Here is a 57,671-nt window from a genome sequence, read left to right as displayed (position 1 = left end):
ACCACGGAATGTTAGCGTGGGTATTTTATCCAAATTACTGAATAGCGAGTCCAATCCACCCAGACCTTGTAATAAAGCCTGTGCGGTCTTTTCACCAACGCCAGGGACGCCAGGAATATTGTCTGATGAATCCCCCATCAGGGCCAGAAAATCAATAATAAGTTCAGGAGGAACGCCATATTTTTCGCACACTTCCTGTGGCCCTAAAATAGCGTTGTTCATTGTATTAATGAGAGTGATATTTGGCGTAACTAATTGCGCCATATCTTTATCACCGGTACTAATTAATACCGAATGACCTGCTTTTTCTGCTTCTTGCGCCAGAGTGCCAATAACATCATCCGCTTCAACCCCGGAAACCACCAATAAAGGCAATCCCATCGCCTTGACCATTTGATGAAGCGGTTCTATTTGCGACCGTAAATCATCGGGCATAGGTGGGCGGTGAGATTTATATTCGGCGAACAACTCATCACGGAATGTTTTACCTTTAGCATCAAAAACAACCGCGACATGGCTTGGACGATATTGCAGCAACAGACTGCGCAACATGTTCAACACGCCATACATCGCGCCCGTTGGTTCGCCGCTGCCGTTGGTCAACGGTGGGAAGGCATGGTATGCGCGATAGAGGTAAGAGGAACCGTCAACGAGGATCAATGGGTTTTCTGCAATCTGGGCCATAGAGTTTCTTCATCTTTATTCAGCAAGGTCTGACGCTAAGAATGCCATAGCTGGCGGCAAGAGACGAATCTTAGCGTCCATTCTTGTGCGAAAGAGAGCATTTTTGCTCAGAGATCTTGAAGATCCTTTCTGTGGATAACTTTGTGAGTAAAAGCATGTGCAGATTATATTTATTTGTTACTCTTCAAAGGGGTAATAATTAAAACAAGTATAATCATATAGTTATGATTGCATTTTTCTTATTTCTCTGTCATTTTTCTTTTATCTAAATTGTGGATATTACTTATTTAGTCTCGAGCTTAAGATAAATAAATTTCACTTATGGGTGAATTATCTCGCACCTTTTTTTTATTAGGCTTAGCAACCCATTTTGGCATTTTCACATCATGAATATTCACACTCAACCATCACAGAAATAGATAAATGGATTGAAAGCAACACTCCTAAAAATAGATAGTCAGTGTTCAGTTACGCACCTATTACTTTAGATAATATGATGATTTTTCGGCAGAGAAAGAAATAAAATGGCGAAGTAAAGGACTGTGCGAGGATTGGAAAGTAAAAGAGACGCTAACTAAAGCCAGCGCCTCTTTACGTATAATTACTTTTGGGTCAGCAGGAACTTAACAACATCCGCATACTGTTTGACATAGGTATCCATTGAACTGGTATCCATGCCATCGTTCTTAATCATATATTTGCCATTAACAAACATAGCTGGAACACCACGTAATTCTAAATCTTCAGCGGCTTTTTGCTGTTGAACAACCAATGATTTAACCACGAAGCTGTTTAATGCCGCATCGTAGTCTTCACCACTCACACCCGCTTTGATAAAGACATTGCGGATGTCATCTGGCGTCTGAACAGTTTGGGTTTTCTGTACGCCTTCAAACATCAGTGGGGTGATCTTATCTTCAACGCCAAGCGCCATGGCAACAGCCCATGCCTGAGTCAGTTGCTTACCCAATGGGCCAAGGAACTCAACATGATAACGGGTCATTTTAGTCCCTTCCGGCAGCGCTTTTTTGACTGCCTGAGGAACATGGTAAATTTCTTCAAACTGGTAGCAGTGTGGGCAATAGAAAGAGAAAAACTCTAATACCTGAGGCTCACCCGTTACCGGTTTGTTTAACGTCTGGTACTGAGTACCGTCAGTAAATTGTGCGGCCGATGCACTGAATGCCATCACCATGCCAACGAGAGCTAACCAAACATTTTTCATACTATAACGATCTCCATTATCTTAGCTTTAGTACATCAATTTAGCTTTAGTACATTGGCATCAGCTGTAAAGGCGGAGCCTGCAACAGCTTAACCTGCTCTGTAAATGATGCAGTCTGCTGTAACCAAAAATCAGACTCCGCCATCCACGGAAAACTTTTAGGGAATGCTGGGTCCTGCCAACGTCTGGCGACCCATGCAAGGTAATAAACCATCCGCATCGCGCGTAAAGGTTCAATTAGTGCCAGTTCACGCTGATCAAAATCAGCAAACTCGCCATAGGCTTCCAACAGAATATCCAACTGGATCAACTGCTCACTACGTTCACCGTGTAATAGCATCCAGAGATCCTGAATAGCTGGACCATTTCTGGCATCGTCAAGATCGACAAACATCGGCCCATCACGCCATAAAATATTACCTGGATGGCAGTCGCCATGTAGCCGCAGTGGCTGCCAGTCGGTATGCCAATACTGATTAATGGTGCTGATCAAAAGATCGGTCGCAGCCAGAAACTTATCCCGCTGTTTTGCTGGCACCAGACTACTGCTGGCCAACAACCGACGCGGTTCCGTCAGATATTCTTCGATACCGATCGTTGAACGGACAGCAAAAAGTTTATCGCTACCCACCTGATGAATTCGCCCCAGAAAACGACCAACCCACTCTAACTGGTCAAGATTATCTATTTCATATTGGCGGCCGCCGACACTTGGGAACACCGCAAAGAAAAAACCATCATGAGTATGTAAGGTATGCCCATTGAGCAGCAATGGGGCAATCACCGGGATCTCCGACTCTGCCAAATCAAGGGAGAACTGATGTTCTTCGGTGATTTGTTCGCTGCTCCAGCGCTCAGGACGATAAAACTTCACCACGTAACGTTTACGATCTTCGTCCATAAACTGATAAACACGGTTTTCGTAACTGTTAAGCGCGGTTAATCCTGAATCCACCCGTAATCCAACCCCTTCAAGGGCATCCATAATCAGGTCAGGAGACAACGTCTGAAAATTAAAGGCAGAGCTGTTCATAGCAACATTCAGTCTATATAAGTGACAGCGACGCGCTGAGAATAAGAAATAGTATCATCAAAGCCCTAATCTACGCAGATAAGGAGTATGACTAATCTTTAATGACGCCACGAGCACGCAATATGGCTGTTTTAAAATCTTCTTCGAAATCTTTTTTCAGTCCTGGGATCACTTCTGTCGACGCCGAACCGCGCATTTTCAGATGATAAATAAGAATATCGTCAGTTAGATCTGAAAACTCGCCTTCGAAACCGGCTTCAGTGGCCAGTTTTTGTAAAAACTGAACCAAATTTAAATCAGGCTCTTGCTGCCAGGCCGGATGTAAAAGCTCAATCAGTTCATTCACACGATGGCATTTCATAGCAAATTTATCCTATTCAGAAATATGCAGACAAAGTAGCAGGGATATTCACACAGGGAAAGAGAGCCTACTGTCAATAAAAGTAAATCCTGACCGATCCTCCTATTTAAAGATACAATTCGTCAGTCAGTTGAAAATAGCGGAGTGATAGAAATGCAGCCCAATATAACAGGCGTTATTCTTGCAGGCGGTCGTTCTTCCCGAATGGGCGGAAACGATAAGGGACTGATTCTTCTTCACGGCAAACCACTATTTCAACATGTGATTGACCGATTAAAGCCTCAGGTTGACCACGTACTAATTAATGCTAATCGTCATCAGGCGTTGTATCAAGAAAGTGGTATACCGGTCATCAGCGATATCATCACTGGCTTTGTAGGCCCACTGGCAGGTATGCATGCCGGATTGAGCCATTCATCTACAGAATGGGTTGTTTTTGCGCCCTGCGACGTTCCTGCGCTGCCTATCCATTTGGTTTCTCAGCTGTGGCACGGGAAAGGGCAAGCACTGGCGGCTTATGTCTACGATGGTGAGCGAGCACATCCAACATTAGCCTTAATGCATGTCAGCTTGAAGTCACTCCTCGCTGAATTCCTGGCGAAAGGAGATCGTAAGTTAATGATATTGATGGAGAGCGTGAATGCTCAACCCGTCATTTTCAGTGGGCAAGCCAACCTATTTAGCAACCTAAATACTCCCGCAGATTGCGACTTATGGGAACAAGGTAAAAGAGGGTCGTTATGAGCCAAAAGAGACCGCCGCTATTAGGTATCGCCGCGTACAGTGGTACAGGCAAAACCACGTTACTAAAAAGCCTGATCCCCTTACTGCAACAGCGCGAAATCCGAGTCGGCTTAATCAAACATACACACCACAACATGGAAATTGATACGCCAGGGAAGGATAGCTATGAATTACGTAAAGCAGGTGCCCATCAGACTCTGGTTGCTAGCGATTGCCGTTGGGCATTAATGACAGAAACACCTGAGCAAAAACCCTTAGATCTTCATTACCTTGCCAGTCGGTTAGATACCTCGACCATCGATCTCATCTTAGTTGAAGGTTTTAAGCATGAACCGATCAGCAAAATAGCGCTTTATAGAGAGGCTGTGGGTAAGCCATTCACTGACTTGATTGATGAATATGTTATCGCTTTGGCAAGCGACAAACCGGTAGCAAGTACCGTAGAGCAATTGGATATTAATCAGCCAGAAGAGATCGCAGAATTTATTTGCAGTTGGTTAGAGAGAAGCGATAGGAATTGAAACTGAATGGCGATATTACCTAAGTGATAGCAAGTTTCTGCTCCACTCGTATTTTACTTAAGTGAAGACATAAAAAAACTGCCTCCTGGAGTACCCTCTATTCCATAGACAAAAAAGCTATCCGTTAGGGTATGCTGACAAATCTCATTTATAGCTCAGTGATTGGCGGAGCGACTGTACCGATGGGGCGCTCCGACGGCCTATTTCCCCACTAATCAACTTTGTTGACGGCCTGAGACCATCCGTTAGGTGTGCCATTTTACTTTTGTATTTTGCACATAGCAAAAACCCCACGCTTTTGGCATGGGGTCTCGACTTTATTTGATGCCTGCCAGTGTCCACAGTATTCGTCTCATCTTTAAGATGAGTCTCACCCCTAACGGGGCCAGCGCAGACGCTGTTCAAACTGCGTTCGCAGTTTGTCGCATGTCATGCTCCAGTCGCTCTCTGTTAAAACCCATAAACAAAAAAGGCCACCCGTTAGGGTAGCCTGTTTTGTTTATTTGATGCCTGGCAGTGTCCTACTCTCGCATGGGGAGACCCCACACTACCATCGGCGCTACGGCGTTTCACTTCTGAGTTCGGCATGGGATCAGGTGGGACCACCGCGCTATGGCCGCCAGGCAAATTCTGTTTTAACCAACCCGTTCAGTATCAAAATACCAAACCAATTAGCTCAATCTCGGAACTTCGCTGAAAATCAAGAGTATACGTATCATACCGATACTCACCCTTTCGGGTTCGCCACTCATGGCGCTCAAAATCGTTTCACTCGATTTTGTCTCAAATAGCCAAAACACCTTTGGTGTTGTAAGGTTAAGCCTCACGGATCATTAGTACTGGTTAGCTCAATGCATCGCTGCACTTACACACCCAGCCTATCAACGTCATAGTCTTTAACGTTCCTTCAGGGGGCTTAAAGCCCCAGGGAAGACTCATCTCGAGGCAAGTTTCCCGCTTAGATGCTTTCAGCGGTTATCTCTTCCGAATTTAGCTACCGGGCAATGCCATTGGCATGACAACCCGAACACCAGTGATTCGTCCACTCCGGTCCTCTCGTACTAGGAGCAGCCCCTCTCAATCTTCCAACGCCCACGGCAGATAGGGACCGAACTGTCTCACGACGTTCTAAACCCAGCTCGCGTACCACTTTAAATGGCGAACAGCCATACCCTTGGGACCTACTTCAGCCCCAGGATGTGATGAGCCGACATCGAGGTGCCAAACACCGCCGTCGATATGAACTCTTGGGCGGTATCAGCCTGTTATCCCCGGAGTACCTTTTATCCGTTGAGCGATGGCCCTTCCATTCAGAACCACCGGATCACTAAGACCTACTTTCGTACCTGCTCGAGCCGTCACTCTCGCAGTCAAGCTAGCTTATGCCTTTGCACTAACCTCACGATGTCCGACCGTGATTAGCTAACCTTCGTGCTCCTCCGTTACTCTTTGGGAGGAGACCGCCCCAGTCAAACTACCCACCAGACACTGTCCTCACCCCGGATTACGGGGCCGAGTTAGAACATCAAACATTAAAGGGTGGTATTTCAAGGTTGGCTCCATGCAGACTGGCGTCCACACTTCAATGCCTCCCACCTATCCTACACATCAAGGCTCAATGTTCAGTGTCAAGCTATAGTAAAGGTTCACGGGGTCTTTCCGTCTTGCCGCGGGTACACTGCATCTTCACAGCGAGTTCAATTTCACTGAGTCTCGGGTGGAGACAGCCTGGCCATCATTACGCCATTCGTGCAGGTCGGAACTTACCCGACAAGGAATTTCGCTACCTTAGGACCGTTATAGTTACGGCCGCCGTTTACTGGGGCTTCGATCAAGAGCTTCGCCGTAAGGCTGACCCCATCAATTAACCTTCCAGCACCGGGCAGGCGTCACACCGTATACGTCCACTTTCGTGTTTGCACAGTGCTGTGTTTTTATTAAACAGTTGCAGCCAGCTGGTATCTGCGACTGGCTTCGGCGCCGAGAGCAAGTCTCTTTACCTAATGCCAGCGTGCCTTCTCCCGAAGTTACGGCACCATTTTGCCTAGTTCCTTCACCCGAGTTCTCTCAAGCGCCTGAGTATTCTCTACCTGACCACCTGTGTCGGTTTGGGGTACGATTTAATGTTACCTGATGCTTAGAGGCTTTTCCTGGAAGCTTGGCATCAACTACTTCTGCACCGTAGTGCATCGTCATCACACCTCAGCGTTGATAAGCAACCGGATTTACCAAGTCACTCCGCCTACATGCTTAAACCGGGACAACCGTCGCCCGGCTAGCCTAGCCTTCTCCGTCCCCCCTTCGCAGTAACACCAAGTACAGGAATATTAACCTGTTTCCCATCGACTACGCTTTTCAGCCTCGCCTTAGGGGTCGACTCACCCTGCCCCGATTAACGTTGGACAGGAACCCTTGGTCTTCCGGCGTGCGGGTTTTTCACCCGCATTATCGTTACTTATGTCAGCATTCGCACTTCTGATACCTCCAGCAACCCTCACAGGTCACCTTCAACGGCTTACAGAACGCTCCCCTACCCAACAACGCCTAAGCGTCGCTGCCGCAGCTTCGGTGCATGGTTTAGCCCCGTTACATCTTCCGCGCAGGCCGACTCGACCAGTGAGCTATTACGCTTTCTTTAAATGATGGCTGCTTCTAAGCCAACATCCTGGCTGTCTATGCCTTCCCACATCGTTTCCCACTTAACCATGACTTTGGGACCTTAGCTGGCGGTCTGGGTTGTTTCCCTCTTCACGACGGACGTTAGCACCCGCCGTGTGTCTCCCGTGATAACATTCTTCGGTATTCGGAGTTTGCATCGGTTTGGTAAGTCGGGATGACCCCCTAGCCGAAACAGTGCTCTACCCCCGAAGATGAGTTCACGAGGCGCTACCTAAATAGCTTTCGGGGAGAACCAGCTATCTCCCGGTTTGATTGGCCTTTCACCCCCAGCCACAAGTCATCCGCTAATTTTTCAACATTAGTCGGTTCGGTCCTCCAGTTAGTGTTACCCAACCTTCAACCTGCCCATGGCTAGATCACCGGGTTTCGGGTCTATACCTTGCAACTAGACGCCCAGTTAAGACTCGGTTTCCCTACGGCTCCCCTATTCGGTTAACCTTGCTACAAAATATAAGTCGCTGACCCATTATACAAAAGGTACGCAGTCACACCACGAAGGTGCTCCCACTGCTTGTACGTACACGGTTTCAGGTTCTATTTCACTCCCCTCGCCGGGGTTCTTTTCGCCTTTCCCTCACGGTACTGGTTCACTATCGGTCAGTCAGGAGTATTTAGCCTTGGAGGATGGTCCCCCCATATTCAGACAGGATGTCACGTGTCCCGCCCTACTCATCGAGTTCACAGAATATGCATTTTTGTGTACGGGACTATCACCCTGTACCGTGCGACTTTCCAGACGCTTCCACTAACACATAAACTGATTCAGACTCTGGGCTCTTCCCCGTTCGCTCGCCGCTACTGGGGGAATCTCGGTTGATTTCTTTTCCTCGGGGTACTTAGATGTTTCAGTTCCCCCGGTTCGCCTTGCATGGCTATGTATTCACCATGCAATAGTGCAACGAATTGCACTGGGTTTCCCCATTCGGGTATCGTCGGTTATAACGCTTCATATCAGCTTACCGACGCTTTTCGCAGATTAGCACGCCCTTCATCGCCTCTGACTGCCTAGGCATCCACCGTGTACGCTTAGTCGCTTAACCTCACAACCCGAAGGTGTCTTTACAGACATCTTGCGCTGTGATTATTTGAGAGACTCTAATACAGGTTACTCCTCATCTCAGTACATCTACGGAGAGATAAGTTTCAGCTGTATTGTTTCAATTTTCAGCTTGTTCCAGATTGTTAAAGAGCAATATCTTAAACACGACTCGTTAAAGTCATCTTTAAGATATTCAGTGATAATGTCTTTCACACATTATCGGATTGGCGTCCCCAAGGGGATTCGAACCCCTGTTACAGCCGTGAAAGGGCAGTGTCCTAGGCCTCTAGACGATGGGGACACGAAGTACCGATTAAACCGAAATCTAACCGTTCGCGTCAGCATGAGTCGAAACTCACGACATCAACAGGTGCTCTTGCTCATTACATTCATCAGACAATCTGTGTGGACACTACGCAATGCGTATCGTTAGGTAAGGAGGTGATCCAACCGCAGGTTCCCCTACGGTTACCTTGTTACGACTTCACCCCAGTCATGAATCACAAAGTGGTAAGCGCCCTCCCGAAGGTTAAGCTACCTACTTCTTTTGCAACCCACTCCCATGGTGTGACGGGCGGTGTGTACAAGGCCCGGGAACGTATTCACCGTAGCATTCTGATCTACGATTACTAGCGATTCCGACTTCATGGAGTCGAGTTGCAGACTCCAATCCGGACTACGACAGACTTTATGTGGTCCGCTTGCTCTCGCGAGTTCGCTTCACTTTGTATCTGCCATTGTAGCACGTGTGTAGCCCTACTCGTAAGGGCCATGATGACTTGACGTCATCCCCACCTTCCTCCGGTTTGTCACCGGCAGTCTCCCTTGAGTTCCCACCATTACGTGCTGGCAACAAAGGATAAGGGTTGCGCTCGTTGCGGGACTTAACCCAACATTTCACAACACGAGCTGACGACAGCCATGCAGCACCTGTCTCACGGTTCCCGAAGGCACTTAAGCATCTCTGCTAAATTCCGTGGATGTCAAGAGTAGGTAAGGTTCTTCGCGTTGCATCGAATTAAACCACATGCTCCACCGCTTGTGCGGGCCCCCGTCAATTCATTTGAGTTTTAACCTTGCGGCCGTACTCCCCAGGCGGTCGACTTAACGCGTTAGCTCCGGAAGCCACGCCTCAAGGGCACAACCTCCAAGTCGACATCGTTTACAGCGTGGACTACCAGGGTATCTAATCCTGTTTGCTCCCCACGCTTTCGCACCTGAGCGTCAGTCTTTGTCCAGGGGGCCGCCTTCGCCACCGGTATTCCTCCAGATCTCTACGCATTTCACCGCTACACCTGGAATTCTACCCCCCTCTACAAGACTCTAGCTTGCCAGTTTCAAATGCAGTTCCCACGTTAAGCGCGGGGATTTCACATCTGACTTAACAAACCGCCTGCGTGCGCTTTACGCCCAGTAATTCCGATTAACGCTTGCACCCTCCGTATTACCGCGGCTGCTGGCACGGAGTTAGCCGGTGCTTCTTCTGCGAGTAACGTCAATCAATCGTGCTATTAACACGACTGCCTTCCTCCTCGCTGAAAGTGCTTTACAACCCGAAGGCCTTCTTCACACACGCGGCATGGCTGCATCAGGCTTGCGCCCATTGTGCAATATTCCCCACTGCTGCCTCCCGTAGGAGTCTGGACCGTGTCTCAGTTCCAGTGTGGCTGGTCATCCTCTCAGACCAGCTAGGGATCGTCGCCTAGGTGAGCCATTACCTCACCTACTAGCTAATCCCATCTGGGTTCATCCGATGGCGTGAGGCCCGAAGGTCCCCCACTTTGCTCTTACGAGGTCATGCGGTATTAGCTACCGTTTCCAGTAGTTATCCCCCTCCATCAGGCAGATCCCCAGACATTACTCACCCGTCCGCCGCTCGCCGGCAGAGTAGTAAACTACTCCCCGCTGCCGCTCGACTTGCATGTGTTAGGCCTGCCGCCAGCGTTCAATCTGAGCCATGATCAAACTCTTCAATTTAAGATTTGTTTGATTTGCTATGAGTTAACATAGCGATGCTCAAAGATTACTTTCTGCAAATATGCATTCGAACCGAAGTTCAAATGTGTACTGCTTTGGTCACTCTTCAAGACTTTGATATTATTTCTGCCTGTCGAAACAGGCTTCGATATCGTCTTGCGAGTGCCCACACAGATTGTCTGATAAATTGTTAAAGAGCGTTCGTTACCCGTTTGCCTTTCGGCGAATCTTACGGTAACGCGGGAGGCAGATAATACGCTTTCCCGCTGAAGTGTCAAGATTTTCTTTTCAACTTTCGTTTTAAGAACCGGCGTTACCGCCTACTAAACTCTTCCTGACCCGGCGAAGTATGTTTCGTTGTTCCCAGTCAGTGGAGGCGCATTATAGGGAGTTCCTGACAGGCTGCAACCCCTAATTTGAAAAAACTTTTCAACCGTGTTTTTTTTCAGCAAATATGGGGTAATAGCCGGGTTTTTAAACAATTATTACGCTAAACATTCAGTCCCTGAGTGAATCTGTAGAGTAAAATGGAAGTATAAGAAGATAGATAGGACAAATCACCATGCAACTCAATACCCAACAACAAGCCGCCCAACGCAATCTTTCATATCTATTGGCCGAAAAAATTGGTCAGCGTATTCTCGCAGGTGAATATGTAGCCGGTAGCATACTGCCTGGCGAGATAGAGTTGGGTGAGCAATTTGGTGTTAGCCGCACTGCCGTGCGTGAAGCAGTGAAAATACTCGCCGCAAAAGGGATGTTATTACCGCGCCCACGCATTGGCACACGAGTGATGCCGCAAACAAATTGGAACTACCTTGATCAGGAGTTACTGACCTGGTGGATGAATCGAGAAAACTTTGATCAAGTGATGCAGCACTTTCTTATATTAAGGACATCACTTGAGCCTCAAGCTTGTGCACTGGCGGCGGTGAATGCCGATGATAAGCAGCGGGCGCTGTTAGCTTCATTAATCACAGAGATGCGCACGCTGCATACTCACTTTAATCGTGAACGATGGATTCAGGTGGATGCCCAGTTTCATCAATTAATCTATGAAGCCAGCGGTAATCCGTTTTTGACCTCTTTCGCCAATTTGTTTAGTTCGGTTTATCACAGCTATTTCCGGGCCATTACTGGCGATGAAGTGATTAAGCTGCAACACCATCAGGATATTGTCGATGCGATTCTGGCAAAGGATAGCCAAGGCGCTTTATTGGCCTGTCAGGTGTTATTAGAAGGGAAAGACTAGCAGCGAGATGTTATTTATATCTATATATAGAGAGATAGAGGGTACTCACGCCCACTCAATTTAATCGGGACGGACAATGATAAAATCTGCGCGCAGCATGGCGGGTCTTCCTTGGATAGCCGCCATGGCTTTCTTTATGCAGGCTTTGGATGCCACCATACTGAATACGGCACTGCCATCAATTGCCGAAAGTCTTAATCGGTCGCCACTGACCATGCAATCCGCGATTATCAGCTACACCCTGACGGTCGCCATGCTGATCCCGGTGAGTGGTTGGCTAGCGGACCGTTTTGGCACTCGACGGGTTTTCATTTTGGCGGTCTCTCTCTTTACGCTGGGGTCGTTACTGTGCGCACTTTCAGGTTCACTGCCATTTCTGGTGGCCTCCCGCGTGATTCAGGGTGTCGGCGGGGCGATGATGATGCCCGTCGCTAGACTGGCACTTATTCGGGCTTACCCGCGCAGTGAATTATTGCCGGTATTAAATTTTGTCACTATTCCCGGATTAATCGGTCCAGTGATGGGGCCGCTGTTGGGCGGGCTGCTGGTAACCTACGCCACCTGGCACTGGATTTTTATCCTTAATATACCAATCGGCATATTGGGGATTATTTACGCACGTAAATACATGCCCGATTTCACTATGCCCAAACGCGCCTTTGATTTTATCGGCTTCCTGTTATTTGGTAGCAGTTTAGTTTTGATATCTGTGAGTTTGGAAATCATGGGGCGGCCAGACATCGCGACTTACCTTCCCGCCGCAACACTGGTCGGCGGCTTATTGATGTTGCTCTTTTATATATTCCACGCCAAGGGTCATCCAAATCCATTAATTGGTTTGCCGCTGTTTAAAACCCGTACATTCTCTGTCGGGATCGCCGGTAACGTGGCCTCACGACTGGGGACTGGCTGTGTGCCGTTCTTAATGCCGTTGATGTTGCAGGTTGGTTTTGGCTATTCCGCCATTATTGCTGGTTGCATGATGGCACCGACCGCCATTGGCTCGATGATGGCGAAATCCGCCGTGACGCAGGTATTACGTTCGCTGGGTTATCGCACCGTGTTAGTGGGCATTACCGCCATTATCGGCGTGTTGATCGCCTTGTTTGCCCTGCAATCACCGGGGATGTCACCTTGGTTGATGATCTTGCCACTATTCGTATTAGGTATGGCAATGTCGACTCAGTTCACCGCGATGAATACCATTACGTTGGCGGACTTGACCGATAACAATGCCAGCTCAGGCAACAGTGTTCTGGCCGTCACCCAACAGCTGGCGATCAGCTTCGGGGTGGCTATCAGCGCGGTGGTATTGCGGTTTTATGATGGGTTGTCGTTTGGTGGTAATGTCGATCACTTCCACTACACCTTTATTACTATGGGCGTGGTGACACTACTTTCATCGATGGTGTTCCTATTACTAAAACCCAAAGATGGCGACAATTTGATTCAGGGACGCAATGTGAAAAAAGTCTCACGCCCCGCTGAGAGTGAGGTTTAACGGATAGCGACCGACCCACGCTCAATTAGCTCGGGAGTGAGAATCAACACTTGTGGTTCCGCTTCCGGGTTATTCAACCGATGAATCAGCGTATCAATTGCCAGCTCGCCAAGGTCATCTTTTGGTTGATGGATGGTGGTCAGTGGCGGCGTCATATATTGTGCGATTTCAATATCATCGTAACCAATCACCGCCATATCTTGCGGGATCGATAATCCAGCTTGATGCAACGCCTGATAGACCCCCACCGCCATGGCATCATTGCTGGTAAAGACGGCATCGGGCGGTTCCGGCAGCGCAAGTAATTGTTTCATCGCCACCAACCCACCACCAAATTCAAAATCACTGGCGACTTCATAACCGGCAAGCACAGGTAAACCGGCGCGCGTCATCGCTTGGCGGTACCCTTCCAAACGTTCTTTGGCGGGTGTTTTGTCCTGTGGGCCCGCGATGCAGGCGATTCGGGTATACCCTCTGGCAATCAAATATGAGGTTGCCATTTCACCGCCAAATAACGAGTTATCCTGAATCACATCGTTCACCCCTTCAAACGGGGCCCAGTCCATCATAATGATCGGCAGTGATGGGTAACAGCGCAGAATATCTTGGGAAGGGCGGTGGCTTTCAGTGCACATCAGCAGCAAACCATCGACACGTTTTTGCATCAGAGTTTCAATGCTTCGGCTCATGCGATCAATATCGCCTTCGGTATTACACAGAATCAAACTATAACCGCGCTCATAACAACTGCGTTCCACGCCACGCACCACTTCAGCATAAAACGGGTTGCTACTGGCGGTGACCAGCATACCAATGGTGCGGGTTTGTTTGAGTTTCAAACTGCGGGCTAATGCAGAAGGGGCGTAGTTGAGCTGTTTGATGGCAGACTGCACTTTGTCGCGAATAGGATCGCTGACAAAGCGGTTTTTATTAATCACATGCGAGACAGTTGAGGTTGATACGCCCGCTAAACGGGCGACATCTTTCATAGTGGCCAAAGTTATACCTGGCCTTGTAAGAAGCTATCGATCTCGGCACGCCATGGAATGGACGGTTGCGCGCCAGGGCGAGTCACAGCAATCGCGGCAGCAGCATGAGCAAAGCGCACGGCTAAACCCATCGATTGGCCTTCCAATAGAGCAGTCAGTAATGCGCCATTGAACGTATCACCGGCAGCAATAGTATCCACCGCATCGACTTTGAACCCTGCGACTAATTTACCGTTGCCCTGTTCGCTGAGCCAGACACCACGACTGCCCAAGGTAATGATCACGGTAGCGATGCCTTTATCATGCAGAATTTGTGCTGCTTTCGCCGCATCATCATCCTGCTCAATATGAATGCCCGTTAAACGCTCAGCTTCGGTTTCATTCGGGGTAATCATATCCACCAGCGTTAACAGTTCATCGGGGAGCTCACGGGCCGGGGCCGGATTGAGAATCACCTGCGTCTGATGCTGTTTTGCCAGTTTAGCGGCGGCAATCACCGTATCGAGCGGGGATTCCAGCTGCATAAGGAGTGCATCGGCATCAATCACTTGCTGCTGATAGCGGCGAAGATATTCAGGTGTCACTGCCGAGTTAGCCCCAGCATTGATACCAATGACGTTTTCGCCTTCACCATTGACGAAAATCAGCGCCACGCCGGTAGTCGTTCCTGCAACCGCCTCAATAGGGGCAGTATCGATATTATCGCTGGCTAACTGCCGACGTACCCGTTCACCAATATCATCTTCACCCACACAGGCAATAAACGCGATTTTCGCCCCACTACGGCCAGCGGCAACAGCCTGATTAGCGCCTTTACCACCGAAAGCAACGTTATACTGCTTCCCGATCACCGTTTCACCCGGACGTGGAAACTGCTCAATATTCAGAATATGGTCGGCATTGATGCTTCCCAAGACCACCAGCTTACCCATCGTATTTATTCCTTTGTGAATGACGCCACCGCCCAGATTACCGCGACGGTGACGTAATGCCCTGCTTTTCTTCTTTTATTATTTGGTGACTAATTTCAAGTCAACTGGGATAACAGCTGGCACTTTTTCGCCTTTCAACACTTTGTCCGCAGTTTGGATGCCGATGACACCAATCTGGTCTGGGCGTTGAGCGATGGTAGCACCCAATTTTCCGCTCTCAACCGCTTTGATCCCATCGTCGGTGCCATCAAAACCGACCACTAGCACATCGGTTTTGCCCGCAGTTTGCAAGGCGCGCAGTGCACCCAGCGCCATTTCATCGTTCTGAGCAAATACCGCTTGTACAGTTGGATGCGCGGTCAGCAAGTTCTGCATGACGTTCAAACCCTTGGTGCGGTCAAAGTCAGCAGGCTGGCTGGCCAACAGCTGGAATTTGTTTTTTTCCATCGACTGCTTAAAGCCTTCGCCACGTTCACGAGCCGCAGAGGCTCCTGCAATCCCTTCCAGCTGAATAACTTTGGCATCACTACCCAATTTCTTGGCAATGAAGTCACCGGCCATTTTGCCGCCGAAACGGTTATCAGATGCCACGTGGCTCACCACGGTGCCGGCGTTAGCCAGACGATCAAGGGTGATGACCGGAATGTTCGCCTGATTAGCCATTTTCACCGCGTTACCCACCGCATCAGAGTCAGTTGGGTTAATCAGCAGTATTTTTGTGCCACGAACTGTTAAGTCCTGCACATTCGCTAGCTCTTTAGCTGGGTTGTTTTGTGAATCCAATACCACCAGGTTATAACCCAGCTTATCGGCTTCTTTTTGCGCACCGTCTTTCATTGAAACAAAGAATGGGTTATTTAGCGTGGAAACCACCAAGGCGATAGTGTCTTTTGCCAGCGCGTTAGCACTCACAGTCGCGCTCAATGCAACAACAGAGATCAAGGTAGCCAATTTCTTCATTTTCATGGTCACAATTCCTGTAGGGAGAGAGGTTATTTGCTGCTTTTGTTATCTACCAACACCGCAAGCAAAATAACCACTGCTTTGACGATCATTTGGTAGTAAGAGGAGACACCCAATAAATTTAAGCCGTTATTTAAGAAGCCGAGGATTAGCGCGCCGATCAGCGTGCCGACGATCCGCCCTTTCCCCCCAGCAAGACTGGTTCCGCCCAGAACCACCGCGGCGATTGCATCCAGTTCATAACCGGTACCGGCTGTGGGTTGTGCTGACGACAAACGGGCCACTTCGATAATCCCCGCCAGTGCCGCTAACAATCCACATAGTGAATAAACAATAATTTTAACTTTATCGACGCTGATACCAGAGAGCCGTGTGGCTGACTCATTACCGCCCAAGGCATAGATATAGCGGCCCAAACGGGTGTGGTGCAACATGTACCATGCGGCAATAAAGACGATAGCCATCAACCAGATAGGGGTTGGAATACCAAAAGGACGACCAATACCGAACCAGCCAAAGGTATCTGCCACCTCAGTAAAACCGGTATTGACCGGGCTACCATTGGTGTAAACCATGGTCACACCACGCAGTAACAGCATCATGACCAGAGTGGCGATAAACGCCTGCACTTTACCTTTGGCGACAATCACCCCGGTAATGCCGCCAATAAACGCCCCCAATGCCAATGCAGCAGCCACCGCTACCATGGCATTCACTTCTAAACCGACAATCGAGGCCGCCACCGCGCCAGTCAGCGCCAGTAATGACCCCACCGACAGATCAATGCCAGAAGTCAGGATAACCAGCGTCATCCCCACCGCCATAATGGCGTTGACGGAGGTCTGCTGGAGAATGTTAAACAGGTTATTCAGGGTGAAAAAGTTTGGGCTTAGTGACGAAACCACAGCAATCAGCACCAGCAGCGCAATCAGTGATTTTTGTTCTAATAACCATTCTTTGCTGAACCAGCGTTTTGTCTGGATCGTCTGGGAACTCATATCTGATTACTCCTGCTCACTAAGCTTTTGCTTATCAAAAGATTGCTTGCCAACGGCAGCTGCCATCAACACTTCTTGGGTCGCCTGTTCAATCGAGAACTCGCCGCTTAGCTGGCCTTCATGCATCACGAGAATACGGTCACTCATGCCGAGCACTTCCGGCATTTCGGAGGAGACCAGAATGATGCTCAGCCCTTCTTGCTTGAATTGGTTGATTAACTGGTAGATCTCTTTTTTAGCCCCGACGTCTACCCCGCGCGTGGGTTCATCGAGGATCAGCACTTTCGGACGGGTCATCAAGCCGCGCGCAATCGCGACTTTCTGTTGGTTACCGCCGGATAACAAACCAATCGGCTGTTCCATCGACGGCGTTTTGATATTAAATAAGCGAATGAAATCCGCGACCGCCAGTTGTTCATCTGCGTGCTTGAGCGAACCGCCCGCACGGCTGAAATAACGTAATGCCGTCAAAGACATATTCTCTTTCACTGACATTCCCAGCACTAAGCCATCCCGCTTACGGTCTTCAGAAATATAAACGATGCCGTTTGCCAAACCATCCTGCGGTGAATGGGTCACCACTTCGCGACCATCCAGCATAATAAAGCCGGACTTACGTGGCAGCGCACCGTAGATGATTTTCATCAGCTCAGTGCGACCTGCGCCCATCAAACCCGCCACGCCGAGGATCTCGCCACTGTACAGGGTAAAACTGACATTTTTCACGCCAGGGCCGCACAGCTGTTTGACCTGTAAACGTTTTTCGCCACGGGGTAAATTTAGACGCGGGTATTGCTCTTCTAATTTTCGGCCAACCATCATCTCAATCAGTGAGTTTTCCGTCAGCGCGTTAACCGGTTTTTCCGCGATAAACTGCCCATCGCGGAAGACGGTAACGTCGTCACAAATCTCAAAAATCTCTTTTAGCCGATGAGAGATATAAACAATGCCGCGACCTTCTGCTTTCAACTCGTTGATGACATTAAATAAAGAGGCGGTTTCGGTATCGGTTAAGGCGTCGGTTGGCTCATCCATGATGATGACTTTGGATTCAAAGCTCAGCACTTTGGCGATCTCCACCATCTGCTGATCACCAATGGAGAGCTCACCCACCAGCCGGTGGCTGCTGTAATGAATATTAAGGCGCGCCAGCAGTAAATCCGCTTCGGCATACATCTTTTTCCAGTCGATGCCGCCAAAGCGATTAACAAACTCGCGCCCTAAGAAGATATTTTCTGCAATGGTTAACTGCGGGATCAGGTTAAGTTCCTGATGAATAATGCCAATGCCCGCTTCCTGCGACGCTTTTGGCCCATTAAACACCACTTCTTGCCCCATGAAATGCTGACTGCCGGCATCCTTACTGTAGATGCCGGTCAGCACTTTCATCATGGTCGATTTTCCGGCCCCATTTTCGCCAACCAGTGCCATCACCCTGCCAGGATAGACACTGAGCGCCGCACCGGAGAGTGCTTTGACGCCGGGAAAGGCTTTATCAATCCCTTTCAGTTGCAGCAAAGGTTGCATAAATGCCTCAGAAGGTTACGCCGGAGCAAAGAATGATGTTAGCAAAGGGGGAACACTCCCCACTACGAATCACTGCCCGGCTTTGTTTGGTTTGCTCTTTAAAAGCTTCATGGCTGATATAGCGCAAAACAATTTGGTTTCCCTGGTGTTGCTCAAGTTGTGTTAACTGGGCGAGTAACGCTTCATGGAGTTGCGGATTATTTTTAACGATCTCCTCCGCAAGGTACGCACTCTCAACCTGCATTTCTTGCGTCACCACCTCAAGAACCTGGAGGAAACCAGGGACGCCTCGTGTCAGTGCCAGATCGATACGTGTGGTGGTTGCCGGTATGGGCAGCCCCGCATCACCTATCACAACCTGATCGGTATGACCCAAGCGGGAGATAACAGCGGAAATATCAGAATTCAGTAATGCGCCTTTTTTCATTTTCGACTCCAACAGCGAAACGTTTCGCTGATACTGAGTTTAGAAAAATGGCCGCAGAAGGCAAACTCAATTTGATGAAATTGTGATCGCCATCGAAACGTTTCGCTGCACAAAAGAAAAGTGGAAGTTATAGATGTGAAAAAGGCCGCTATGATTAACGGCCTTTCAGGTTAAATCTCTACCTGCGTCCCTAACTCAATGACTCGGTTAGGGGGGATTTCAAACTGATCCGCAGCGCGTAGCGCGTTACGGCTGAGGGCAATAAACAGCTTGCCGCGCAGGAACAGATACCATGGCCGCCGAGTCAGGATGAGCGACTCGTGGGACATAAAGAACGAGGTTTCCATCATCTGGCACGGCAAGCCTTCCAGACCGCAGCGATGGAAGATCTCCTCCACATTCGGCGTTTCGCGCCAACCATAACTCGCCACCACCCGCCAGAAGGTCGGCGAAAGCTGCTCGATGGTCACCCGCTTCACGTTGTGAACGTAAGGGGCGTCCTCGGTTCGCAATGTCAGTAAGACCACGCGCTCATGGAGCACTTTGTTATGTTTGAGGTTATGCAGTAGCGCGAAAGGAATCACATTCATTGCCCGCGACATATACACCGCAGTTCCAGTGACCCGCACGGGGGGTGATTTCTCCAACGACGCAATCATTGCTTCCAGTGAATGACCGTGTTCATGCATACGACGCAGCAATCCGAAACGTTCGCTCTTCCAGGTAGTCATGATGATAAACATCACCAGGCCCAGAGAGAGCGGCAACCAACCGCCGGAGAACAATTTCAATGCGTTGGCTGAAAACATCGGGATATCTATAATCAGCAAAACCACCAGCAAGCAACCGACAAAGGCGCGGTTCCAGTGCCAGTTTTTCAGCGCCACGGTGCAGAACAGAATACTGGTTATCACCATGGTTCCAGTGACCGCGATTCCATAAGCGGCCGCCAGATTACTGGAGCGCTCGAAGCCGACAATCACCAGCACCACCGCCAGATACAGAGTCCAATTAATAACCGGAATATAGATCTGGCCGGACTCCATTTCGGACGTATGGATAATGCGCATCGGTGGCAAATAACCTAACCGCACGGCTTGTCGAGTCAGTGAGAAGACACCAGAAATAACCGCTTGAGAGGCAATCACTGTCGCCAACGTCGCCAGAATTAGCAGTGGAATCAATGCCCAGTCAGGGGCTAACAAGAAGAAGGGGTTTTTGATGGCTTCTGGGTTTTTCAGCAGTAGTGCGCCCTGCCCAAAATAGTTCAGCACCAATGACGGTAAAACCACGGTAAACCACGCCAAGCGGATAGGGAATTTACCAAAGTGGCCCATATCGGCATACAGCGCTTCCACCCCAGTTATCGCCAGCACCACCGCGCCAAGGGCATAGAACGACACCGCTTTATATTCCGTAAAGAAACCGATCGCCCATTTGGGATTCAGCGCAGACAGAACTTCTGGATTGGCGATAATACTGCGTAGGCCCAACAGTGCGATGGTCAAAAACCATACCAGCATCACTGGGGCGAATAATTTACCGACGCTGCCGGTGCCGTGTTTTTGAATCACAAACAGCAGGGTTAACACCGCAATAGAGCAGGGGACAATATAGGGATCAAGTGCCGGTGCGGCAATTTCTAGCCCTTCGATAGCTGACATCACCGATATTGCTGGGGTGATGACCACCTCACCATAAAAGAAGCTGCCGCCTATCAACCCAAGAATGACCAGTATTGAGGTGGCTCGGGAAGACGTATTGCGCCCGGCCAAAGACATTAACGTTAAAATGCCCCCTTCACCGGCGTTATCCGCACGCATGACATAGGTCAGATATTTAACCGAGACGATCAGGATGAGCATCCAGAAAATCAGCGATAAAAAGCCAAACACCACATCCGGGCGGACATCAAAACCATAATGACCAGAAAAGCACTCTCTCAAGGTATAGAGCGGGCTGGTACCAATATCACCGTAAACCACCCCTATTGCTGCCAGGGTTACCGCCGATAAAGACTGTTTATGTTCTGTGCTCATAATTAATTTCTTTTTGCGAGAACATCCATAAGCTGATGCGGGCGTTAAAGAACCGCATTAGCCGACGCTGTATTCTTAATATGCCCATCAAAAGGCGCACAGTATGCACGATTTCAATGGATTGCCTACTCTTAAATAAGGCGACTAAAATACCCCAAAAAGGCCAACCACAAATCACTTATGACATAAAAATTCTACGAATCAACGAGCTATCCCATTAAGAAAAACAAGCTATCCCACTAAGAAAAAGAGGATTTATTCCCCTATATCAGGTAAAAATCAATCAACTAATGGAACATGTAGAGCAATTATGGCGCAATCATCGCAATTAGCAGAAAGAATCTCCCGCTTGAGCAGTGCCCTTGAAAGTGGTCTGTATGAAAGACAGGAAGCTATCCGCTTGTGTTTGCTGGCTGCGCTCAGTGGTGAGAGTGTATTCCTGCTCGGCCCGCCGGGCATTGCCAAAAGCTTAATTGCTCGCCGCCTGAAATTTGCCTTCCGCAATGCCAGAGCATTTGAATACCTGATGACCCGTTTTTCGACGCCAGAAGAGGTGTTTGGCCCACTCTCTATTCAGGCGCTGAAAGAAGAGGGGCGCTACCAGCGCATGACCGCCGGTTATCTGCCGGAAGCTGAAATCGTCTTTCTTGATGAAATCTGGAAAGCCGGCCCCGCCATCCTAAACACCTTGCTGACCGCCATTAACGAACGGCGTTTTCGTAATGGTGATCGGGAGGACAGCATCCCGATGCGCTTACTGGTGACCGCCTCCAACGAATTACCAGATGCGGACAGCAGTCTGGAAGCACTGTATGACCGCATGCTGATCCGCCTGTGGCTGGATCGCGTGCAAGAGAAGCAAAATTTTCGCTCATTACTGCTCAGCCGCCAAGATGAAAATCATAATCCAGTGGCCGAAAATCTCAGCATCAGCGATGACGAGTTTTATCAGTGGCAGCCGCTGATCGACAAAACCGCCTTACCCGATCACTGTTTTGAGCTTATTTTCCAGTTACGTCAACGGCTCAGTGCGCAAGAGCAAGCTCCTTATGTCTCTGATCGACGATGGAAAAAGGCACTACGCCTACTGCAAGCCAGCGCCTTTTTCAGTGGCCGAAATGAGGTGACGCCCATCGACTTAATTTTACTGAAAGATTGCCTGTGGCATGACCTTAGTTCCCTGAAGCTGCTACAACAACAGCTTGAGCAGCTGTTAACTGAGCAGGGATATCAGCAGCAAAATCTATTAATGAAGCTGCAACATATTCAAGGCCAATGGTTGCAGCACCAGCAGCAACAAAGTGACCATCAAGCGCTCACCGTGACCAAACAAAGCGGCATGTTTAGCCGTAAACCACAATATGGGCTGCCCGATTCACTCACCGAGAGCACGCTGACACTTTTGCTGCAAAAGCCCCTGACCTTACATGATATTCAGGTCAATCATCTGCAAATAGAGAAAGATGCGCTCGCTCAATGGTTGAACAAAGGGGGCGTGTTGCGGGCGAAATTAAATGGGGTCGGCTATGCCCACTCCATTGATGCAGAAATTGATGAGCAGCTTCATATCACGGTGCTAGATGTCAGCCGCCAGACATCGATACTGTCACAACCCGGCGTGGCGACAACCAGTGTGCCGCCAGAGTTGCTGGTGGCATTAACTGAACTGGATAATAGCCTGACCGAGCAACGGCGCTTATTCAGCCAGCATCAACCCTGCCTGTTCACGCCATCCGCTTGGCTGGCCAAAATAGAAGCCAGCTTGTTGCAGGTTGCAGATCAACTGAAGCAGCAACAACAAAAACTGCGCGGACATTGATCGATGCTCAGCCTGGCTACACTGGATCTGCTGCTATCAATAAGTGAAGGCGAGCTTATTGAAGAGATGGTGGTGGGATTACTGGCGTCACCACAACTGGCGCTATTCTTCGAAAAATTCCCGCGCATTAAGCGGGCGTTAATGAAGGATATCCCCGGCTGGAAGCAAAACTTGCAGCAGCGTATCCGTGAGGCAAAAGCGCCCCCCAGTCTGGCGAATGAGTTTGCTTTATACCAGCAGAGCCAGTTGGAGAGTAGTCCACTATTTTATGCCCACTTGCCGGATATCGTGGCACAGCTACAGCAAATGCATTCGCCCTTTGCGGTACAAGCGAACACATTGCTACAAAGCGCGGATCTAACGAGAAATCCGCAAACGGGCGATAGCCTGCAAGCCCTATTTTTACAGCGCTGGCGTGTCAGTCTGACACTACAAACCATCACTATTCACCACCAATTGCTGGAGCAAGAGCGAGAGCAACTGCTGGCTGAATTACAACAGCGATTGGCGCTCAGTGGTGCATTGGAACCGATATTGGCCACCAATGACGGTGCCGCTGGGCGGCTTTGGGATATGAGTCATAGCCATTTACAGCGCGGTGATTATCAATTGTTGCTGCAATACGGCGACTTTCTGCAACAACAACCGGAATTGCAGCAATTAGCCGAGCAACTGGGCCGCAGCCGCTCAGCCAAAGCACAACCTACACCAGATGCCCGCTATGAGCCTTACACTGTGATGGTACGCCAACCGGATACCGTGCCAGAAGAGGTTAGTGGTATTCATCAGAGCAATGATATTTTGCGATTGCTGCCCACTGAGCTGGTGATGTTGGGGATGAGTGAATTGGAGTTTGAGTTTTATCGCCGCTTGCTGGAACGGCGCTTGCTCACCTACCGCTTGCAGGGTGATAACTGGCAGGAAAAAACCTTACAACGGCCGGTCAGCCTTAAAAGCAACGACGAACAACCCCGTGGCCCATTTATCATTTGCGTTGATACCTCAGGCTCCATGGGGGGATTTAACGAGCAGTGCGCCAAGGCATTTTGTCTGGCACTGCTGCGTATTGCGCTGGCGGATAATCGCCGCTGCTACATCATGCTATTTGCCACTGAAATCATTCACTACGAGTTATCATCAGCCAGTGGCATCGAACAGGCGATTCGTTTTCTGAGTCAACATTTTAGTGGCGGTACTGATCTGGCAGCCTGCTTAGCCAGCACCCTCAGTAAAATGGAGGAGAGAGAGTGGTATGACGCTGACGCGGTGATCATTTCAGATTTTATTGCCCAACGCCTACCTGACGAATTAATTCGAAAGATAAAAATCCAGCAGCAAGCCCACCAGCACCGCTTTCATGCGGTGGCGATGTCAGCCTATGGCAAGCCCGGTATCATGCGTATTTTTGATCATATCTGGCGCTTTGATACCGGTTTGAAAAGCCGTTTAATGCGCCGCTGGAAGCGCTAATTTAGCAAGCCAGCACCCACATTAATCGACAACCCCAAGATCGTCATATTAAAAATGAAGGAGAGTACGGACTGCAATAATACGACGCGACGGATATCTGATGTGCCAGTGGAAACATCCGCAGTTTGCGAAGCCACGCCAATAGTGAATGAGAAATAAAGAAAATCCCAATAGGAAGGCGTGGTGATCTCTTTGGGAAAAAGAAGAGGGAGGATCGTCTCTGACTTATCCCGAGGCAGATAAAATAAGTGGGCATAATGCATGGTAAAAGCGGTCGGTAATAATAGCCACGACACCAACAACGTCATCCCCGTCAATATTAAGTGAAATGCCTTAGCTGAACCCGACAGCTGATTGGCAGTGCTCAATTCAAACAAAATCACCAGAATACTGGCCAGACACGCCATGCTGACAATACTCAGTACCATACTGGCACTTTCATCCTGTACCTTGGCTATCTTGCTGATTTTCGCTGGATTGGTCCGTAAAAGTTGCAGCCATAAAAAGAGTAAATAGAGCCAAGCTGAGACATTCCAGCTCACCATCAGACGCAGTAATAGCGTGTAATGCGTTGGCAGCAGGAAATAAGTGACAACTCCCGCACCAACGGAGAAAAGCAATCTTGGGCGGGCATGCAAATAGTGTTTAATGGGATGAATTAGGGCCATAACGTTAGCGACCTTGCATGTAGTGATATATAAAGAAGACATTATATGAGGCATGTCATTATGCCATCTACAGCATAGAGTAAAAACGGGCTAACATTAAAAACCCGCTATGCTTATGCAACAATAGCGGGTTGGGAAAATAGAGAGATATCAAACCTAAAAGTATTACAGTAGGCCAGCGACTTTCTCGCTAATTTCTGGCCCCCACACGCCACATTGAACCTGACCAATATGTTGCTGTTGCAGCAATAACATGACTAAGCGGGATTGACCGATACCACCACCGATAGTTTGCGGCATTTCGCCATTCAGCAGTGATTGGTGCCACTCCAGTTTCAGACGATCTTCATCAGCAGTCAGAGCCAACTGACGTTTCAGCGCTTCGGCGTCGACACGAATCCCCATGGATGAAATTTCAAAAGCGTCTTCCAGTACTGGGTTCCAGACAATAATGTCGCCGTTCAGCCCAGCAAAACCTTCCGCACTCGGCGACGTCCAGTCATCATAATCCGGTGCACGCACATCATGAGATTGACCATCAGCCAATTTGCCACCGATACCGATCAGAAATACCGCCCCCAACTCTTTGGCAATAGCACGTTCACGGCCTTTGGCATCCAAATCAGGGAAGCGAGAACGCAGGGTTTCGCTATGCACGAAGTGAATCTGTGCAGGTAAGAAAGGTTTGATATCGAATTCGGCGCTAACAGCGGCTTCCGTCTCTTTTATGGCGGCATAAATTTTGTTAACGGTGGACTTCAGGTACGCTAGGTTACGTTCGCCGTCACCCATTACGCGCTCCCAGTCCCACTGATCAACATACACCGAGTGAATAGCACTTAGGCGATCTTCATCAGGGCGTAATGCTTTCATATGGGTGTACAGACCTTGGTCAGCACCAAAATCGAAGCGACCTAAGGTTTTGCGTTTCCATTTAGCTAATGAATGTACAACTTCAAAAGTAGCATCTGGCAAGGTTTTCACTTTGACCTGAACCGCTTTTTCTGAACCGGAAAGGTTATCTTGGGTGCCATCGCCTACGCGGCTCAGAATAGGTGCCTGAACTTCAATCAGACCCAGTTGTTGTTCCAACTGGCGAGAAAAGAAAGATTTTACGAAGCTGATTTGTTGTTGTTTTTGGATAAATTGTTTTTTCATTGCCGTTATCTCAATTCGTTATTGTTTATCATGCAAATTAGGTTGTGCCGTTTGGCTTGTCATCGATTAAGCAACAGAATGAGCACTAAATTCAATATCCAATAACAAATATTGCCTTTTCACTTTTAATCATTCATTTTTATGGCGCTATAATTAAATAATCGATAAAAAAAGGGGGCTAATATGAGTGAAATTTATCAAATCGATAATCTCGATCGCGGCATCCTAAACGCATTAATGGAAAATGCGCGCACACCTTACGCTGAATTGGCGAAAAACTTTGGTGTCAGCCCAGGCACCATTCATGTGCGGGTGGAGAAAATGCGTCAGGCAGGAATCATCACCGCGGCTTGCGTTCACGTTAATCCAAAACAGCTGGGTTATGACGTGTGCTGCTTTATCGGCATTATCTTGAAAAGTGCGAAGGACTACCCGTCAGCGCTGAAAAAACTGGAAAGTTTAGAAGAAGTTGTCGAGGCGTATTACACAACGGGTCATTACAGCATCTTTATTAAGGTGATGTGTAAATCGATAGATGCGCTCCAACAAGTACTTATCAACAAGATCCAGACTATCGATGAGATCCAATCAACTGAGACGCTAATCTCCCTGCAAAACCCCATAATGCGTACCATTGTGCCTTAAACCTTAAATAACTATACCCACATTATCCACAGGTAGATCCCAGCTGATTCACAGCGTACAATACCGGCTCATTACTTCGGTTGGGTTCTTTATGGCTGACATTACCTTGATCAGTGGCAGTACGCTCGGCAGTGCTGAATACGTTGCTGAACATTTAGCTGAGAAATTAGAAGAAGCGGGTTTCACCACAGAAACGCTTCATGGTCCTGAATTAGACGAACTGACACTTAATGGTATGTGGTTAATTGTCACATCAACTCATGGCGCAGGCGATCTCCCAGATAACCTTCAACCATTATTAGAAAAAATCGAAGAACAGAAACCGGATCTCTCTCAAGTTCGCTTTGGTGCTGTTGGTTTGGGCAGTTCTGAATATGACACTTTTTGCGGTGCTGTAAGACAATTGGATCAACAGTTGATCCTTCGAGGAGCAAAAAGGTTGGGTGATATTTTAGAAATTGACGTCATTCAACATGAGATACCGGAGGATCCAGCAGAGGTTTGGGTTAAAAATTGGATTAATTTACTCTAATTTGCTTAAAGATCACGCGAACGAATGTGTATAAGTATGCTTGAAAGCAGGGTAAAACCAGTACATATCCACATAACAACCTTGTGACCTCAAAGTGCCTGTGCATAACATGCCATTTAGATCCCAGCTTATACGCAATAGGATCACCGATCATTCACAGCAATCGATCGTCCTTAATCCTATGATCTTTCATGTGAATAAGCACTTATCCACAGAGGATCAGGATCCTAATAAGAGATCTAATAAAGAGATCTTTAAATAAAAAGATCTTCTTTTAATTAAGGGGGATCCTAAGCTACTTGGTCGATCGTCTAAACTTGAGTAGAATCCCCCACCCTAGGGCAAACACAGAAATTCGCATAACGGCGAGGTGCAGTACCATGTTTTATCCAGATCAATTTGACGTCATCATCATTGGTGGTGGCCATGCCGGCACGGAAGCTGCAATGGCAGCGGCACGCATGGGACGTCAGACCTTATTGCTGACGCATAACATCGACACACTGGGACAGATGTCTTGTAACCCAGCGATCGGCGGTATCGGTAAGGGACATTTGGTCAAAGAGATCGATGCTCTAGGCGGCCTGATGGCGAAAGCAACCGACCTCGCCGGGATTCAGTTTAGGATACTAAACGCCAGCAAAGGGCCAGCGGTAAGAGCGACCCGTGCTCAAGCTGACCGCGTCCTGTATCGCCAAGCAGTTCGTACTGCACTCGAAAATCAGCCTAACTTGATGATCTTCCAGCAACCGGTAGAAGATCTGATTGTTGAAAATGATCGCGTTGTTGGTGCGATTACTAAAATGGGCCTGAAATTTCGCGCTAAAGCGGTGGTTCTCACCGTCGGTACTTTCCTTGATGGCAAAATTCACATTGGGCTGGAAAACTACAGCGGTGGTCGAGCTGGTGATCCACCGTCAATCTCATTGTCACAGCGTCTACGAGAATTACCGTTACGAGTCAATCGCCTGAAGACGGGTACACCACCGCGTATTGATGCACGAACAATCGATTTTAGCCAGTTAGCCCCTCAGTTGGGCGATACGCCAATTCCAGTTTTCTCCTTCCTCGGCAATGCTGAGCAGCATCCTGAGCAGATGGCGTGTCACATCACCTACACCAATGAAAAAACGCATGAAGTGATCCGCAATAACCTGGATCGTAGCCCAATGTATGCTGGGATCATTGAAGGGATCGGGCCGCGATACTGCCCATCGATCGAAGACAAAGTGATGCGCTTTGCCGATCGTAATTCACATCAGATCTTCCTTGAACCAGAAGGTTTGACCAGTAATGAGATCTACCCGAACGGTATTTCGACCAGTTTGCCTTTCGATGTCCAGATGCAAATTGTTCGTTCGATGAAAGGGCTGGAAAATGCACGCATCGTTCGGCCAGGCTATGCCATTGAGTATGATTTCTTCGATCCACGTGATTTGAAACCGACACTGGAGAGCAAATATATTCATGGTCTGTTCTTTGCTGGGCAAATCAATGGCACTACCGGCTATGAGGAAGCTGCGGCTCAAGGGCTGCTTGCGGGGCTTAATGCGGGCCGTTTCGCTAACGATGAAGATGGATGGTCACCTCGTCGCGATGAAGCTTACCTTGGCGTGCTGGTGGACGATTTAAGCACCTTGGGAACCAAAGAACCCTATCGCATGTTTACCTCACGGGCTGAATATCGCTTGATGTTACGTGAAGATAACGCGGATTTACGCCTGACTGAGATGGGCCGTAAATTGGGGCTGGTTGATGATGCTCGCTGGGCACATTTCAGCAAAAAAATTGAGCAAATCGAAAAAGAACGCCAGCGTCTGCGTGATATTTGGGTACATCCTCACTCCGAGAACGTATCTGAGATCAATGCGTTGCTGAAAGCGCCGTTGTCAAAAGAAGCCAATGGTGAAGAATTACTGCGCCGCCCTGAAATTGACTACCGCTTGTTGACGACCTTACCCTCTTTCGGCCCGGCATTAACGGATCCTCAAGCTGCGGATCAAGTTGAAATTCAGGTCAAATATGAAGGTTATATTGCCCGTCAGCAGGAAGAAATTGAAAAACAGCTACGCAATGAGAACACGCTATTGCCAGCGGATCTTGATTATCAACAAGTGTCTGGGCTGTCGAATGAAGTCATCGCTAAGCTGAATGATCATAAACCTAACTCGATCGGGCAAGCTTCGCGCATTTCGGGAATCACCCCAGCGGCCATCTCTATTTTGTTAGTTTGGCTGAAAAAACAGGGGTTGTTACGCCGCAGTGCATAACAATCAGATTTGGCTGTGCTGCGAAAGATAGACAGCACGGCCGATTATGCTCGATTTTCAGACCACAACTAACGATTCAAACTACTGCTAAGCTAGATTATCATTCCTCGTATTGGCCCTTTACATGCTGACTAAACACTTTTTGGTCAGGGGAAATTGTTGTGTTAAAAAAATTAAATTCTCTACTCAACGCCGCAGATATTGAGTTACCCGATCAGCAAAAATTACAGCTGATAGGCTATGTGGAACTGCTGCATAAGTGGAACAAAGCCTATAATCTGACTTCTGTTCGTGATCCACAGCAAATGTTGGTCCGGCATATTCTGGACAGCATTGTGGTTAATCCACACTTGCAAGGTAGCCGGTTTATCGATGTTGGCACCGGTCCAGGACTTCCTGGTATCCCACTGGCCATTGTGCGTCCTGACGCGCATTTTACGTTGCTCGATAGTCTGGGTAAGCGCGTGCGCTTTCTCCGCCAAGTACAGCACGAATTAGGCTTAAGCAATATCGAGCCAGTACAAAGCCGGGTTGAGGAGTTCGCCGCACAACTGCCATTCGATGGCGTAATAAGCCGTGCATTTGCATCACTACAGGATATGCTGTCTTGGTGTCACCATCTGCCAGCTAAACCTGAAGGGCGTTTTTATGCGCTTAAAGGGGTAAGGCCTGATGATGAATTAGTGACACTGCCCGCTGGAATAGCCCTTGAGTCGGTTGTGCGATTGCAAGTGCCTGAGTTGGAAGGTGAGCGTCATCTGGTCATTCTTAAGTCAAACTAACTTTGCTATTTATCAAAAAAATGTAATAAATCCTTAGTGGGCTACCGTACATTTATCTGATTTATTGTTTTCAATGTTGGTGAGTATTTATTCTCTTACTCTCGTTTGGATCGATTATATTTCACGTGTTGTTTACAAAATCAGCAGTAACATGTGGTATGACTATATTGAAAGCGGTCAAATAATAACTTTAGTCATTACTTTACTCACACATGGCCTCTTTTTATGTATCCATACTGTTACAAGAATATAATCGGAAATGTCAATGGGACGTTTTTACTAAGTAGCTAGGTTGTTCGATAATGTTTTAATTTTAACATTATGATTTATAAAAGTTTTAATGGCTCTTTTCGTTAAAGACAAAGTGAAGCTTTATGGGATATAAATCTGTTTTGTTTTAAGTTATGTGATCGATACGACGATTTATTGATAATGGTTGGAATCGTCAGACAAATAAATGAGATATTTATTCCGAGGCTTTTCTTGTGAAAATAGCCGTAAAGAATAAAATTTAAATAATTGTTCACCTTTTCGCTACTTATCGATTGAATTCGTTTGAGTGGCCCGTATAATTTGCTCGTTTTTTGCTGCTTGACTCAGTGGGGTAAAAAGCAGTTTTATACCTCACTCAGCATACCCTTAGTGTGGTTCAGAGAGAACAAACGTCATGCCTGTGTCCCTTTACAGTGGGAAAATTGCACGAAAGTTGCTGTTACTGCAGTTAATGACTTTTGTTGTTCTCAGCGCTGCTTTTGGTTTTAAAAGCCTGGAATGGAGTGCTTCTGCTCTGGCAGGAGGGCTGGCAGCCTGGTTGCCCAGCGTGATGTTTATGTTGTTTGCTTGCCGCCATCAAGTAGACACAGCTGCTCCAGGTCGTGTTGCGTGGTCGTTTGCCATTGGCGAAGGGTTAAAAGTTATCGTGACGATAATTTTGCTGATTGTGGCATTAGGGCTGTTTAAAGCAGCATTTGCCCCACTTGGCTTAACCTATTTAGCGGTGCTGATTGTGCAGATATTGGCACCGGCCGTGATTAGCGGCTACCGTACTTAACAGTTATCGTATTTAGCGGTTATCGCATTTAACTACAAAAGGGTAAGAGGCATCATGTCTGCATCAGGAGAAATCTCTACTCCAAGGGACTACATAGGACACCACCTGAATAACCTTCAGTTGGACCTGCGTACCTTTGAGTTGGTCAATCCCCACTCACCTGGCCCTGCAACGTTCTGGACGTTGAACATTGACTCTTTGTTCTTCTCTGTCGTGCTGGGGTTAGCTTTTCTGTTTGTATTCCGCAAAGTTGCGGCGGGTGCCACCAGTGGTGTACCTGGCAAATTGCAGACAGCTGTTGAGCTAATTATCGGTTTTGTCGATAACAGTGTTCGGGATATGTACCACGGCAAAAGTAAAGTCATCGCACCATTAGCCCTGACCGTGTTTGTTTGGGTTTTATTGATGAACATGATGGACTTACTGCCAATCGATTTACTGCCTTACATCGGCGAGCATGTCTTTGGATTACCAGCACTGCGTGTGGTTCCTACTGCTGACGTGAGCATTACCTTGTCCATGGCATTGGGTGTATTCATCCTGATCCTGTTCTATAGCATTAAAATGAAAGGTGTAGGCGGTTTCGTAAAAGAATTAACTATGCAGCCGTTCAATCACCCGATATTTATTCCAGTTAACTTAATTCTGGAAGGTGTCAGCCTGCTGTCCAAACCGGTTTCACTCGGTCTGCGACTGTTCGGCAACATGTATGCGGGTGAGTTGATCTTCATCCTGATTGCTGGCCTGTTGCCGTGGTGGTCACAGTGGATGCTCAGTTTACCTTGGGCTATCTTCCACATACTGATTATTACGTTACAAGCCTTTATCTTCATGGTTCTGACGATTGTCTATCTGTCGATGGCGTCCGAAGAGCACTGATTTTCTTAATATACTCTAAATAATTCGAGTTGCAGGAAGGCGGCAACTGAGCGAATCCCGAAGAGCTTACATAGGTAAGTGACTGGGGTGAACGAAGGAAGCCAACGCACAGGCAGCTTGAAGTATGACGTGTATAAACACTACTACGTTTAACTGAAATAACTGGAGACTGTCATGGAAAACCTGAATATGGATCTGCTGTACATGGCTGCCGCTATAATGATGGGTTTAGCGGCAATCGGTGCTGCGATCGGTATCGGCATCCTGGGTGGTAAATTTTTGGAAGGCGCTGCACGTCAGCCTGACCTGATTCCTCTGCTGCGTACACAGTTCTTTATCGTCATGGGCCTGGTTGACGCCATCCCTATGATCGCTGTTGGTCTGGGCCTGTACGTGATGTTTGCTGTCGCGTAAGTAGAGTTTTCTCTACTGTGAAACTACACCAAACTATTAACTTTGAAAGAGGCATTGTGCTGTGAATCTTAACGCAACAATCCTCGGCCAGGCCATCGCGTTTGTCCTGTTTGTCCTGTTTTGTATGAAGTACATATGGCCGCCGATTATGGCTGCCATTGAGAAGCGTCAAAAAGAAATTGCTGACGGTCTCTCTTCTGCAGAGCGTGCCAAAAAAGATTTGGACTTAGCGCAAGCCAATGCGACCGACCAACTGAAGAAAGCTAAAGCAGAAGCACAGGTGATCATTGAGCAGGCAAGTAAACGCAAAGCTCAGATCCTTGATGAAGCTAAAGTAGAAGCTGAACAGGAACGTAACAAAATCGTGGCGCAAGCGCAGGCAGAGATCGACGCCGAACGTAAGCGCGCTCGTGAAGAGTTGCGTAAGCAAGTCGCGATGTTGGCTATAGCTGGCGCCGAGAAGATCATCGAACGTTCCGTGGATGAAGCTGCTAACAGCGACATCGTTGATAAACTGGTCGCTGAACTGTAAGGAGGGAGGGGCTGATGTCTGAATTTGTAACTGTAGCTCGCCCCTACGCCAAAGCAGCTTTTGACTTTGCTGTTGAGCACCAGGCGGTTGAGCGTTGGCAGGATATGCTAGCGTTTACTGCCCAAGTGACTCGCAATGAACAGATCGCTGAATTGCTTTCCGGTGCAGTCGCACCAGAAACAATGTCTAAGACGTTTATTGCAGTCTGTGGTGATCAGCTCGATGAACCCGCACAGAACTTCATTCGAGTTATGGCGGAGAATGGCCGTTTACTGGTTCTTCCTGAGGTGTTGGAGCAGTTTATTCAACTGCGTGCCTCATTGGAGTCAACCGTCGACGTTGAAGTGAGCTCAGCGAGTCCACTGAATGACGAACAGCTGGCTAAAATTGCCGCTGCGATGGAAAAACGTCTGTCACGCAAAGTTAAGCTGAATTGCAAAATCGATAAGTCTGTAATGGCCGGCGTAGTAATACGTGCGGGCGATATGGTGATAGATGGCAGCGTTCGCGGTCGTCTAGAACGCCTGGCGGACGTCTTGCAGTCTTAAGGGGACTGGAGCATATGCAACTGAATTCCACCGAAATCAGCGAACTGATCAAGCAGCGCATTGCTCAGTTCAATGTAGTGAGCGAAGCTCACAATGAAGGTACTATTGTTTCCGTCAGCGACGGGATCATTCGTGTACACGGTCTGGCCGACGTAATGCAGGGCGAGATGATCGCACTGCCAGGCAACCGTTACGCAATCGCACTGAACTTGGAGCGCGACTCCGTAGGTGCTGTAGTTATGGGTCCGTACGCCGATCTTGCCGAAGGCATGAAGGTTAAATGTACTGGCCGTATCCTGGAAGTTCCAGTCGGTCGTGGCCTGTTGGGTCGCGTCGTCAATACTCTGGGTGAACCTATCGATGGTAAAGGTCCGGTAGAAAACGACGGCTTCTCAGCTGTTGAAGCTATCGCACCTGGCGTTATCGAACGCCAATCTGTTGATGAACCTGTTCAGACTGGCTATAAGTCAGTCGATGCCATGATCCCAATCGGTCGTGGTCAGCGTGAATTGATCATCGGTGACCGTCAGACAGGTAAAACTGCCCTGGCGATTGATGCGATCATCAACCAGCGCGATTCCGGCATCAAGTGTGTGTATGTTGCTATCGGCCAGAAAGCCTCTACTGTTTCTAACGTAGTGCGTAAACTGGAAGAGCATGGCGCATTGGCTAACACCATTGTGGTTGTCGCTACTGCCTCTGAATCTGCAGCATTACAATACTTGGCTCCGTATTCCGGTTGTGCCATGGGTGAATATTTCCGCGACCGCGGTGAAGATGCGCTGATTATTTATGATGACCTGTCCAAACAGGCTGTTGCATATCGTCAAATCTCCTTGCTGCTCCGTCGTCCACCAGGTCGTGAAGCTTATCCTGGCGACGTATTCTACCTTCACTCCCGTTTGCTGGAACGTGCTGCGCGTGTTAACTCTGACTACGTTGAAGCCTTTACCAAGGGTGAAGTGAAAGGTAAGACCGGTTCTTTGACCGCTTTGCCAATCATTGAAACTCAAGCAGGGGACGTTTCCGCGTTCGTTCCGACTAACGTAATTTCGATTACCGATGGTCAGATCTTCTTGGAATCTAGCCTGTTTAACGCCGGTATTCGTCCTGCGGTTAACCCAGGTATCTCCGTATCCCGTGTGGGTGGTGCAGCGCAAACCAAGATCATGAAAAAACTGTCCGGTGGTATCCGTACCGCTCTGGCACAGTATCGTGAACTTGCTGCGTTCTCCCAGTTCGCATCCGATTTGGATGATGCAACACGTAAACAGCTGAGTCATGGTCAGAAAGTGACCGAGCTTCTGAAACAGAAACAGTATGCGCCGATGTCTGTAGCGCAGCAGTCTCTGGTTCTGTTCGCAGCTGAACGTGGTTATCTGGGTGATATCGAGTTGGCGAAGGTAGGTAGCTTCGAAGCTGCGCTGTTGGCGTTTGCTGACCGTGAGCACGCCGAGCTTCTGCAACAAATCAACCAAACTGGTGCGTATAACGATGAGATCGAGGCCAAGCTGAAAGGCATCCTTGATACATTTAAGGCAACCCAGTCCTGGTAACGCTATGCGGCCCTGCTTTTCATTAGGAAAGCAGGCCGTCTGGCAATGAGGAGAAGCAGAAATGGCCGGCGCAAAAGAGATACGTTCCAAGATCGCCAGCGTGCAAAACACGCAAAAGATCACCAAAGCCATGGAGATGGTCGCCGCCTCCAAAATGCGTAAATCGCAGGAACGCATGGCGGCTAGCCGTCCTTATGCAGAAACAATGCGTAGTGTGATTGGTCACCTCGCGTTAGGTAATCTGGAATATAAGCATCCGTACCTGGAAGAGCGCGACGTTAAGCGTGTCGGGTATCTGGTGGTTTCTACAGACCGTGGCTTGTGCGGTGGTTTGAACATTAACCTGTTCAAAAGACTGTTGTCTGAGATGAAAGGTTGGTCTGAAAAAGGCGTTGAGTGTGATTTAGCGCTGATCGGGTCAAAAGCGGCTTCTTTCTTTGGCTCCGTGGGCGGCAAGATTGTTGCTCAGGTTACTGGCATGGGGGATAACCCTTCTCTGTCAGAACTTATCGGACCGGTTAAAGTCATGCTGCAAGCCTATGATGAAGGTCGTCTGGATAAACTGTATATCGTGAATAACAAGTTTATCAATACGATGTCTCAGGAACCACGGATCATGCAGCTACTCCCTCTTCCGCCAGCGGAAGACGGTGAGCTGAAGAAGAAATCCTGGGATTACCTGTATGAACCCGATCCTAAAGCACTGCTGGATACCCTCCTGCGTCGCTATGTGGAATCGCAAGTTTATCAGGGCGTCGTTGAAAACCTGGCCAGCGAACAGGCCGCGCGAATGGTAGCGATGAAAGCCGCCACCGATAACGGCGGTAGTCTGATCAAAGAGCTGCAGTTGGTTTACAACAAGGCTCGTCAGGCCAGCATCACTCAGGAACTCACCGAGATCGTCGGGGGAGCCTCCGCGGTTTAACCAGGTTATTACCCTAAATAGTTCAGATTGCGGGAAGGCGGTCAACGCATCAGCAATTTGAAATATGACGGGTAAACGTATTACGTAGAGGATTCAAGATGGCTACTGGAAAGATTATCCAGGTAATCGGCGCCGTAGTGGACGTCGAATTCCCCCAAGACGCTGTACCAAAAGTGTACAACGCCCTTGAGGTTGAAGGCGCGGCTGAGAAGCTAGTGCTGGAAGTTCAGCAACAGCTGGGCGGTGGTGTTGTTCGTTGTATCGCAATGGGCTCGTCCGATGGTCTGAGCCGCGGGTTGAAAGTCATCAACCTGGAACACCCAATTGAAGTGCCGGTTGGTAAATCAACTCTGGGCCGTATCATGAACGTATTGGGTGATCCAATCGACATGAAAGGTCCAATCGGTGAAGAAGAGCGTTGGGCAATCCACCGCGAAGCGCCTTCTTACGAAGAGCTTGCCAGCTCACAAGATCTGTTAGAAACCGGTATCAAGGTAATGGATCTGATTTGTCCGTTCGCTAAGGGCGGTAAAGTCGGTCTGTTCGGTGGTGCGGGTGTGGGTAAAACAGTAAACATGATGGAGCTGATTCGTAACATTGCGATTGAGCACTCAGGTTATTCTGTATTTGCCGGTGTGGGTGAGCGTACTCGTGAGGGTAACGACTTCTACCACGAGATGACTGACTCCAACGTTCTGGACAAAGTATCCTTGGTTTATGGCCAGATGAATGAGCCACCAGGTAACCGTCTGCGCGTTGCACTGACCGGCTTGACCATGGCGGAGAAATTCCGTGATGAAGGTCGTGACGTACTGTTATTCATCGATAACATCTATCGTTATACCTTGGCTGGTACAGAAGTATCTGCACTGCTGGGTCGTATGCCATCAGCGGTAGGCTATCAGCCCACGCTGGCAGAAGAGATGGGTGTGTTGCAGGAACGTATTACTTCCACCAAGACGGGTTCAATCACCTCCGTACAGGCCGTTTACGTACCTGCGGATGACTTGACTGACCCATCACCAGCAACCACCTTTGCTCACTTGGATGCAACCGTCGTTCTGAGTCGTCAAATCGCCTCTTTGGGTATTTACCCAGCGGTTGACCCACTTGACTCCACCAGCCGTCAGCTTGATCCGCTGGTTGTTGGTCAGGAGCACTACGATGTAGCGCGTGGCGTGCAGTCTATTCTGCAACGTTACCAAGAGCTGAAAGACATCATCGCGATCTTGGGTATGGACGAGTTGTCAGAAGATGACAAACTGGTTGTATCCCGTGCGCGTAAAATTCAGCGCTTCCTGTCTCAACCGTTCTTTGTGGCAGAAGTCTTTACCGGTTCTCCGGGCAAGTTCGTGTCGCTGAAAGATACCATTCGTGGTTTCAAAGGCATCATGAACGGCGACTACGACCACCTGCCGGAACAGGCGTTCTACATGGTTGGCACCATTGAAGAAGCAGTGGAAAAAGCCAAGAAACTGTAACGCTGTTGACTGGAGGGTGACATGGCTGCAATGACTTACCATCTGGATGTTGTGAGCGCAGAGAAAAAGATGTTCTCTGGCGTGGTACAAAAAATTCAGGTGACGGGTAGTGAAGGTGAACTGGGGATTTTCCCTGGCCACGCCCCACTGCTCACTGCCATTAAGCCTGGCATGATACGTATCGTTAAGCAGTTCGGTGAGGAAGAGTTTATTTATCTTTCTGGCGGCATCCTTGAGGTGCAACCGAGTGTTGTGATCGTATTGGCTGACACTGCTATTCGTGGGCAGGATTTGGACGAAGCTAAGGCGCTGGAATCTAAGCGCAAAGCAGAAGCCCATATCAATAACTCCCATGGTGATGTCGACTATGCTCAGGCATCCGCTGAATTGGCGAAGGCGATTGCGAAATTACGCGTAATCGAGCTGACCAGGAAAGCGATGTAATTTTATATCATGTGGTTTTTTAGATTATCCTTATGGATATCTGATTGACAATACATTGATTTATAAAGTTATTACATTACGATGTATAGAATGCCAGTCAGTACAGCTGATTGGCATTTTTTTTACTCCCATTTAGCACAACAGCGACGAATACCCTAATCTACTCTCTGACATTACCCGCCCAATCACCCATTCTGTGTTTAATTAATCCTAAGCTAAACTAAAAGAGTTTCTTTCTGAAAATTCTTGTTTCTTATCGTAAAATAAGTGGTTAATAGTCTGAATGAGTGAATGTATTTTGACAAAATCAGGTCAGAAAACGTCGCTGATCGCAGACACTTTCTGCCACATTTTTTCGTTACACGGCTAGTAGCTACAACCCTTTAACCACGCGGGTTGAGTCCATTTTTCGCTGAGAAATATGTAGTAATTATTTCGCCAAACAGGTTTACTTCCGTCTATTAAATTGGAGTTATCAGGTTGCTTATGTCTAACAGCTCAATGAGTGTAGTCATCCTTGCCGCAGGTAAGGGAACTCGCATGTATTCCGATCTTCCTAAGGTGTTACACCCATTGGCAGGTAAGCCGATGGTCCAGCATGTTATCGATGCGGCCATGAAGCTGGGTGCAGAAAATGTCCATTTGGTTTACGGACATGGTGGCGAGTTGCTGAAAAAGGCGCTGTCTGATCCGTCCTTGAACTGGGTATTGCAGGCTGAGCAACTGGGTACCGGGCACGCGATGCAACAGGCTGCACCCCATTTTGCTGATGATGAAGATGTGTTGATGCTATACGGCGATGTGCCATTGATCTCTGTTGATACTCTCCAACGGTTGTTGGCCGCTAAACCGCAAGGCGGTATTGGCTTGTTGACGGTGAAGCTGGATGACCCAAGCGGCTATGGCCGCATTGTGCGCGAAAATGGTGATGTGGTAGGAATTGTTGAGCATAAAGATGCCAGCGATGCGCAGCGCGAGATAAATGAAATCAACACCGGAATATTGGTGGCGAACGGGCGTGATTTGAAACGTTGGTTATCGCGACTGGATAATAACAATGCTCAGGGTGAGTTTTATATCACCGATATTATTGCCATGGCCCATGCTGATGGTCAGAAGATTGCTACTGTTCATCCTACTCGCCTGAGTGAGGTTGAAGGGGTCAATAACCGCCTGCAATTGGCGACTCTGGAGCGGGTATTCCAGTCCGAACAAGCAGAAAAACTGCTGTTAGCGGGGGTTATGTTACTGGACCCTGCGCGCTTTGATTTGCGCGGAGAATTAACACATGGTCGCGATATCACTATTGATACCAATGTCATTATCGAAGGCCATGTGACGTTAGGTGATCGCGTGCGTATTGGTACGGGATGTGTACTGAAAAGTTGTGTTATTGGCGATGATTCAGAAATTAGCCCTTACACGGTTTTGGAAAATTCCCGTTTGGATGCTGGCTGTACCGTTGGCCCATTTGCCCGCTTGCGCCCTGGGGCTGAGTTAGCGGAAGGCGCACATGTCGGCAACTTTGTCGAAATCAAAAATACTCGCTTGGGCAAAGGCTCGAAAGCGGGACATCTCTCCTATTTAGGCGATGCTGAAATTGGTTCTGGCGTAAATATCGGCGCAGGAACCATAACTTGCAACTATGATGGAGCTAATAAGTTTAAAACGATTATTGGCGATAATGTCTTTGTTGGGTCTGATACTCAGCTGGTGGCTCCTGTCACTGTCGCCAACGGTGTCACCATTGCTGCGGGGACAACCGTAACCCGCGATATTGCTGAAGATGAGTTAGTACTCAGCCGTGTTAAGCAGGTACATGTTCAGGGCTGGCAGCGTCCGGTTAAGAAAAAATAAGCTATACCCGTCATACTTCAAGCTGCATGTGCGTTGGCTGCTTTTGTTCATCCCAGTCACTTACCGGTGTACGTTCCTGGGGATTCGCTCAATTGCCGCCTTCCTGCAACTCGAATTATTTAAGGTATATATATTAAAACAACCCCTTTAAGGTGAGTTCTTCTGCTTTGAAGGGATGTTTTGCCCTGTGTTTTTGGTTTATAGATTTAAGCTGAGAGTACAGAACAAAACATAATAATCCCCAACTCTACAGGCTCGGGGAACCCGGAAAATCCGGATCAATCAGGTCACTGACATCGACAAGGTTCTAAAAGAACCTTACATAGGAATAAAACAGATGTGTGGAATAGTTGGCGCAGTAGCGCAACGTGATATCGCTGAGATTCTGATCGAAGGTTTACGTCGTCTTGAATACCGTGGCTATGACTCTGCGGGTTTAGCCGTGGTTGATGCCGAAGGTCACATGACCCGTTTACGTCGGGTGGGTAAAGTTCAGGCACTGTCTGACGCGGCCGAGAATCAGGCGCTGCACGGTGGTACTGGAATTGCACATACCCGCTGGGCTACCCATGGTGAGCCATCAGAGGCGAATGCGCACCCTCATGTTTCTGACTATATCTCCGTAGTTCACAACGGCATTATTGAAAACCACGAACCTTTACGTGAATTACTGATTGGCCGTGGTTATCGTTTCAGTTCTGAAACCGATACTGAAGTTATTGCTCACTTGGTGCACTGGGAGCAAAAACAGGGCGGTTCGTTGCTGGAAGTGGTTAAGCGCGTCATCCCACAATTGCGCGGCGCTTACGGCACTGTGGTAATGGATAGCCGTGATCCAAGCCGTTTGGTTGCAGCTCGTTCAGGTAGCCCATTAGTGATCGGTTGTGGCGTCGGCGAAAACTTTATCGCCTCAGACCAATTGGCCCTGCTGCCGGTAACTCGTCGCTTTATCTTCTTGGAAGAGGGCGATGTGGTTGAAATCACTCGTCGCAGCGTCGCGATTTTTGATAAGCAGGGTAACGCGATTGAGCGCCCTGAAATCGAATCTCAAGTGCAATACGATGCCGGTGATAAAGGTGTTTACCGCCATTACATGCAGAAAGAGATTTATGAACAGCCAATGGCGATTAAAAATACGCTGGAAGGCCGTTTAAATCATGGTGCAATTGATCTGTCTGAGCTTGGTCCAAAAGCTGATGCTTTGCTAGCTAATGTACAACATATTCAAATCATTGCCTGTGGGACTTCTTACAACTCAGGGATGGTTTCACGCTATTGGTTTGAGTCATTAGCCGGTGTGCCTTGCGATGTGGAAATTGCGTCTGAATTCCGTTACCGCAAATCCGCTGTGCGCCCTAATAGCCTACTGATTACCCTGTCTCAATCGGGTGAAACTGCTGATACACTGGCGGCTCTGCGCTTATCAAAAGAGCTGGGGTATTTAGGTTCGCTGGCAATTTGTAACGTAGCCGGCTCCTCGTTGGTTCGTGAATCAGATTTAGCGTTAATGACCAAAGCCGGTACTGAGATTGGCGTGGCTTCAACAAAAGCTTTCACCACCCAGTTGACGGTGTTACTGATGCTGGTAGGCCGTATTGGTAAGTTGAAAGGGGCTGACGCTAGCCTGGAGCAGAATATTGTTCATGCGCTACAGGCACTGCCGGCCCGTATTGAGCAAATGCTGTCTCTGGATAAAACCATTGAAGCACTGGCTGAAGGTTTCTCAGATAAGCACAATGCATTGTTCCTTGGCCGTGGTGATCAATACCCGATCGCGATGGAAGGTGCATTGAAACTGAAAGAAATCTCCTATATTCATGCGGAAGCTTATGCCGCCGGTGAATTGAAGCACGGGCCATTGGCATTAATTGATGCTGATATGCCTGTCATCGTGGTCGCACCAAACAATGAATTGTTGGAAAAGCTGAAATCTAACATCGAGGAAGTGCGCGCGCGTGGTGGTTTACTGTATGTGTTTGCCGATCAAGATGCCGGTTTCAGCGATAGCGAAGGCATGAAAATTATTCAGTTGCCTCACGTAGAAGAGATTATTGCCCCTATCTTCTACACTGTGCCGCTACAGTTATTGTCTTATCACGTCGCCTTAATTAAAGGCACTGATGTGGATCAGCCACGTAACTTGGCAAAATCTGTCACGGTTGAGTAAATCGTAATAGAACTCGCATCAATCTAAGCCGGTATATGCCGGCTTTTTTGTTTGGCCGTTGAGTAAAAGATTGTCATTTTCGACTAAAAAATAAACGTATTTTTGGCGTTTATTGAAACGATAAACTAAACTTTTTGCGAATGAAAAGATAAAATAACCGCTCAGAAATAGAAGTAAGATCATGATAAATAAAAAAATTATCTTAACCTTAAATCTCTGTCATATAACTGTAATATTTCGTACATTTTTCTGTCATTAAAGTGTCCTATTTTCCCTCCTGCACCATACTTAATCTGATGAAAACAATTTATACACTTTGTACTTAAAGCAGCAGGGTTGTTAGCTACGTTCACTCACCCGAATCACTTACATGCGTAAGCTCATCGGGATTCGTTCGCTTGCTGCCTACCTGCTACTCCAAGTTCTTCGGTATAGAGTTAATTCTAATATCCCATTAGGAGGGATTATGAAACTGATGCGTACCACCGTAGCCAGCATTGTGGCAGCGACTTTATCTATGACAACCCTGTCCGCGTTCGCTGCTGCAAGCCTGACAGGTGCAGGTGCGACATTCCCCGCGCCGGTGTATGCCAAGTGGGCAGATTCTTATCAGAAAGAAACAGGTAACAAAGTTAACTATCAGGGGATCGGTTCTTCAGGTGGCGTGAAACAAATTATCGCCAACACAGTTGATTTCGGTGCCTCTGATGCGCCATTAGCAGACGACAAACTGGCTGCTGAAGGTTTGTTCCAATTCCCAACAGTGATTGGCGGTGTGGTACTGGCCGTGAATATCCCTGGCATTAAATCCGGTGAACTGACATTAGACGGTAAAACACTGGGTGATATTTATCTGGGCAATGTTAAAAAATGGAATGACCCGGCAATCGTTAAATTGAATCCAGGCGTTAAATTACCTGATCAAAATATCGCGGTGGTGCGTCGTGCTGACGGTTCTGGCACGTCATTCGTTTTCACCAGCTATTTGGCGAAAGTGAATGCAGATTGGAAAGAAAAAGTGGGCGCAGGCTCTACAGTTAACTGGCCAACTGGTTTGGGTGGCAAAGGTAACGACGGTATCGCGGCATTCGTTCAGCGCCTGCCAGGTGCCATTGGTTATGTAGAATACGCTTACGCCAAACAGAATAACTTGGCTTACACCAAACTGGTTTCTGCTGATGGTAAACCGGTTAGCCCGACTGAGCATAGCTTTAGTGCTGCGGCTAAAGGCGTAGACTGGAGCAAAACATTCGCTCAAGACTTAACCAATCAGAAAGGTGATGATGTCTGGCCAATTACCTCAACGACCTTCATTTTGGTGCACAAAGAGCAAAAAAATGCAGCTAACGGCACTGAAGTTCTGAAGTTCTTTGATTGGGCTTACAAAAACGGCGCTAAACAAGCCAACGCACTGGATTACGCAACATTGCCAGATGCTGTGGTTGAGCAAGTCCGTGCTGCCTGGAAGACTCAAATTAAAGACAGCAGCGGCAAGCCAATCTTCTGATTGAATTTAGTTTTTGCTTGTAAATTGATTTATAAAATACCTTAAACCCAAAGTAATTGGAGTTGCGGGTAGGCGGCAAGCGAACGAATCCCGATGAGCTTACTCGTGTAAGTGATTCGGGTTAGTGAACGCAGCTAACACCCCTGCAACTTCAAGTACGAAGGGGGTATCCACCCGGATGAGAAGAGAGTCTATGGCTGCTTATAAGCCGACAATCAAAGCACCGAGTAAATACGGTGACATCATTTTCAGTGCGCTAGTTAAACTGGCTGCACTGATCACCCTATTTCTGTTGGGCGGCATCATCATTTCACTGATTGTTGCTTCCTGGCCTAGTATTGAGAAGTTTGGTTGGGCCTTCCTGTGGACCAAAGAGTGGGATGCCCCAGCGGAACAGTTTGGTGCCTTAGTGCCCATTTATGGCACTGTCGTCACCTCGGTGATTGCCCTGATCATTGCGGTTCCGGTCAGTTTCGGTATTGCCTTGTTCTTAACTGAACTGGCACCGAACTGGTTAAAACGCCCGCTAGGTATCGCCATCGAACTGTTAGCGGCGATCCCCAGTATTGTTTACGGCATGTGGGGCTTGTTTGTCTTCGCGCCCCTCTTTGCCCGCTATTTCCAAGAGCCGGTCGGTAACGTCATGTCTGGCATCCCGATTGTCGGAACGCTGTTCTCTGGCCCGGCATTCGGTATCGGTATTTTGGCCGCCGGTGTCATCTTAGCCATCATGATTATCCCTTACATTGCCGCAGTGATGCGTGATGTGTTTGAACAAACGCCGGTGATGATGAAAGAGTCGGCTTACGGCATTGGCTGCACCACCTGGGAAGTTATCTGGCGCATTGTGCTGCCTTATACCAAAAACGGGGTGATCGGTGGCGTGATGTTGGGGCTGGGCCGTGCATTAGGGGAAACCATGGCGGTGACCTTTATTATCGGCAACACCTATCAGCTCGACAGCTTCTCGCTGTTTATGCCGGGCAACAGTATCACCTCGGCGTTGGCGAATGAGTTTGCCGAAGCTGAGTCTGGCTTGCACACCGCAGCACTGATGGAGTTGGGCCTGATCTTGTTCGTCATTACCTTTATCGTGCTGGCTTTATCTAAGTTAATGATTCTGCGTCTGGCTAAGAAAGAGGGGCGTTAAGATGGCGACGATGGATATGCAAAGTGATGCGACGCTGCTGGAAACCCGCCGTAAAAAGCAGGCATGGCGTCGCCAAAAGAACCGAATTGCCTTGTTACTTTCAATGGCAACGATGGCCTTTGGTTTGTTCTGGTTAGTGTGGATTTTGTTCTCGACGATTACCAAAGGTATCGATGGCATGTCGCTGGCGCTGTTTACCGAGATGACGCCACCACCGAATACCGCGGGTGGCGGATTGGCGAATGCGATTGCCGGGAGTGGGTTGTTAATCCTATGGGCGACAGTGATTGGTACGCCGCTGGGTATCATGGCAGGGATATATCTGGCCGAATATGGTCGTAAATCCTGGTTGGCGGAGATCACCCGCTTTATCAATGACATTTTGTTATCAGCGCCCTCTATCGTAGTCGGCCTGTTCGTCTACACCATCGTAGTCGCCAAGATGGAGCACTTCTCCGGTTGGGCTGGGGTGATTGCACTGGCGCTGTTACAAGTGCCAATTGTTATCCGTACCACGGAAAATATGCTGAAGCTGGTGCCAGATAGCCTGCGTGAAGCGGCTTATGCACTGGGAACACCGAAGTGGCGCATGATTTCGGCTATTACGCTGAAAGCCTCTATCTCCGGTATTTTGACCGGTATCTTGTTGGCAGTGGCGCGTATTGCTGGCGAAACGGCACCCTTGCTGTTCACATCGCTCTCCAACCAGTTCTGGAGTACCGATCTGACTCGGCCGATTGCTAACTTGCCGGTCACCATATTTAAGTTTGCCATGAGCCCGTTTGCCGAATGGCAACAACTGGCTTGGGCTGGGGTGCTTCTGATTACCCTGTGTGTACTGTTACTGAATATTCTGGCTCGCGTTGTTTTCGCTAATAAAAAGTATTAATTGACTGAGAGAACATCAGCGATTAGCAAGAGAAAATACCGATTCGCCAATAAATTCCAAGATGCGGCTTCGGCGGCATTGGCTAAAAGAGAGAAGTCTTGATGAGTATGGCTACTGACACCAACAACAGCAAAATTCAGGTTCGCGATCTGAACTTCTACTACGGCAAATTCCATGCGCTGAAGAATATCTCGCTGGATATTGCCAAAAATCAGGTCACAGCATTCATCGGCCCATCAGGTTGCGGTAAATCGACACTGCTGCGTACATTCAACAAAATGTATCAGCTCTATCCGGATCAACGTGCTGAAGGCGACATCTTGCTAGATGGCCAGAATATCCTGACCGATAAACAAGATATTGCGTTGTTGCGGGCGAAGGTGGGTATGGTTTTCCAAAAACCGACGCCATTCCCGATGTCGATTTACGATAACATCGCTTTTGGCGTAAAACTGTTTGAAAACTTGTCTCGTGCGGATATGGATGAGCGAGTGCAGTGGGCGCTGACCAAGGCGGCACTGTGGAATGAAACCAAAGATAAGTTGCAACAGAGCGGCTATAGCTTGTCAGGTGGACAGCAACAGCGTCTCTGTATTGCGCGCGGTATCGCAATCCGCCCTGATGTCTTGCTGCTCGATGAGCCTTGCTCGGCGCTTGACCCGATCTCCACCGGCCGAATTGAAGAGCTGATCAGCGAATTGAAGTCTGATTACACGGTGGTGATTGTGACCCACAACATGCAGCAAGCGGCTCGTTGCTCAGATCACACAGCATTTATGTATTTGGGCGAATTAATAGAATTCAGTGATACCGATACGCTGTTTACTGCGCCACAGCAGAAACAGACGGAAGATTATATCACCGGCCGCTATGGTTGATCACTTGACTCATGGGCTACTACACTAATTTCGCCTACTGCTTCTGGGATAGGCTATACGTACGGGAAGTATCATGGATAACCTGAATTTAAATAAACATATTTCCGGCCAGTTCAATGCTGAACTTGAGCATATCCGCACCCAAGTGTTAACCATGGGTGGGTTGGTGGAACAGCAATTATCTGACGCGATCACCGCTATGCATAATCAGGACGGTGAGTTAGCAAAGCAGGTTATTGCCGGTGATAAAAAGGTCAATATGATGGAAGTGGCCATTGATGAAGCCTGTGTGCGCATCATTGCCAAACGTCAGCCAACTGCCAGCGATTTGCGTTTAGTGATGGCAATCATCAAGACCATTTCTGAGCTGGAACGTATCGGTGATGTGGCGGATAAAATCTGCCGCACCGCATTGGAAAAATTCTCCCATCAGCACCAACCGTTGCTGGTTAGCCTGGAGTCCTTAGGCCGCCACACGGTACAGATGTTGCACGATGTGCTGGACGCTTTCGCGCGGATGGATTTGGATGAGGCTATCCGGATTTATCGCGAAGATAAGAAGGTCGATCAGGAATATGAGGGCATCGTACGCCAATTGATGACCTATATGATGGAGGATCCGCGCACTATTCCCAGTGTGCTCACCGCGCTGTTCTGTGCTCGCTCGATTGAACGTATCGGTGACCGCTGCCAGAATATTTGTGAATTCATCTTCTACTTTGTCAAAGGCCATGATTTCCGCCACCTTGGTGGTGATGACTTAGAGAAACTGCTTTCCAATAAGACTGAAAAATAACATTTTCCCCAATCAGGTTGAGCGTTGAAGCTTGATTGGGGTAACTACCTGAGTGGATATCCCCCTGCATTAACCTCTACGTTATTATCTCAATAGGTTAATTCCATATTGTTTTGCCTCTGTTTATATTACTTCGCCAATTGATTGACATAATGTAAGAGTCTTATGTTGCCTTGTGTTGACATTATTTCTGAGTTCTTGTTTTGCTGGAAATATAATTTCCGCTATAAGGGAAGATGCTTTTCCTTATTATAAATTAAAACTCAATTTAATTTCCTATCACATGAATTCATATCACTCTTAATGCGTTTTTACACTGGGCGGGATAAGTGAATATGCGTCTGTATATGCCAAGAAATGTAGTCCTTAGCCTGTTATGGGTACTATGGAGTGCAGGTTTAGCGGGTTATATAGTCTACAATCTATTTTTTTATCTTCTTCTTGCTCCTACTTTATTCCTTATCTTTATTCTGATAACCATTATGTTTAAAAAGAAAGAAAGCAGTCATAACAAGGTATCCAATGTGGTCAGTTCTGCCCAGCAATCCAATGCGCCATTATCTAACTCCCCCACAGACTCCACGAAAACCAACACTATTATCGCGGCGGGAACAAAAATAAAAGGTGATATTAATCTTGATGGTGATATTCAAATCTACGGCATGGTGATTGGGAATATTACGGTAAATGAAGGTACGATAAGGTTGATGCGCAGTGGCAAGATTGAAGGGAATTTAACGGCCCCGTACATGACGGTTGATGGACGCATTGACGGCGTTTGTCTTTCCGATCATCTGGAGATTTTAGAGAATGGCCGCTTAAACGGCATTGTGAAAGGCAGTAATTTCTCCATCAAAAAAGGCGGCATCTTTATTGGTCAGTCAGAGATTACAGAAGAGTCAGTTAGTCTGCCAAGGAAAATCAAACCCGCCGTCATGGCGACTCAGGAAAAGCCCAAAACAGAAGAGATCAAAGCAGAAATGGCAGCATCCGATGCCCGTACTGGCAGTAAATAATTCTGCTAGATTACATTTTAATAACATATGCTAATGATGCGATGAGGCCGATATGTGCGGCTTAAATCGTGTTGTTAGCCCATGGCACCTGATCGCCATCTGATAAATATTCATTATTTTTATATGGATAGATTAAAATTTAGGCTTTATGGATACGTCACTACCCTGAGTTTCGCTCACCACCGATCCCACTCTTTTTCGTAAAATAATCAGACTCATTGACTGAGACCAATTGGTTATAAACATATCGTTTTATATTATTTCCTGACCTAACGATGAATTGATAGCTTATCCATATCGCAACATCTCAATCATCTTAGGAGCTTTCAATGAAGCAATCTCTGACCACCAAAAAAAGCGCACTAGCATTAACATTGCTTGCTGGCCTGGCAACCCTTTCTGGTGCCGCCCACGCTGATAAGTTGGATGATATCAAGCAAGCGGGTGTGGTGCGGATTGCCGTTTTTGATAGTAATCCACCTTTTGGTTATATCGATCCGCAGACTAAAAAGCTGGTGGGTTATGACGTCGATGTGGCGAACGCGATTGCGAAAGATTTAGGTGTAAAAGTAGAACTGCGGGCCACTAACCCAGCCAACCGTATTCCTCTGCTGACCTCGAAGAAAGTCGATCTGATTGCAGCTAACTTCACCATCACTGACGAGCGCGCCAAAGAAGTTAACTTCAGCCTGCCGTACTTTGCGACCGGTCAGAAATTTATCGCCCATAAAGGGGTGCTGAAAACGCCAGAAGATATCCGTAAGTTACGTATCGGGGCGGATAAAGGCACCGTACAGGAGATCACTTTGCGTGAGCATTATCCAACAGCAAAAGTGATCTCTTATGATGATACGCCACTGGCCTTCACTGCTCTGCGTAATGGCAACGTTCAAGCCATCACTCAGGACGATGCAAAATTAGTGGGCTTGTTGGGTAACCTGCCCGCAGCACAAAAAGCTGATTTTGAGATTTCACCGTTCAGCATCACCAAAGAGTACCAAGGTGTGGGTATTCCTAAGGGTGAAGATCGCTTAACAGCAACAGTGAACGAAACTCTGGTTAAGCTGGAAAAAGACGGCGAAGCAGCAAAAATTTATGACCGCTGGTTCGGGCCGGCAACCAATGCCGCTCAGCCACGTGGTGAGTTTAAATTTGCACCGTTAGATCAACAGCCTAAGGCCTGATTTAACGCGTGAAACACCCAAGCCCCGCATTATTATGATGTGGGGCTGTTTGCATTTAAGCGGGTATAGGGATATATGAATCTACATCATCTCACTGACTGGCTGCTGGCCCCGCAATATCTCGGCTGGCTGTGGGACGGTTTTCTGCTCACTTTGTGGATCTCCGCCTGCACTCTGGTGGCCTCGACATTATTGGGATTTTTATTGGCGGCGGCCAGAGATAGCGAAAACAAAGGGTTACAGTGGTTCGCCATGGGTTACAGCACGTTATTTCGCAATACGCCTCTGCTGATCCAGCTGTTCTTTTGGTATTTTGCTGCCAGCCAATTCCTGCCTGCCGCTTGGATTCCTTGGCTGAACTCTCCCCATGAAATCACCCTATTCGGGTTGCCTCTGAACTGGCCCTCTTTTGAGTTTTTAGCCGGTTTTATTGGGCTGACCCTCTACTCCACGGCGTTTATTGCTGAGGAGTTACGCTCCGGCATCAGCGGGGTAGCGAAAGGGCAAAAATATGCCGCACAGGCGCTGGGGTTAACGGGCTGGCAATCGATGCGCCATGTGGTGTTGCCGCAGGCGTTGAAAATAGCGATGCCACCGTTGCTGGGCCAATACATGAATATTATTAAAAACTCTTCTCTGGCTATGGCGATTGGTGTGGCTGAACTCTCCTATGCATCCCGTCAGGTGGAAACCGAGACACTGCGGACGTTTCAGGCATTTGGGGTGGCAACGGTGCTGTATATCGCCATTATTGCGCTGATCGAGGCGTGGGGCATGTGGCGTCAACAACGAACCACCGTCAGGGGACATTAAGATGGATTTTACGATTATTGCCGATAACTGGACTTATCTGCTGTGGGGCACCTACCCGGATGGCCCACTGGGTGGGGCGGCACTCACCGTGCTGATCAGCATTATGGCAGGAGTCGCTTCCGCTATTTTAGGCACAATATTGGGTGTGGCGCTGGCGATGTCTCGCGGTGTTTGGGCGGGCATATTAGCGGCTGTTTTAGGCTTTTTCCGCGCTATTCCGGTGATTATGCTGATTTTTTGGACCTACTTCCTGCTGCCCATTGTGTTTGGCGTGGATATCCCGGAAATCACCACCGTGGTGTGTGCGCTGGCGCTGATCGCGTCCGCCTATCTGGCTCACGCGGTGAAAGCCGGGATTGTCGCGATCGGTGCGGGTCAGTGGCAGGCGGGTTTGTCGCTCGGTTTTAACCGCTGGCAGGTTTTATGGTTTGTGGTATTGCCGCAAGCGCTGCGCATGATGGTGCCGTCGTTTATTAATCAATGGATCTCATTGATTAAAGATACGTCACTGGCTTACATCGTTGGGGTGAATGAGCTGACGTTTTTGGCGACTCAGGTCAATAATCGCAGCATGGTTTACCCGATGGAAGTGTTCCTGTTTGTGGCGCTGGTTTATTTTGTGTTATGCCTCGCGCTGGATCTGCTGGCGAATGGCCTTAACCGCCGTTTCAGTCCGCAGCACGCCATTAAGAAGCAAAGCGCCATTAAACGGTCATGGCGCTGGTGGCGAAATAAAGTGGCGCTACCCGCCACTAGTCGCGGGTGATGCGCCAGCCTTTTTGTCGCCATAAATCAGGCAGTTGCTGCATATCATCGAACATAGTGACCAGCGGGTGATGGATCGGCTGATTATGTGGATCGGCGCAGTAGTAAAAGACCGGAATACCTGCCGCGATACCGGCATGTGTTCCGGCAGCGGAGTCTTCCACCAGAATGCAGCGCTCAGCCGCAACCTGCATCTCTTTTGCCGCATGGTAAATCAGCGCCGGATCAGGCTTCCAGCGTTGAATGTCATAGCCGCTATAGAGTCTGTCTTCAAAGAAAGGGCGTAAGCCCGTCAGGCCAAGGGAGTGCTGCATTTTGCTGACCGGCCCGTTAGAGACCACACAAACCGGCAAGATGATCTGTTCCAGCAGGCCTTTTGCACCAGCAATCGGCTGTAATTCGGCATCAAATAAGCGGGCGACTTCTGCGCGATAGAGTTTTTCCAGCGTTTCAATCGGTTGATTCAGGCCGTTCTCTTTGCTCACCAACGCGACGATTTCATTCAGTTTCACGCCTTTGAAGCGTTTAATCACCTCTTCCAGTGATAAGTGAATGTCGTAATGGGCAAACATCACCACATAAGCTTGGCAGCACAGCACTTCGCTGTCGACCAAGGTGCCATCGCAATCGAACATAACGCAATCTATCTGGTTCACTCAATTCCCTTATTTTCGAATGTATTGATCGAGATTGATACCCTTCCTACTTTAATCATCCTGACTCAGAATGCGATACATTATTACCATCCCCTTCTTACTTGCAGTCACGGGGATGTTAGCTGAAACTCCAATTAATTTGGGTATAAGCCATATTAAACAAATAAAATTCAACGAGTTGAATGACGTGGGTTCTGGGGATACAAATGTTGCGCAACAGTGGCGATAAAAAAGCCACAAAAAAGAGTGTGATCCCGCTCAAAACAAGGGTTTTTTGTTATAGGATGTTCCCAACTATCACTCCCTTCTGTGGAACTCCTTAAATGAGTAAACCAAACCTTGATACTGAGCAGGGGCTGCTCGAACGTGTTTTCAAACTGAAGCAACACGGCACCACGGCACGTACTGAGCTGATCGCCGGTATCACCACCTTCCTGACCATGGTCTATATCGTGTTCGTTAACCCGCAGATTTTAGGCGTGGCGGGGATGGATGTGCAGGCGGTTTTCGTCACCACCTGCTTGATCGCCGCCTTTGGTAGCATCTTTATGGGCTTATTGGCGAACTTACCGGTAGCACTGGCACCGGCGATGGGGCTTAACGCGTTCTTCGCTTTTGTGGTGGTGGGTGCGATGGGTATTTCATGGCAGGTTGGCATGGGTGCGATTTTCTGGGGCGCAATCGGTTTCCTTCTGCTGACCATTTTCCGCATCCGTTATTGGATGATTGCCAACATTCCGCTGAGCCTGCGCGTGGGGATCACCAGCGGTATCGGCCTGTTTATTGCCATGATGGGGCTGAAAAATGCCGGTATCGTGGTCGCCAACCCAGATACCTTGGTTACCGTGGGTAATCTGACCTCCCACAGCGTGCTGCTGGGTGCGCTGGGCTTCTTTATCATCGCGGTACTGGCCTCACGCAATATCCATGCGGCGGTACTGGTCTCTATCGTGGTGACCACCCTGATTGGCTGGGCGCTGGGTGATGTGCATTACTCCGGCATTTTCTCCATGCCGCCAAGTGTGACCTCCGTCGTTGGGCAGGTTGATCTGGCTGGGGCGCTGAATATTAGTATGGCGGGGATCATTTTCTCCTTCATGTTGGTTAACCTATTCGATTCATCCGGCACATTGATTGGTGTGACGGATAAAGCTGGCTTAACCGACGATAAAGGCAAGTTTCCGCGCATGAAACAGGCGCTGTACGTCGATAGCATCAGCTCGGTTGCCGGTGCTTTTATCGGTACTTCATCAGTGACCGCTTATATCGAAAGCTCCTCCGGGGTTTCTGTCGGTGGTCGTACCGGCTTAACCGCCGTGGTGGTGGGGATCTTGTTCCTGCTGGTGATGTTTATTTCGCCACTGGCGGGTATGGTGCCAGCTTATGCTGCTGCGGGTGCGCTGATTTATGTGGGCGTGCTGATGACCTCCAGCTTATCCCGCGTGAAATGGGATGACCTGACCGAGGCGGTTCCAGCATTTGTCACTGCCGTCATGATGCCGTTCAGCTTCTCTATTACGGAAGGTATCGCGCTGGGCTTTATCTCTTACTGCGTGATGAAGTTGGGCACTGGCCGCTGGCGTGAAATCAGCCCATGCGTGGTGGTGGTTGCACTGCTGTTTGTGCTGAAAATTGCTTTTGTTGATCACTGATCGCCAGTGATTAGCCACTGATCGTCAAAACGCCCCCTTTTCGACACCGAGGGTGGGGGCGTTTTATCGATAATATTAAGCTTTCAGCTGAGCGCTGATCTGCTCCAGTGCCTTGGTGGCACATTGCGCATCCAGATGCCCACCCGGCGCACCGGCAACACCCACCGCACCCACCACTTCATCACCCGCTTTCACTGGCACACCGCCACCCAACAGCAAGAAGCCCGGAATATCTTTCAGGTTATTGGCCGCAGGTGTTTTTTGGCTGTTTTCCATCACTTGTCCGCTTGGTGTTTTAGTCGACAGTGCAGTAAAGGCTTTCTGTTCGCTGGCTTTAACCGTATGTGGCCCGGCATTATCTGCGCGTAAGACAGTTTTGATGATACCGGCGCGGTCCACCACTGTGACCGCCACGTTATAGCCATCAGCCTGACAAACCGCGAGGGTACGGCTCGCCAAGTCTGTTGCCAAGGCCAGAGAAATATTACGTTCAGTGTTGAGACCCGCAGCAGAGGCTTGTGTTAACAGGCCAATGAATAAGGCAGAGGTGAGGGCAATAGGCTTGATCATATAAAAATCCTTATTGTTAGCGACGTGATTTCATCACAGTGCCGTCATCCTACGGCGATACGTAGTGAAAAAACATTCGGCTAACTACCCGTTTTGCTCCGTAGATCTACCTATTCCGACCATTCCAGCTAGGAATGGCTACCCATTAATGGCGCGTAATAATGGATCAGTAATGCCAGCGAGCTCACCTCCAGCTTGGCAAAGATATTGGCGCGGTGAGCCTCCACGGTTCGCGGTGACAGCGACAAAATATGTGCAATTTGTTTGCTGGTCTCCCCCTGAATAATCAGGGCAGCCACTTCTCGCTCGCGGGCAGAGAGTTGGCTGAGCAACTGCTGATAGCCTGTCTGCAGTTGCTGTGTTGTCAGCGCCTGCTCATGTTGCTCTAGTGCCAGACTGACGGTTTCGATCAGTACATCAGCATCAATGGGTTTGGTCAGAAACTCCAATGCACCACCCTTAAAGGCGCGACGGCATAACTCAATGTTGCCGTGCCCGGTCATTATGATGACCGGTAGCGAGCTATCACGAGACTGAATGGCTTCCAATACTGCTATCCCACTTTTACCCGGCATTCTGATGTCCACCAGCACACAGCTGGGTTGGGTGATCGCTAAGGTGTCGAGGAAATCCTGACCGTTGCTGAATGCTTTAACCTCCCAGCCCATGGTGGCGAGTAGCGCGGCGAGTGCGGCGCGTACCCCCTCATCGTCATCAATCAGATAAATATGTTTAGTCATGGGGTCTCCCTGCTGAATTTATGGGAAAAGTCAGGGTAAAGCAGGCGCCCCCCTGTTCACTGTTTCCTGCTTTTATGTCGCCTCCCATTCGTTGCACCAATGTTTCGCACAGGGTCAGCCCCAGTCCCAATCCGCTCTCGCGGGTGGTATAGAAAGGGGTAAACAGATTGTCCAACTGCTGTTGGCTTAGCCCTGAGCCATTATCTTCGATTTGGATAACCCACTGTTTTGGCTGATGGTTAACCCGAAAATAGACTGTCGGTGCGGGCGTATCTTGCAGCGCGTGAATCGCATTGCTGAGCAAATTATGAAAAACCTGCTCCAGCCAGAGCGGATCACTCTGGAGCGGCGGTAAATGGGCGGGGATGTCGCTGTGCACCCTCAGGTTGGCGGCGGTAACTTCTTGTTTTAACAGCATATTAACCCGCTGCCAGACATCTGCCACCATCACCGGTTGTAAGTTGACCTGCCCACGGCTGAGCAGTGTTCGTAGGCGGTCGAGCAGCGCGGCGATGCGCTTAATCTGCTCAACCGAGGCCACCAGTAATGGCGCGACTTTTTCATCCTGCGGCGGTAATAGTCGCAGCGCGGTCTGGTTATAAGTCAGGGTGGCGGTGAGTGGCTGATTCAACTCATGGGCGATGCCGGTGGCAATCTCCCCCATGGCATTGAGTCTGGCTTGATCGGCGAATTTGGCCCGTTGTTCGGCGTGCAAGCGGTACTGGGCCAACTGTTGCCAGCGGTGCCAACCATACAAGGCAGCGGCGGTGATCAGTGAGAGTAGCAAGGCGGTTAACCAAGGTAAATTACGCCAAATCGGGGTGGCATGGCCGATTAAGGTGAAGGATTGCGCCCCCTCTCCCAGCGGTTTTTGCCACTGCCAGAAACTTTCAGGTGTTGAATGGCCCAGCACCGCGAGTTGATGCTGCTGATAGCGCAAGACCACGCTGTCAAAATTAGCGGGCAAACCCACCACTTGCAGCAAGCGCTGGCCGTTAACCTGCAAGCCACTGCCATTGTAGGAGTTAGATAAGCGGTAATCGCCGCCCTGAATATGCAGGCTGAGCTGGCCTGGTTTTGAATGGTCGGCCGCTGTTTGGCTGATGGCCGCCAGTTGCGGTAAGTGGCGCTGTAGTTGCGTCAGTTGGCTCGGTTCCAGCGTCAAAAACAGAATCGCCTGCTGCTGGGCCAGTTGTTGGCTCAGTTCGCGGTGAGTGATGCGAAAATCCGCCTCACGTTCGGCTTGTTGTGTGTTTAGCCCGTACCAACCCAGCCAAAGTGTGGATATCAGGGTCAGGGTCAACCAGACAGTGATTTTAATGGCCATCGGTCAGCAGCATCCGCAAAAGAGAGTGGCAAGTGTGGGTAGAGAGTGGCTCCCCAGTGCCCGTAGGTTTGTGGGGAGCGTTAGAATTACTGGGGTAAGGGCTTACTTACTTCACGCGAACACGATCAATGTAAGTGGCGAAGGCCGCCAACTGGCCGCTCAGGAAATCCAGTGTCCCTTGCTCGATCAACTCTTTGGCTTGCTCATCCACTTTGGATTGAATCACTCCGCCCATAAATTCAGGCTTATTCATCACCATCGCATCGAGGAACACCAAAATCTGGCGCAGATGATATTGGCAACGTGCGCCACCCACAGGCCCCATTGAGCTGGTTTGGATCGCCACCGGTTTACCCGCCAGCGGTTGATTGGGTAAACGGGATAGCCAGTCGATCGCATTCTTTAAGCCGCCGGGGACAGAATAGTTATATTCCGGCGTCACGATAATCACGCCATCCGCCTGACGGATTTGCTCAGCAATGGCCTGAACCGTTGTTGGGAAGCCATCTTCCTGTTGTACGTCAGCATCATAAAGCGGAATGTCGCGAATAGACGGCAGGGCTTCGATGGTGACGCCGGCGGGCGCTAATTTAGGCAGCGCGCGGGCTACCATGGCATTGTAAGAACCACTGCGCAGGCTACCCAGCAGGGTAACGATTTTAAGGGGTTGCTGTGACATGACATACTCCCATTCAGTAAATGAATATACCCGTCATACTTCAAGTGGCATGTGCGTTGGTTGCACTCGAATGACTTAGGGTCGTAACAGGGTTTCCCCCCCAGAGTAGGACAAACTTGCGCGAGATAACAATGACTATCTGCCGCCAGCCCCCTGAAAATTTCACTTAACTCTTTGTCAGCCGCGGATTAATTACACTGAAATTGTGATCGCCGGAGAGAAACGGAAAAATCGTTTCAATCCGTTATCAAGTCTGCGCGTGGAATGCCGTTAATAGATCTGGAGCTATCCAGCTCTCTGACATTGAGCGACACGATAATGCTAAAAACCACTCAAGCCCGATTCACCTTACTCGTTAGTGCGTTTTTCATTCTTTTGCTAGTCATCACCGTGGTGGTTATTCAGCTGTTTATCACACCACAACTTAAACAATCTGAAAGCACGATTGTCGGTAATAGCGTTGACCAAATTGCGACGGCCATCACCGCGCAAATGAATAAAGTTGAAGCCCAAGCCCGCAGTATTACTCAGGCGGTTGCCATTATGGACAGCAATACTATCGACCCATTATTACCGGGGTTGGTGGATCAATACGGCGACAGCAATGTATTTGGCGGCGGTATTTGGCCTCTGCCCAATAAACGTGAGCCAGGGGTGACTAAATTCAGTACCTTTTTTGCCCGTAATGGGGAAAACAAGCTAACAGTTAACACCCACTGGAACTCCCCAGAATCGCAAAACTACTTTGAGCAGTCGTGGTACAAAGATGGCTTAAATGCGCCGAAAGGCTTCTGCGCTTGGGCTAAAGCCTATCAAGATGATGCCAGTCCACAGCCGAGAACCAACTGCGCGATGGCGATTTATAAAGGCGGTGAGGCATATGGTGTTTCAACCATTGACGTCACTTTAGGTTTCTTTAACCGCTTGGTTAAAGAGATGGAGCAGAAAGTGAACGGCACC

The 57,671-nt window shown here is 48.7% G+C and carries 50 protein-coding genes, 1 tRNA gene and 3 rRNA genes (2 of these 54 only partly in view); 32 read left to right on the top strand and 22 right to left on the bottom strand.

Annotated elements, in window-relative coordinates:
- The 4 genes from polA to ACZ76_RS09150 form a co-directional block, all read right to left on the bottom strand.
- Positions 1-684, bottom strand: the beginning of a protein-coding gene (polA, locus tag ACZ76_RS09165; protein ID WP_048618676.1) for a DNA polymerase I. Its footprint begins 2,115 nt before the window's first position; the window shows 684 of its 2,799 coding nt (coding positions 1-684); its start codon is at positions 682-684; the stop codon falls past the left edge of the window.
- A 601-nt stretch (positions 685-1,285) separates the two neighbouring features.
- A complete protein-coding gene (gene dsbA / locus ACZ76_RS09160) occupies positions 1,286-1,909 on the bottom strand; it encodes a thiol:disulfide interchange protein DsbA (protein ID WP_048618675.1) in 624 nt (207 codons plus the stop codon).
- Between the two features lie 46 nt (positions 1,910-1,955).
- Positions 1,956-2,942: a serine/threonine protein kinase gene (locus tag ACZ76_RS09155; protein WP_048618674.1), complete on the bottom strand. Its 987-nt coding sequence runs from the start codon at positions 2,940-2,942 to the stop codon at positions 1,956-1,958.
- 91 nt (positions 2,943-3,033) lie between these two features.
- Entirely contained in the window at positions 3,034-3,303 is a 270-nt protein-coding gene (locus tag ACZ76_RS09150) for a YihD family protein (RefSeq protein ID WP_019213110.1), read from the bottom strand.
- A gap of 153 nt (positions 3,304-3,456) precedes the next feature.
- Here ACZ76_RS09150 and mobA point away from each other — a divergent pair, with 153 nt between their 5' ends.
- Positions 3,457-4,047 carry a molybdenum cofactor guanylyltransferase MobA gene (mobA, locus tag ACZ76_RS09145; protein ID WP_048618671.1) on the top strand — a complete coding sequence of 197 codons (591 nt, stop codon included), beginning with the start codon at positions 3,457-3,459 and terminating at the stop codon, positions 4,045-4,047.
- Positions 4,044-4,568, top strand: a complete 525-nt coding sequence (gene mobB / locus ACZ76_RS09140) for a molybdopterin-guanine dinucleotide biosynthesis protein MobB (protein ID WP_048618669.1) — start codon at positions 4,044-4,046, stop codon at positions 4,566-4,568. The genes mobA and mobB overlap by 4 nt, the downstream gene beginning before the upstream one ends.
- Before the next feature lie 508 nt (positions 4,569-5,076).
- Here mobB and rrf read toward each other — a convergent pair.
- The 4 genes from rrf to ACZ76_RS09120 all read right to left on the bottom strand — a co-directional run bounded on the left by rrf (position 5,077) and on the right by ACZ76_RS09120 (position 10,263).
- A 5S ribosomal RNA gene (gene rrf, locus ACZ76_RS09135) occupies positions 5,077-5,192 on the bottom strand.
- A 188-nt stretch (positions 5,193-5,380) separates the two neighbouring features.
- Positions 5,381-8,287, bottom strand: a 23S ribosomal RNA gene (locus ACZ76_RS09130).
- A gap of 224 nt (positions 8,288-8,511) precedes the next feature.
- Positions 8,512-8,587, bottom strand: a tRNA-Glu gene (locus tag ACZ76_RS09125).
- 133 nt (positions 8,588-8,720) lie between these two features.
- A 16S ribosomal RNA gene (locus tag ACZ76_RS09120) occupies positions 8,721-10,263 on the bottom strand.
- Together the 16S, 23S and 5S rRNA genes with 1 tRNA gene alongside form the textbook arrangement of a ribosomal RNA operon.
- A gap of 562 nt (positions 10,264-10,825) precedes the next feature.
- Between ACZ76_RS09120 and ACZ76_RS09115 the strand changes: the two genes are divergently transcribed.
- Together ACZ76_RS09115 and mdtD are read left to right on the top strand one after the other, a co-directional pair.
- Positions 10,826-11,515 (top strand): FadR/GntR family transcriptional regulator, encoded by a 690-nt coding sequence (locus ACZ76_RS09115; protein ID WP_048618667.1) that lies wholly within the window; start codon positions 10,826-10,828, stop codon positions 11,513-11,515.
- A gap of 76 nt (positions 11,516-11,591) precedes the next feature.
- On the top strand, positions 11,592-13,016 hold the full coding sequence (mdtD, locus tag ACZ76_RS09110; protein WP_048618665.1) for a multidrug transporter subunit MdtD: 1,425 nt from the start codon (positions 11,592-11,594) through the stop codon (positions 13,014-13,016).
- Here the strand turns inward: mdtD and rbsR are convergent.
- From rbsR to kup, 7 genes are all read right to left on the bottom strand, one after another.
- The gene (gene rbsR, locus ACZ76_RS09105; protein WP_048618663.1) at positions 13,013-14,014 is read right to left on the bottom strand and encodes a ribose operon transcriptional repressor RbsR; all 1,002 of its coding nucleotides are present in this window, start codon (positions 14,012-14,014) and stop codon (positions 13,013-13,015) included. The genes mdtD and rbsR overlap by 4 nt on opposite strands.
- A gap of 2 nt (positions 14,015-14,016) precedes the next feature.
- Positions 14,017-14,937, bottom strand: coding sequence for a ribokinase (gene rbsK, locus ACZ76_RS09100; RefSeq protein WP_048618661.1), 921 nt, complete (start codon positions 14,935-14,937; stop codon positions 14,017-14,019).
- A gap of 78 nt (positions 14,938-15,015) precedes the next feature.
- Positions 15,016-15,903 (bottom strand): ribose ABC transporter substrate-binding protein RbsB, encoded by an 888-nt coding sequence (gene rbsB, locus ACZ76_RS09095; RefSeq protein WP_048618659.1) that lies wholly within the window; start codon positions 15,901-15,903, stop codon positions 15,016-15,018.
- Between the two features lie 26 nt (positions 15,904-15,929).
- Positions 15,930-16,898 (bottom strand): ribose ABC transporter permease, encoded by a 969-nt coding sequence (gene rbsC / locus ACZ76_RS09090; protein WP_004875733.1) that lies wholly within the window; start codon positions 16,896-16,898, stop codon positions 15,930-15,932.
- Positions 16,899-16,904: 6 nt separating this feature from the next.
- Positions 16,905-18,425, bottom strand: coding sequence for a ribose ABC transporter ATP-binding protein RbsA (gene rbsA, locus ACZ76_RS09085; protein ID WP_048618657.1), 1,521 nt, complete (start codon positions 18,423-18,425; stop codon positions 16,905-16,907).
- 7 nt (positions 18,426-18,432) lie between these two features.
- The gene (gene rbsD / locus ACZ76_RS09080; protein WP_004875731.1) at positions 18,433-18,852 is read right to left on the bottom strand and encodes a D-ribose pyranase; all 420 of its coding nucleotides are present in this window, start codon (positions 18,850-18,852) and stop codon (positions 18,433-18,435) included.
- A 170-nt stretch (positions 18,853-19,022) separates the two neighbouring features.
- Entirely contained in the window at positions 19,023-20,891 is a 1,869-nt protein-coding gene (kup, locus tag ACZ76_RS09075; protein WP_048618655.1) for a low affinity potassium transporter Kup, read from the bottom strand.
- Positions 20,892-21,201: 310 nt separating this feature from the next.
- On the opposite strand from kup, the gene ravA reads away from it, so the two are divergent.
- On the top strand, positions 21,202-22,710 hold the full coding sequence (gene ravA / locus ACZ76_RS09070) for an ATPase RavA (protein ID WP_048618653.1): 1,509 nt from the start codon (positions 21,202-21,204) through the stop codon (positions 22,708-22,710).
- Positions 22,711-22,713: 3 nt separating this feature from the next.
- Positions 22,714-24,180, top strand: a complete 1,467-nt coding sequence (viaA, locus tag ACZ76_RS09065; RefSeq protein ID WP_048618651.1) for an ATPase RavA stimulator ViaA — start codon at positions 22,714-22,716, stop codon at positions 24,178-24,180.
- Here the strand turns inward: viaA and ACZ76_RS09060 are convergent.
- Both ACZ76_RS09060 and asnA read right to left on the bottom strand, forming a co-directional pair.
- Entirely contained in the window at positions 24,177-24,848 is a 672-nt protein-coding gene (locus ACZ76_RS09060) for a DUF1345 domain-containing protein (RefSeq protein ID WP_048618649.1), read from the bottom strand. The genes viaA and ACZ76_RS09060 overlap by 4 nt on opposite strands.
- 165 nt (positions 24,849-25,013) lie before the next feature.
- Positions 25,014-26,006, bottom strand: a complete 993-nt coding sequence (asnA, locus tag ACZ76_RS09055) for an aspartate--ammonia ligase (protein ID WP_048618647.1) — start codon at positions 26,004-26,006, stop codon at positions 25,014-25,016.
- Positions 26,007-26,189: 183 nt separating this feature from the next.
- Here asnA and asnC point away from each other — a divergent pair, with 183 nt between their 5' ends.
- From asnC to ACZ76_RS08935, 24 genes are all read left to right on the top strand, one after another.
- Complete coding sequence (asnC, locus tag ACZ76_RS09050) at positions 26,190-26,651, top strand: transcriptional regulator AsnC (protein ID WP_005161192.1); 462 nt, start codon at positions 26,190-26,192, stop codon at positions 26,649-26,651.
- A gap of 91 nt (positions 26,652-26,742) precedes the next feature.
- Positions 26,743-27,183, top strand: a complete 441-nt coding sequence (gene mioC, locus ACZ76_RS09045) for an FMN-binding protein MioC (RefSeq protein ID WP_048618644.1) — start codon at positions 26,743-26,745, stop codon at positions 27,181-27,183.
- Positions 27,184-27,563: 380 nt separating this feature from the next.
- Positions 27,564-29,453, top strand: coding sequence for a tRNA uridine-5-carboxymethylaminomethyl(34) synthesis enzyme MnmG (mnmG, locus tag ACZ76_RS09040; RefSeq protein ID WP_048618642.1), 1,890 nt, complete (start codon positions 27,564-27,566; stop codon positions 29,451-29,453).
- A 161-nt stretch (positions 29,454-29,614) separates the two neighbouring features.
- On the top strand, positions 29,615-30,235 hold the full coding sequence (rsmG, locus tag ACZ76_RS09035; protein ID WP_048618640.1) for a 16S rRNA (guanine(527)-N(7))-methyltransferase RsmG: 621 nt from the start codon (positions 29,615-29,617) through the stop codon (positions 30,233-30,235).
- Between the two features lie 667 nt (positions 30,236-30,902).
- Entirely contained in the window at positions 30,903-31,286 is a 384-nt protein-coding gene (gene atpI / locus ACZ76_RS09030; RefSeq protein WP_048618638.1) for a F0F1 ATP synthase subunit I, read from the top strand.
- 54 nt (positions 31,287-31,340) lie between these two features.
- The gene (atpB, locus tag ACZ76_RS09025; RefSeq protein WP_005161179.1) at positions 31,341-32,165 is read left to right on the top strand and encodes a F0F1 ATP synthase subunit A; all 825 of its coding nucleotides are present in this window, start codon (positions 31,341-31,343) and stop codon (positions 32,163-32,165) included.
- 174 nt (positions 32,166-32,339) lie between these two features.
- Positions 32,340-32,579 carry a F0F1 ATP synthase subunit C gene (gene atpE / locus ACZ76_RS09020; RefSeq protein ID WP_004393045.1) on the top strand — a complete coding sequence of 80 codons (240 nt, stop codon included), beginning with the start codon at positions 32,340-32,342 and terminating at the stop codon, positions 32,577-32,579.
- Between the two features lie 61 nt (positions 32,580-32,640).
- On the top strand, positions 32,641-33,111 hold the full coding sequence (atpF, locus tag ACZ76_RS09015; RefSeq protein WP_048618636.1) for a F0F1 ATP synthase subunit B: 471 nt from the start codon (positions 32,641-32,643) through the stop codon (positions 33,109-33,111).
- Positions 33,112-33,125: 14 nt separating this feature from the next.
- A complete protein-coding gene (gene atpH, locus ACZ76_RS09010) occupies positions 33,126-33,659 on the top strand; it encodes a F0F1 ATP synthase subunit delta (RefSeq protein ID WP_048618634.1) in 534 nt (177 codons plus the stop codon).
- A gap of 14 nt (positions 33,660-33,673) precedes the next feature.
- Positions 33,674-35,215: a F0F1 ATP synthase subunit alpha gene (gene atpA, locus ACZ76_RS09005; protein ID WP_048618632.1), complete on the top strand. Its 1,542-nt coding sequence runs from the start codon at positions 33,674-33,676 to the stop codon at positions 35,213-35,215.
- A gap of 61 nt (positions 35,216-35,276) precedes the next feature.
- Positions 35,277-36,140 carry a F0F1 ATP synthase subunit gamma gene (gene atpG, locus ACZ76_RS09000; RefSeq protein ID WP_048618631.1) on the top strand — a complete coding sequence of 288 codons (864 nt, stop codon included), beginning with the start codon at positions 35,277-35,279 and terminating at the stop codon, positions 36,138-36,140.
- 98 nt (positions 36,141-36,238) lie between these two features.
- Positions 36,239-37,621 carry a F0F1 ATP synthase subunit beta gene (gene atpD / locus ACZ76_RS08995; RefSeq protein WP_032816366.1) on the top strand — a complete coding sequence of 461 codons (1,383 nt, stop codon included), beginning with the start codon at positions 36,239-36,241 and terminating at the stop codon, positions 37,619-37,621.
- Between the two features lie 21 nt (positions 37,622-37,642).
- A complete protein-coding gene (locus tag ACZ76_RS08990) occupies positions 37,643-38,065 on the top strand; it encodes a F0F1 ATP synthase subunit epsilon (RefSeq protein ID WP_004875717.1) in 423 nt (140 codons plus the stop codon).
- 486 nt (positions 38,066-38,551) lie between these two features.
- On the top strand, positions 38,552-39,922 hold the full coding sequence (gene glmU / locus ACZ76_RS08985) for a bifunctional UDP-N-acetylglucosamine diphosphorylase/glucosamine-1-phosphate N-acetyltransferase GlmU (RefSeq protein WP_048618627.1): 1,371 nt from the start codon (positions 38,552-38,554) through the stop codon (positions 39,920-39,922).
- A gap of 337 nt (positions 39,923-40,259) precedes the next feature.
- A complete protein-coding gene (gene glmS / locus ACZ76_RS08980; RefSeq protein ID WP_048618626.1) occupies positions 40,260-42,089 on the top strand; it encodes a glutamine--fructose-6-phosphate transaminase (isomerizing) in 1,830 nt (609 codons plus the stop codon).
- A 466-nt stretch (positions 42,090-42,555) separates the two neighbouring features.
- Positions 42,556-43,596 carry a phosphate ABC transporter substrate-binding protein PstS gene (pstS, locus tag ACZ76_RS08975; protein WP_048618624.1) on the top strand — a complete coding sequence of 347 codons (1,041 nt, stop codon included), beginning with the start codon at positions 42,556-42,558 and terminating at the stop codon, positions 43,594-43,596.
- 193 nt (positions 43,597-43,789) lie between these two features.
- Positions 43,790-44,746 (top strand): phosphate ABC transporter permease PstC, encoded by a 957-nt coding sequence (gene pstC, locus ACZ76_RS08970; RefSeq protein WP_048618621.1) that lies wholly within the window; start codon positions 43,790-43,792, stop codon positions 44,744-44,746.
- 1 nt (position 44,747) lies between these two features.
- A complete protein-coding gene (gene pstA / locus ACZ76_RS08965) occupies positions 44,748-45,635 on the top strand; it encodes a phosphate ABC transporter permease PstA (RefSeq protein ID WP_048618619.1) in 888 nt (295 codons plus the stop codon).
- Between the two features lie 101 nt (positions 45,636-45,736).
- Positions 45,737-46,513, top strand: coding sequence for a phosphate ABC transporter ATP-binding protein PstB (gene pstB, locus ACZ76_RS08960; RefSeq protein WP_048618617.1), 777 nt, complete (start codon positions 45,737-45,739; stop codon positions 46,511-46,513).
- A gap of 73 nt (positions 46,514-46,586) precedes the next feature.
- Positions 46,587-47,309: a phosphate signaling complex protein PhoU gene (gene phoU / locus ACZ76_RS08955; RefSeq protein ID WP_048618616.1), complete on the top strand. Its 723-nt coding sequence runs from the start codon at positions 46,587-46,589 to the stop codon at positions 47,307-47,309.
- A gap of 335 nt (positions 47,310-47,644) precedes the next feature.
- Positions 47,645-48,325, top strand: coding sequence for a bactofilin family protein (locus ACZ76_RS08950; protein WP_048618614.1), 681 nt, complete (start codon positions 47,645-47,647; stop codon positions 48,323-48,325).
- A gap of 329 nt (positions 48,326-48,654) precedes the next feature.
- Entirely contained in the window at positions 48,655-49,509 is an 855-nt protein-coding gene (locus ACZ76_RS08945; protein WP_048618612.1) for an ABC transporter substrate-binding protein, read from the top strand.
- Positions 49,510-49,584: 75 nt separating this feature from the next.
- Positions 49,585-50,322, top strand: a complete 738-nt coding sequence (locus tag ACZ76_RS08940) for an amino acid ABC transporter permease (RefSeq protein ID WP_048618610.1) — start codon at positions 49,585-49,587, stop codon at positions 50,320-50,322.
- A 1-nt stretch (position 50,323) separates the two neighbouring features.
- Entirely contained in the window at positions 50,324-51,088 is a 765-nt protein-coding gene (locus ACZ76_RS08935; RefSeq protein WP_048618608.1) for an amino acid ABC transporter permease, read from the top strand.
- On the opposite strand, the gene yieH is transcribed toward ACZ76_RS08935, so the two are convergent.
- Positions 51,075-51,743 carry a 6-phosphogluconate phosphatase gene (gene yieH / locus ACZ76_RS08930; protein WP_048618606.1) on the bottom strand — a complete coding sequence of 223 codons (669 nt, stop codon included), beginning with the start codon at positions 51,741-51,743 and terminating at the stop codon, positions 51,075-51,077. The two genes, ACZ76_RS08935 and yieH, sit on opposite strands and share 14 nt — an antisense overlap.
- Before the next feature lie 323 nt (positions 51,744-52,066).
- Between yieH and ACZ76_RS08925 the strand changes: the two genes are divergently transcribed.
- Positions 52,067-53,395 (top strand): NCS2 family permease, encoded by a 1,329-nt coding sequence (locus ACZ76_RS08925; protein WP_048618604.1) that lies wholly within the window; start codon positions 52,067-52,069, stop codon positions 53,393-53,395.
- A gap of 75 nt (positions 53,396-53,470) precedes the next feature.
- Here ACZ76_RS08925 and ACZ76_RS08920 read toward each other — a convergent pair whose 3' ends face one another.
- The 4 genes from ACZ76_RS08920 to ACZ76_RS08905 form a co-directional block, all read right to left on the bottom strand.
- Positions 53,471-53,965: a GlcG/HbpS family heme-binding protein gene (locus ACZ76_RS08920; RefSeq protein WP_048618602.1), complete on the bottom strand. Its 495-nt coding sequence runs from the start codon at positions 53,963-53,965 to the stop codon at positions 53,471-53,473.
- Positions 53,966-54,093: 128 nt separating this feature from the next.
- A complete protein-coding gene (locus ACZ76_RS08915; RefSeq protein WP_048618600.1) occupies positions 54,094-54,705 on the bottom strand; it encodes a response regulator transcription factor in 612 nt (203 codons plus the stop codon).
- Positions 54,698-56,032 carry a sensor histidine kinase gene (locus tag ACZ76_RS08910; protein ID WP_048618597.1) on the bottom strand — a complete coding sequence of 445 codons (1,335 nt, stop codon included), beginning with the start codon at positions 56,030-56,032 and terminating at the stop codon, positions 54,698-54,700. The genes ACZ76_RS08915 and ACZ76_RS08910 overlap by 8 nt, the downstream gene beginning before the upstream one ends.
- A 106-nt stretch (positions 56,033-56,138) precedes the next feature.
- Entirely contained in the window at positions 56,139-56,711 is a 573-nt protein-coding gene (locus ACZ76_RS08905; RefSeq protein WP_048618595.1) for an NADPH-dependent FMN reductase, read from the bottom strand.
- A gap of 318 nt (positions 56,712-57,029) precedes the next feature.
- Between ACZ76_RS08905 and ACZ76_RS08900 the strand changes: the two genes are divergently transcribed.
- Positions 57,030-57,671, top strand: the 5' portion of a protein-coding gene (locus ACZ76_RS08900) for a methyl-accepting chemotaxis protein (protein WP_048618593.1). The gene runs 1,263 nt beyond the window's last position; 642 of the gene's 1,905 nt are visible here — the first part of the coding sequence; its start codon is at positions 57,030-57,032; its stop codon lies beyond the right edge, outside the window.

Origin of the sequence: Yersinia aleksiciae, from assembly GCF_001047675.1 — a bacterium.
Taxonomy (GTDB): domain Bacteria; phylum Pseudomonadota; class Gammaproteobacteria; order Enterobacterales; family Enterobacteriaceae; genus Yersinia; species Yersinia aleksiciae.
Note: the sequence above shows the minus strand (reverse complement) of the source record. Positions and strands in the feature narration are given on the sequence as shown.

What these genes read in the sequence shown, in the direction of transcription:
- atpB (WP_005161179.1), top strand. Translation starts at nt 31,341, where the DNA reads ATGTCTGCATCAGGAGAAATCTCTACTCCAAGGGACTACATAGGACAC.
- mobA (WP_048618671.1), top strand. Translation starts at nt 3,457, where the DNA reads ATGCAGCCCAATATAACAGGCGTTATTCTTGCAGGCGGTCGTTCTTCC.
- ACZ76_RS09115 (WP_048618667.1), top strand. Translation starts at nt 10,826, where the DNA reads ATGCAACTCAATACCCAACAACAAGCCGCCCAACGCAATCTTTCATAT.
- ACZ76_RS08920 (WP_048618602.1), bottom strand. Translation starts at nt 53,965, where the DNA reads ATGATCAAGCCTATTGCCCTCACCTCTGCCTTATTCATTGGCCTGTTA.
- pstC (WP_048618621.1), top strand. Translation starts at nt 43,790, where the DNA reads ATGGCTGCTTATAAGCCGACAATCAAAGCACCGAGTAAATACGGTGAC.
- asnA (WP_048618647.1), bottom strand. Translation starts at nt 26,006, where the DNA reads ATGAAAAAACAATTTATCCAAAAACAACAACAAATCAGCTTCGTAAAA.
- pstS (WP_048618624.1), top strand. Translation starts at nt 42,556, where the DNA reads ATGAAACTGATGCGTACCACCGTAGCCAGCATTGTGGCAGCGACTTTA.
- ACZ76_RS09060 (WP_048618649.1), bottom strand. Translation starts at nt 24,848, where the DNA reads ATGGCCCTAATTCATCCCATTAAACACTATTTGCATGCCCGCCCAAGA.
- atpA (WP_048618632.1), top strand. Translation starts at nt 33,674, where the DNA reads ATGCAACTGAATTCCACCGAAATCAGCGAACTGATCAAGCAGCGCATT.
- ACZ76_RS08925 (WP_048618604.1), top strand. Translation starts at nt 52,067, where the DNA reads ATGAGTAAACCAAACCTTGATACTGAGCAGGGGCTGCTCGAACGTGTT.
- ACZ76_RS08950 (WP_048618614.1), top strand. Translation starts at nt 47,645, where the DNA reads ATGCGTCTGTATATGCCAAGAAATGTAGTCCTTAGCCTGTTATGGGTA.
- atpE (WP_004393045.1), top strand. Translation starts at nt 32,340, where the DNA reads ATGGAAAACCTGAATATGGATCTGCTGTACATGGCTGCCGCTATAATG.
- rbsK (WP_048618661.1), bottom strand. Translation starts at nt 14,937, where the DNA reads ATGGGTAAGCTGGTGGTCTTGGGAAGCATCAATGCCGACCATATTCTG.
- ACZ76_RS09155 (WP_048618674.1), bottom strand. Translation starts at nt 2,942, where the DNA reads ATGAACAGCTCTGCCTTTAATTTTCAGACGTTGTCTCCTGACCTGATT.
- glmU (WP_048618627.1), top strand. Translation starts at nt 38,552, where the DNA reads ATGTCTAACAGCTCAATGAGTGTAGTCATCCTTGCCGCAGGTAAGGGA.
- ACZ76_RS08905 (WP_048618595.1), bottom strand. Translation starts at nt 56,711, where the DNA reads ATGTCACAGCAACCCCTTAAAATCGTTACCCTGCTGGGTAGCCTGCGC.
- asnC (WP_005161192.1), top strand. Translation starts at nt 26,190, where the DNA reads ATGAGTGAAATTTATCAAATCGATAATCTCGATCGCGGCATCCTAAAC.
- atpI (WP_048618638.1), top strand. Translation starts at nt 30,903, where the DNA reads ATGCCTGTGTCCCTTTACAGTGGGAAAATTGCACGAAAGTTGCTGTTA.
- mioC (WP_048618644.1), top strand. Translation starts at nt 26,743, where the DNA reads ATGGCTGACATTACCTTGATCAGTGGCAGTACGCTCGGCAGTGCTGAA.
- kup (WP_048618655.1), bottom strand. Translation starts at nt 20,891, where the DNA reads ATGAGCACAGAACATAAACAGTCTTTATCGGCGGTAACCCTGGCAGCA.
- rbsA (WP_048618657.1), bottom strand. Translation starts at nt 18,425, where the DNA reads ATGCAACCTTTGCTGCAACTGAAAGGGATTGATAAAGCCTTTCCCGGC.
- rbsB (WP_048618659.1), bottom strand. Translation starts at nt 15,903, where the DNA reads ATGAAAATGAAGAAATTGGCTACCTTGATCTCTGTTGTTGCATTGAGC.
- atpG (WP_048618631.1), top strand. Translation starts at nt 35,277, where the DNA reads ATGGCCGGCGCAAAAGAGATACGTTCCAAGATCGCCAGCGTGCAAAAC.
- glmS (WP_048618626.1), top strand. Translation starts at nt 40,260, where the DNA reads ATGTGTGGAATAGTTGGCGCAGTAGCGCAACGTGATATCGCTGAGATT.
- pstA (WP_048618619.1), top strand. Translation starts at nt 44,748, where the DNA reads ATGGCGACGATGGATATGCAAAGTGATGCGACGCTGCTGGAAACCCGC.
- ACZ76_RS08940 (WP_048618610.1), top strand. Translation starts at nt 49,585, where the DNA reads ATGAATCTACATCATCTCACTGACTGGCTGCTGGCCCCGCAATATCTC.
- ACZ76_RS09150 (WP_019213110.1), bottom strand. Translation starts at nt 3,303, where the DNA reads ATGAAATGCCATCGTGTGAATGAACTGATTGAGCTTTTACATCCGGCC.
- viaA (WP_048618651.1), top strand. Translation starts at nt 22,714, where the DNA reads ATGCTCAGCCTGGCTACACTGGATCTGCTGCTATCAATAAGTGAAGGC.
- dsbA (WP_048618675.1), bottom strand. Translation starts at nt 1,909, where the DNA reads ATGAAAAATGTTTGGTTAGCTCTCGTTGGCATGGTGATGGCATTCAGT.
- mobB (WP_048618669.1), top strand. Translation starts at nt 4,044, where the DNA reads ATGAGCCAAAAGAGACCGCCGCTATTAGGTATCGCCGCGTACAGTGGT.
- ACZ76_RS08990 (WP_004875717.1), top strand. Translation starts at nt 37,643, where the DNA reads ATGGCTGCAATGACTTACCATCTGGATGTTGTGAGCGCAGAGAAAAAG.
- ACZ76_RS08910 (WP_048618597.1), bottom strand. Translation starts at nt 56,032, where the DNA reads ATGGCCATTAAAATCACTGTCTGGTTGACCCTGACCCTGATATCCACA.
- ravA (WP_048618653.1), top strand. Translation starts at nt 21,202, where the DNA reads ATGGCGCAATCATCGCAATTAGCAGAAAGAATCTCCCGCTTGAGCAGT.
- rbsC (WP_004875733.1), bottom strand. Translation starts at nt 16,898, where the DNA reads ATGAGTTCCCAGACGATCCAGACAAAACGCTGGTTCAGCAAAGAATGG.
- atpD (WP_032816366.1), top strand. Translation starts at nt 36,239, where the DNA reads ATGGCTACTGGAAAGATTATCCAGGTAATCGGCGCCGTAGTGGACGTC.
- phoU (WP_048618616.1), top strand. Translation starts at nt 46,587, where the DNA reads ATGGATAACCTGAATTTAAATAAACATATTTCCGGCCAGTTCAATGCT.
- ACZ76_RS08935 (WP_048618608.1), top strand. Translation starts at nt 50,324, where the DNA reads ATGGATTTTACGATTATTGCCGATAACTGGACTTATCTGCTGTGGGGC.
- atpH (WP_048618634.1), top strand. Translation starts at nt 33,126, where the DNA reads ATGTCTGAATTTGTAACTGTAGCTCGCCCCTACGCCAAAGCAGCTTTT.
- rbsD (WP_004875731.1), bottom strand. Translation starts at nt 18,852, where the DNA reads ATGAAAAAAGGCGCATTACTGAATTCTGATATTTCCGCTGTTATCTCC.
- mdtD (WP_048618665.1), top strand. Translation starts at nt 11,592, where the DNA reads ATGATAAAATCTGCGCGCAGCATGGCGGGTCTTCCTTGGATAGCCGCC.
- mnmG (WP_048618642.1), top strand. Translation starts at nt 27,564, where the DNA reads ATGTTTTATCCAGATCAATTTGACGTCATCATCATTGGTGGTGGCCAT.
- pstB (WP_048618617.1), top strand. Translation starts at nt 45,737, where the DNA reads ATGAGTATGGCTACTGACACCAACAACAGCAAAATTCAGGTTCGCGAT.
- ACZ76_RS08915 (WP_048618600.1), bottom strand. Translation starts at nt 54,705, where the DNA reads ATGACTAAACATATTTATCTGATTGATGACGATGAGGGGGTACGCGCC.
- ACZ76_RS08945 (WP_048618612.1), top strand. Translation starts at nt 48,655, where the DNA reads ATGAAGCAATCTCTGACCACCAAAAAAAGCGCACTAGCATTAACATTG.